This is a genomic window from Arenibacter nanhaiticus, assembly GCF_900141935.1.
Classification (GTDB): Bacteria; Bacteroidota; Bacteroidia; order Flavobacteriales; family Flavobacteriaceae; genus Arenibacter; species Arenibacter nanhaiticus.
The window spans coordinates 1-57671 of the sequence record NZ_FQYX01000017.1 but is presented as its reverse complement, the minus strand read 5'-3'; the positions used below and the strand labels follow the sequence as shown (position 1 = coordinate 57671).

Here is a 57671-nt window from a genome sequence, read left to right as displayed (position 1 = left end):
CACATCGAACATCACTAACAATCCTAGTACAACCACCACTCCAAAGAGCAATTCGTACCAAATCATTTTTCTTCCATACCAAAATGGCTCTAAGAGGGCGGTAAAAAATGCTCCTGTAGACAAGCAGGCCAAGGTTACCGAAACATTGGACACCTTAATAGCCTTAAAAAACGTCACCCAGTGCATAGCTATCACAATACCGCCAATAACCAACATTATCAAGGTCTTGGGCGGCACCTTTAAAGGAAACCTTTTAAAAAGGATATATCCGAATATTAAGGTAACAGCTATCGTCATCCGATACCAAACCAACGGCAAGGCATCTAAGGTGATTAATTTTCCCAATACAGCCGTAAACCCCCATACAAATACTATTAAATGTAAAAGGAGGTAGTTCTTAAATTTAGCGTTTTGCATTATTCAACAAATAAAGTCCAATGATTCCGAAGGCTACATTTGGTATAATCACAGCCAACAAGGGCGAAAAACCGGCTTGTTCTGCAAGGGTACCAAAAACCTTATCGAAAAATATATAAATAAAAGCCACCCCTATTCCAAAGGCCAAATTAACTCCCATTCCACCTCTTCTCTTTACAGAAGATACCGCTACTGCGATTATAGTTAGGATAAAAGCAGCCACAGGCAGGGCCCATCGTTTGTATTTTACCAGTACATAGGTATTGATATTGGAGGCTCCTTTTCTTCTTTGAGTATCGATAAATTCATTGAGCTCGAATAAATTCTTCGTTTCTGCGGCATAGGATACCGGAGTAAGGTCGTCTATTCTAAAATCAAAAATTGTATCTAACCTACGCTTGGTTTCCAGAATTTCGATATCGTCCACCAAGCTTCTTTTCTCATAAGACGTTAAGCGGTAAATACTGTCTTTTTCCACCCATCTGATGTTGGCAGCTGAAATCTTATAGTCCAGGGTATTCTCCTCATTGAAGTGTTCCAAGGTAAAATTATACCCGATCTGCCTAGCCGGATCAAAACTACTGACATAGATATAATCGTTTTCATTCAATTGATTGAAAAGATTTGTAGTAACCCTATCTTGTTTTCCTTTTTTTAGGTACTTATAAATAAATCCGTTGTACCCGATACTTGCCTGAGGCACTATGAACATACTCATAAAAAACATGATTACGGCGATCAAGGTTGCCCCAATAAGATAGGGACGCATAAATCTGCTATAAGAAACCCCCGAGCTAAGAATGGCGACAATTTCGGTGTTATTGGCCAATTTAGAAGTAAAGAAGATCACCGACAGAAACAGAAAAATAGGAAATAATAAGTTTCCTATAACCAGCGTAAAATTTAAATAATACATGGCTATTTCTGCAAATGGCGCCTCATTATCGATCATTTTACCTATCTGTTCTGCCAAATTCGCCATGATCCCAATAGGAACAAATAGCAAAAGCATCACAAAAAAGGTTGCTAAATACCGTTTGAGTATATATTTATCTAATATGGTTATCACTTACAATCTTTTGTCCATTTGTTTTACCATGATCGATTTCCATTCCGAGAAATCTCCGGCTAAAATATGTTTTCTAGCTTCACGAACCAACCAAAGATAAAAACCTAGGTTATGAATGGTAGCTATTTGTTTCCCCAAATATTCGTTGGCAGCAAACAAATGACGTAAGTATGCTTTTGAATATTCAAGATCTACAAAGGTGGTTCCCATTTCGTCAATTGGCGAAAAATCGTTTTCCCACTTTTTATTTTTGATATTAATGGTACCATGAGCGGTAAAGAGCATTCCGTTTCTAGCATTCCTGGTCGGCATCACACAATCGAACATATCTATACCTAGGGCTATATTTTCCAGGATATTAATAGGGGTTCCTACACCCATTAAATATCTAGGCTTGTCTTCTGGCAATACTTCACAAACCACTTCGGTCATGGCGTACATTTCCTCTGCTGGTTCTCCTACCGAAAGACCACCAATAGCGTTTCCTTCCGCTCCAACGCTAGCGATATATTCTGCCGACTGTCTTCTTAGATCCTTATAGGTAGACCCTTGTACAATAGGAAAGAACGTCTGTTCATACCCATAGGTAAAAGGTGTTTTATCTAAATGTCTTATACAGCGATCTAACCACCTATGCGTCATATGCATAGATCTTTTTGCATAGTTGTAATCACATGGATAAGGAGTACACTCATCAAAGGCCATAATAATATCGGCTCCGATATCTCGTTGGATCTCCATAACGCTTTCTGGCGAAAAGAAATGATAAGAACCATCTATATGGGACTTAAACTTTACCCCTTCTTCCTTTATCTTTCTATTTCCGGATAATGAATATACCTGATATCCGCCGCTATCGGTCAGAATATTACGGTCCCAACCCATAAATTTATGGAGTCCACCTGCCTGCTTCAATATTTCTATTTTGGGACGCAGGTACAAGTGATAGGTATTCCCTAGAATTATATCAGGATTTATTTCTTCTTTCAGCTCCCGTTGATGCACCCCTTTTACCGAGGCTACGGTACCTACCGGCATAAATATAGGAGTTTCAATTTTACCATGGTCAGTAATAAGCTCTGCGGCTCTGGCCTTGGATTTTGGGTCGGTGTGTTGTAAGGTAAATTTCAAGAAATATGATTTTTATGAGCGCAAAGATAGTCAACCAAGCTTACTAATTTCCCTAACAAAAAAATAAAGTTATGTTATCGGCAATGAAATTTGACAAAATAACACTATTCGAACTTGTATAGCCAAAAGATAGCCATTACTTTTGATAACTTTTTAAAAACATACATAAAATGCCTAAACTACAAGAATTACAAGATTTGACCATTCAGGTACGCAGAGATATACTAAGAATGGTTCATAAGGTCAGCTCCGGGCATCCAGGAGGTTCATTAGGGTGTACCGAATTTTTGGTAGCACTGTACAATGAAACAATGCAGTTACAACCCGAGTTTGACATGGATGGTAAAAATGAAGATCTTTTCTTTTTATCAAACGGTCATATATCTCCGGTTTTCTATAGTGTATTGGCAAGAAGAGGATATTTTCCCGTTGACGAATTAAATACTTTTAGGTTAATCGATTCTCGTTTGCAAGGGCACCCAACTACTCACGAAGGTCTACCAGGGGTTCGTATTGCCTCAGGATCTTTAGGACAGGGAATGTCTGTAGCCTTAGGAGCAGCACAAGCGAAAAAATTAAACCAAGATCCTACCTTAGTATATTCCCTACATGGTGATGGAGAATTACAAGAAGGGCAAAACTGGGAGGCCATCATGTATGCCGCTGGAAAGAAAGTAGACAACCTTATTGCGACCATTGATTACAATGGACAGCAAATTGATGGTTCTACCGATGATGTATTGCCAATGGGCGATTTAAAATTAAAGTTTGAAGCTTTTGGTTGGGACGTTCTTGAAATTAAAGAAGGAAATAACCTAGAAGCTATTATAAAAGGACTCGCAGAGGCCAAAAGTAGAACTGGAAAAGGCAAACCTGTTTGTATCTTATTACATACTATTATGGGGCATGGCGTAGATTTTATGATGCATACCCATGCTTGGCACGGTAAAGCTCCCAGCGACGAGCAATTAGAGAATGCTTTGGCTCAAAACCCAGCAACTTTAGGCGATTATTAATCCCCTGCATTTCCAAATAACAATAAAGAAAATACACTATGAAAAAATATATAGATCAAGGTAAGAACGATACAAGGAGCGGTTTTGGAGCTGGACTTACTGAACTAGGAAGAACCAACCCAAATGTAGTTGCCCTTTGTGCCGATTTGATAGGTTCCCTTAAAATGGAAAAATTTATTGAGGAAAACCCAGAGCGTTTTTTCCAAATAGGTATTGCCGAAGCAAACATGATGGGGATTGCAGCTGGACTTACCATTGGAGGAAAAATTCCCTTTACCGGAACCTTTGCAAACTTTTCTACAGGAAGGGTATACGATCAAATCAGACAATCTATAGCTTATTCTGACAAGAACGTAAAAATATGTGCCTCACACGCAGGACTTACCTTAGGTGAAGATGGTGCAACACACCAAATATTAGAAGACATAGGGATGATGAAAATGCTCCCTGGAATGGTCGTAATCAACCCATGTGATTACAACCAGACCAAAGCGGCAACCATCGCTATTGCAGAATATGAAGGTCCTGTTTACTTGCGTTTCGGAAGACCAAAAGTAGCTAACTTTACTCCAGAAGACCAGAAATTTGAAATCGGGAAAGCTGTAATGCTTAACGAAGGTACCGATGTTACTATTGTAGCTACGGGTCATTTAGTATGGGAAGCATTGATCGCTGCCGAGAACTTAGAAAAAGCAGGTATCTCTGCCGAGGTTATCAATATCCATACTATTAAACCACTAGACACGGAGGCTATTTTAAAATCTGTAGAAAAAACAGGCTGTGTTGTTTCTGCCGAGGAACACAACTATTTAGGAGGATTAGGAGAAAGCATTGCCGGATTCTTAGCGACTGCACGCCCGACACCTCAGGAGTTTGTAGCTACCCAAGATACTTTTGGAGAAAGCGGAACCCCAGCGCAATTAATGGAAAAATACGGCTTAAACGCAGCCGCGATTGAAAAAGCCGTTCAAAAAGTGCTTAAAAGAAAGTAATCTTGGTATCATTTTTGGTTAATATTAACTTTAAAAATTAATTCATTATGATAAAGAAAACATTTTTACTGGCAGTATTTGCTTTAGGAAGCTTCACTGCTATCGCGCAAAAAGATCCTGGTTTTGGGATCAAAGCAGGTCTAAATTATGGTGCTAACGGTGATTATTTTGAATCTACTGAAGATGCTTATAAAAATCCGGATAGCAATGTTGGTTATCACGTTGGATTTTTTGGCAAGGTAGGTACGGATATTTACTTTAGACCAGAATTGGTGTATACCAAAACGAAATCAGACTACGAAAACAATAGTCTTGACATGAGCAAACTAGACCTTCCGCTTCTTGTAGGTGTTAATCTAGTTGGCCCACTACAGGTTTTTGCCGGTCCATCTTTCCAATATATTTTGGATACGGATTTTGACGGGATAACCATTGGCGATGTTGAAAATGATTTTACAGTTGGATTGAATATTGGTGCCGGTATTTCTTTTGGGAAGTTCGGAATAGACCTTAGATACGAAAGAGGCTTTACCGAAAACGAAGTAACCGTATTTAATTCTAACGGGATAACTACTGGTGACAGAATAGACACTAGACCAGATCAATTAATTTTAAGTTTAGCCATTAGCCTTTAAGAAGCTTTAACTTTTATAACATTAAAGTACAAAACCGCCTATTGGATATATTCAATAGGCGGTTTTCTTTTATATTGAAGCCCATGACTTGAAGGCTATGGCTATTGATATTACAGCCCCCTCTTCTTTAAATCCATAGTTTGAAGGCCATGGTAATTGATACTGCAGACTCCTCTCCTTTAAATCATGACTTGAAAGCCATGATAATTGATCTTATTATATTTATTGCGTTAGGGACCGCGGCGGCATCCCCGCAGCGAAGCAAGGGATATAGACAAGGGCCCGCCCGACGAAGGAGGGAACGCCCAAAGCATTATTAGAAGACCTCCAAGAATCCGGCATCAACCCATAATAACTACACCCCCATTATTTTTCTTCATCCTGCCACAACACTCATCTATGTTCAATTTGGACACGAAATGTCGCTACAAAAAAAAACCAGCTTCTGAACTATTTTCAAAAGCTGGTCTTATTTAAATTATAAACAGAGACAGACTATTTCGTATCTGCATCTAAATAATCAGGAATGCCATCCCCATCCGTATCTGGGAAAGTTACATTCCCTTCTGCATCAATTTCTATTTCGTCCCTTGTTGAGACACCATCTCCATCATCGTCTTTATCCATATAATTCGGAAATTTATCCCCGTCGGTATCATCGTTAAAAAGATCACCATCGCCATCTAAATCTTCAAGAGCAGTAATTACTCCATCGCCATCGTGGTCAGACGATTTCATGGCCAACAAATTTATTTCAAAAACCAAAGGGTCATAAGATTTTCCAGTAGCACTTCCGTTAAAATACCCTAGTCCAGATGGTATAAAAAGCATTCCGATCCCTGAACCTGGCACCGTATAAGTACCATCGCCATTCTCTTGAACCTCACCACCGGTCTTAAATTTAGTAATCCCTTTTCTAAATCCGTTTACCAGCCCTGGCAAGTCAAACCAAACAGGAGCTCCTATTTGACTGTCAAAAATATCTCCGCTCAGTGCTGTACCCTGATAATTCACGTATACAGAATCTACCGAAGTAGGACTAACACCTTCTCCTTCCCTGGCTATTAAATAATAAAGATTGTGAGGAATATCTGTTTCTACGATTGCTTCCGCTCCCAAACGCAAATCTGAGGTAGACACTTTTACTACTTCTATCTTCACCTGATCTATTAACGGAGTTTTCTCGGAATTAACTCCAGCTATCGTATCAATCACGATCCTGTAATCAAAATCCTCTGTTGGGTTTTCAAAGGCTTCGTAATTGTAAAAATGAGTTTCCAGAAAGGTTTTTATCTCGGCATCATTTTCCACCGCCACTTCACTTAATAATCTTGGCGGTGTTGGGGGTATAGAAGATCCACCGTCATCTTTCTTACATGAGTATACAAAAGTGACAATTAATGCGAGGAAAAGAATTCTTTTAATATTCATTGATTTCTTATTTAAAGGCCGCAAGATACAATTTTCCCCTATTTTTGTAGAAGACGTTAACAAAGAATTTCAATAGTTTATGCGGATTGACAAATACTTATGGAGCACCCGTTATTTTAAGACCAGAAATATCGCTTCGGAAGCATGTAAAAAGGGACATATAAGGATTAACGGGCAGGTGGTTAAACCTTCCCGAGAAGTGTACCCTACGGACAAAGTTATTGTCCGTAAAGATCAAATTAATTACGAATTTACTGTTTTAGACATCCCAGAAAGCAGGGTGGGCGCCAAATTAGTAGACATCTATCGAAAGGATACTACTCCAAAAGAGGCTTTTGAACACAATGAACTTTTAAAGTTTTCCAAGGATTACTACAGAAAGAAGGGAACAGGACGCCCCACAAAGAAGGACAGAAGAGAAATAGACGACTATTTGCATGAAGAACCTGAATAAAGAATTTTGGGAAGACAGGTATATTAATCAGGATACCGGATGGGACATAGGCCATATTTCTACCCCTTTAAAGTCCTATATAGATCAACTCCGTGATAAAACGATCAAGATTTTAATTCCCGGGGCCGGAAACGGCTATGAGGCGGTGTACCTAGCAGAACAGGGGTTCTGCAATATTACAGTCATCGACATAGCCAAACCCCCGTTAGAGCAGTTAAGAGGCAGGCTTACAAAAACCGATAGGGCAACACTTATTGAGGGAGACTTCTTTGATCTTGAACTTTCCGATTTTGACCTTATATTGGAACAGACCTTTTTTTGCGCCTTGGACCCGAGTCTACGACCGGCCTATGCACGTAAAATGAAACAACTCTTAAAACCCAAGGGAAAATTGGCAGGGCTACTGTTTAATTTCCCCTTAACGGAATCAGGTCCGCCCTTTGGTGGAGACCAGAAGGAGTACAAAATGCTTTTTTCAAAAGACTTTACCATTAAGATATTAGAAAACGCCTACAATTCTATAAAACCAAGAGCAGGTAAAGAACTGTTTTTTATCTTTGAATCCAAATAATTGCACATTATGGTCAACAACATATTATCACACCAAGAAATACAACACAAAATTAAGCGCATCGCCTATCAAATATACGAAGCCAATGTTTTTGAAACCGAAATAATCATCGCTGGGATTGTTGGGGGCGGTTTAAACTTCGCCAAAAAAATCCAAGCTGTTCTCAATACCATTACGGAAGCCCAGATTACCTTATGCGAAGTGAGCATGAACAAATCGAATCCGCTTACTACCGGCGTACAGACTTCCATTCCAGAAGAAGAATACACCAACAAATCGGTAGTTTTGATAGACGACGTCCTTAATTCGGGTACTACCTTAATATATGGAGTGCATCATTTCCTTAGAGTTCCCTTAAAGCAATTAAAAACAGCTGTGCTAGTAAACCGAAATCACAAGAAATATCCTGTAAAAGCAGATTTCAAGGGCATTTCTCTATCTACTTCTTTACAAGAACATGTAGAGGTAGAGTTTAGCCCAGAAAACGACCGTGTCTATTTAACGGAGTAAGCCTTTTATCTCTTCAACAATTTCCTGAGGCTCTTTATGATCACAAGTTATGATGTAGGGAGCCTTTAGGTAATAGTTATTTCTTTCGAACAAGTGCTTCCCTATAAACTCTGGCAACTCATCATTGGGTATATTTTTTATCAAAGGCCTGTGGTCTTTTTCTTTTATAAGACGTTCTGCCAGTCCGGGAATGGACACTTTTAGGTAAAAAACATAGTCGGCCATGGCCAACATAGTCTCCATATTTCCAGAATAACAGGGTGTGCCCCCACCTGTAGAGAGAATAAAATTATTTTTTTCCGTTAAAACTTCATTTAAATATTGGTGTTCTTTTTTACGAAAAAAGATCTCCCCATGTGTCTTAAACACATTGGAAATAGAATCTCCAAGTCCGTCTTCAATAACTTCATCCAAATCTAAAAAACTGCTTGCCAAATCTTTAGACAACAATTTACCGATAGTAGACTTCCCACTACCCATATATCCAACCAATGCTATTTTCACAATTCTAATTTCCTGTAAAATTGCCTCATTAAAATGGGATATCAAAAAAAAACCAAAAAAATTGAAAAAGCATTTGGTGGCTTCACAAATGGTCGTATATTTGCACCCGCAAACACGCCGTGTTCGCCACAAATAATGACTTGGTAGCTCAGTTGGTAGAGCATCTCCCTTTTAAGGAGAGGGTCCTGGGTTCGAGCCCCAGCCAAGTCACTAAAGTTAGGTTTCCACTTAACTTTTTTAATTTTTAATAACGCCTAAAATAACGGTTTAGGGTTATCTCTGAAATATTGAATAAAAGATTTAAATGCACAGCAGTCAGATGCAAGCATAGATCTGATCATTAGAAACGTATATTAAAACAGATTTATTTTTATACGATATACATTCTGACTTGGTAGCTCAGTTGGTAGAGCATCTCCCTTTTAAGGAGAGGGTCCTGGGTTCGAGCCCCAGCCAAGTCACTAAAGTTAGGTTTCCGCTTAACTTTTTTTATTTGAAATAGTTTCTATATCATTTCTTTTAGAAAGGCGTCCGATTTTTGGATATCTAACTCAAGAGCCCACGTGGTGAAATTGGTAGACACGCCACCTTGAGGGGGTGGTGTTCGCAAGGACGTGCTAGTTCGAATCTAGTCGTGGGCACTAAGCAGTATAAATAACAGTTTTTTCATTGTTTTTTATTTTTTGTCCTGCGCAGCATATTAATGACTTGGTAGCTCAGTTGGTAGAGCATCTCCCTTTTAAGGAGAGGGTCCTGGGTTCGAGCCCCAGCCAAGTCACAAAAAGCTAAGTGTATCATTCACTTATTATTTATCTGACATCGTTTTTAAATCCTTTGTTTAAATTTGACAAACAGGCCTTCTTAGGAGGGCAAAATTGACAAAAAAGGTTTTTATTTAAAACTAGTCTACAACACAAAATATCATAGATAGCAATTATTCATTGTCTTGGTTTTTTGTTCTACATACATTATGACTTGGTAGCTCAGTTGGTAGAGCATCTCCCTTTTAAGGAGAGGGTCCTGGGTTCGAGCCCCAGCCAAGTCACAAAAAAGCTAAGTATTTCACTTAGCTTTTTTTGTTTAAAACAGTTTTTAAAGGCCATTCTTTTTGCCAAATTACAGGATCACTTTACTACTTTTAGAAATAAGCGCCTTTAATTTTCATTTGGCATCCTCGCTTAAAAAAAAAAAAATCCTCTTTTAATCCTGTTTTTCCTTCCAACCAACTATATTTCATAGGCGACTATTCTATCGCCAATCCTCTAAATTCAACATATCAGCTGAATTTCCGTACTTTTTAGCAACTAATAGTACTATCTATTGAATATTAATCGTAATTTTGTTTAGCTTTATTTAATAAAACATGAACAGAGTTAAGAAAGAATTCAGTATTCGGGATTTAGAAAATTTATCTGGCATAAAAGCGCATACCATTCGGATTTGGGAAAAGCGATACAATCTTCTTTCTCCAGAACGCACCAGCACCAATATAAGAACCTACAGCATTACAAGTCTCCAAAAGCTATTAAACATCACCTTACTATACAACAATGGTTATAAGATTTCTAAAATAGCTGAATTATCCCAAAAGGAATTCAAAGATTTAATTTCTACTATAACGACTTCAAAAAGCAAACAAGATCATGCGGTCGCTTCCTTTAAACTAGCGATGATGAATTTTGACCAAGCTTTATTCTTTGAAACCTTGGACCAGGTCTCCGAAAACAGAAGCTTTAAAGCTGTTTTTAAAGATGTTTTTCTCCCTTTTTTAAATGAAATTGGTCTCCTATGGCAAACTGACACTATAAGCCCCTCCCACGAACACTTTATTACGCATTTAATAAAGCACGTGATTTTTGTTCACACCGAAAAACTACATTCGAATACCGACTATACTACAGACAAGACCTTTGTCTTGTTTTTACCAGAAAATGAAATTCACGAACTAGGGCTGTTATATTTAAATTACGAAATTAATCTAAGCGGCTACAAGACCATATACTTAGGACAGTCTATGCCGTTGGAAAATCTGGTAGATTTAAACAAGTATTTTGACAATCTATATTATATCTCTTATTTCACTGTGGCTCCTTCCAAGGATAAAATAGATGCCTACCTAACCGATTTTCAGAATTTCATAGGAAAAAGCAACAAAAGCGAACTTTGGCTGTTAGGACAACAAACAACGCATTTAGAGCAAGCGAAACTACCGCGAGGTATCCGAACCTTTAGCACCATCAATAGAGCCATTAAGGAATTGAACAAACTAGAAACCGTTAATTTATAGCTATTAAAATGAGTAAAAAGGCAGTCGTCATAGGATCGGGGTTTTCATCGCTATCCGCAGCTTGCTATTTGGCAAAGCAAGGTTATAAGGTATCTATTTACGAAAAAAACAACACACTTGGTGGTCGGGCAAGACAGTTTACCAAGGACGGCTTTACCTTTGACATGGGTCCCAGCTGGTATTGGATGCCCGATATCTTCGATAATTTTTTCAATGATTTTGGAAAAAAAACTTCGGACTATTATCAGTTAGACAAATTAGATCCGGCTTATAAAATATTTTTCTCGGACGATGTAATCACCATTGGGGACTGCATGGATAAAATTTGTCTGGAATTTGACCGTATCGAAAAAAACAGCTCCGAACAATTGCGCAAGTTTATTGCCAAAGCCCAGGACAACTACGAAATTGCCATTCATAAAATTGTTTTACGTCCGGGGAATTCCCCATTAGAACTGGTCAGCAAAGACACCATTATCAGAATAGACCAATTCTTTAAAACCATCAGTCAAGAAGTACGCCGCAGGTTTAAAAACCCTAAACTTATTGCAACCTTAGAATTCCCGGTATTGTTCCTTGGAGCCAAACCTACAAATACGCCCTCCTTTTATAGTTTCATGAATTATGCCGATTTTGGCTTGGGCACATGGCACCCCAAAGGAGGCATGTACCAGATCATAAACGCCATGAGCAGCTTGGCAGTAGAGCTCGGTGTTGACATACACACCAACAGTCCCGCAGAAAAGATCCTTGTCACCGACGGTAAAGCTACCGGAATAACGGTGGCCACCCAAAACATTGCAGCCGACATTGTAGTTAGCGGCGCCGACTACCATCATTCCGAAAGCCTCTTAGCCCCACAATACAGACAATACTCCGAAGCCTATTGGGAGAAAAAGGTCTTTGCCCCCTCCTCCCTCCTCTTTTATGTGGCTTTCGATAAAAAACTAAAAAACGTTTCTCATCACAATTTGTTTTTCGATACCAGTTTTGAAGAACATGCCAAGGAGATCTATGACAGTCCACAATGGCCAAAAGCGCCATTGTTTTATGCCAATTTCCCCTCGATAACCGATGACTCCATGGCACCTGTCGGGTATGAAACAGGCTTTTTTCTTATCCCCATTGCCCCAGGGTTAAAGGATACACCGGCGTTGCGCAATCAGTATTTTAATATTATATTGAAGAGATTTGAAAAGCTAACGGATCAAAAAGTTAGTGCCAATATTCTTTTTAAGGAAGATTTTTGTATTGACGACTTTATAGAACAATATAATTCTTATAAAGGAAATGCCTATGGAATGGCCAATACATTAATGCAAACAGCCTTTCTAAGACCTAAATTAAAAAGTAAGAAAGTAGCCAACTTATTTTTCACAGGACAGCTTACGGTTCCAGGACCAGGAGTACCTCCAGCATTAATTTCAGGAAAATTGGTTTCTGAGCTTATTCATGATAATTAAAAAAAAAACCTATGAAGAACATTTTTGATAGCGTATCATATAAATGTAGCAAGTTGGTTACGGAGCAATACAGCACCTCTTTTTCACTTGCCACCAAAATGTTACACACTTCTATTAGATACGACATTTATAATATTTATGGATTTGTTCGTTTTGCAGATGAAATTGTTGATAGTTTTCACAACTACAACAAGCCGTATTTATTCGACAAGTTTGAACAAGATCTTATGGAGGCCTTGGAACAAAAAATTAGCTTAAACCCAATTTTAAATTCGTTTCAACACACTTTTCATAAATATGATATTCCCCTTCATCTGGTACAATATTTTATGAAGAGTATGCGAATGGATTTAAAAAAGACCATTTACAGCACCCCTAAGGAATACCAGGATTACATTTATGGCTCGGCGGATGTTGTTGGCCTCATGTGCCTAAAAGTATTCGTAAGTGGCAATAGTTTACAATATGAGCATTTAAAGGTATCGGCTATGGCACTGGGATCTGCTTTTCAAAAAGTAAACTTTTTAAGGGACTTAAAAACGGACTTTGAGGAGTTGAATAGATCTTATTTTCCCAATACAAACTTAAAACAGTTGAACGAAGAGGATAAAATTCGTATTATTAATGAAATTAAGGCCGATTTTAAGCTAGGGTATTCTGGCATTACCCAATTACCCCCTCAAGCAAAGTTTGGAGTATACACGGCCTATAAGTACTATTATAAGTTGTTACAAAAACTACAAAGCACGCCACCGCAATTCATTAAAAACAGTCGCATACGAGTATCCAACCCACAAAAATTTCGCCTTTTGGCACAATCGTACCTCAATTACAAATTAAAACTAGTCTAGAATGAAAACTATTATTTGGATCCTTATATTTCTTGCTACTTTTTCCTTCATGGAATTTATGGCCTGGTTTACCCATAAATACATTATGCATGGATTTTTATGGAAATTACACAAAGACCACCATAAAAAAGACCACGATTCTTGGTTTGAGAGAAATGATGTCTTTTTTATCTTTTACGCCTTAGTGAGTATGGGATGTTTCTATGCCGGGGCCGAAACAATCTTTTGGTATGGTTGGCCGTTAGGCTTTGGTATAATGGCCTATGGTGCAGCGTATTTTATGGTACACGATATTTTTATCCACCAACGCTTTAAACTTTTTAGAAACGCCAATAACTGGTATGCAAAAGGCATTAGAAGGGCTCATAAAATGCATCATAAACATTTAGGCAAACAAGACGGAGAGTGTTTTGGAATGCTTTTCGTCCCCTTTAAATACTTCAAGAAATAGCATTGAACATTCATTAAGGAATTGCCCTTATTGGATCACTAATTGATCTAATAGCTTCCTAGTTTCATCACTGTTCCAATCGGCAGCACCCGTTTTGGCTACAATAATCTTTCCTGATTTATCCACGATATACGTAGCAGGTATACTTTTTGAAAACAGTGTGGTTGGGGTTGTAGAAGCCTCGAAATACACGGGTAGCTCATACCCGTTTTGGGTTAAAAACTGCTTTACCCTTTTCTCTTGGTCCTGCGCTACGAACACAAAGACCACCTTATCGCCATAGTCGTTGTACAATTGTTGCAAACTAGGCATTTCGGCGACACAAGGAGGACACCATGTTGCCCAAAAGTTTACCAGAATTACCTGTCCCTTTTGCGCTTCAAAATAAAAGGTACTATCCTGAAGATCGCGTAATTTCCAATCGTAATCCCCTATAGTTTGCTGTTCGCGTTCTGCAACGGGTGTAGGATTAAATGCTAAAAGCCTATTGATCTGTACTTTTATATGAAACCCGACAGGCGTAAATAGGAAAATCACCAAGGCCACTACCATCAGTAGGGTAACCAGCCGTTTTTTTTCTATTTTCTTCATATCCAGATCCTTATTGTTTTTCGACCGTCATACTTCGACTGCGCTAGTACAAGCATGTAATTCGCATAGCTGAATTGATAGTTGCGACCGGTTTTGGGTCTTGCTCATTTCATACATATGAAGGTATGGAATTTAGTCGTACCAAAAAACACAATACAAGCTTTCGTACGTCCTTCTGACAACAATATTCACCAGTCCATACTTATACATGAATAATCCTTTTTGAAAACCTATGCCCTAGCTAAATTTAAATATAGCCTACTTCTCTAGAAGAGAGTTTAGCAATTGGTACATCCTAGCGTTATCCCAATCGGCAACCCCTTCTTTTTGGATGACTATTTTGCCTTTCTTATCTATAAGGTAAGATCGCGGAGTATTACTTCCTGACAGCGGAGAACTGTCCCCAACAACGGAGTAAGTGACTGGAAAAGTAAAATTTCGTTCCTGCATAAATTTTTCCACGGGTTCTTTTTCTTCATTTGTAATAATATAGAAGTCGACTTTTCCCTTATAGGCATCGTACAGCTTTTGAACACTTTCGAGCTCGGCATGACTAGGCAGCTTCCATGTTCTCCAAAAATTCACAAATACCACTCGCCCTTCCGATTCTTTAAAGTTGAAAAAATCCCAATTCTCATCCTTCAACCTCCAGTTGTAATCGGCAATAGTTTCTCTATTGGCTTCTTTGGCAACTGTAGGGGAAAAGGAAAAAATCCTATTCAACATCACCTTACTATAATCGCCCAATGGCGTTACAAAAAAGGATAAAATCACCGCCATTATGGCTATATTTAAAACCGTCCTTCCCTTAACTCTCATGCTGTTTAACCTTTTGCCAAAACTAAAAAACTCCTGATAATAATCAGGAGTTTTTACTAAGTATTTAAAATCTAAATTAAGCGACGTTTTCTCTCTTGATAACGTTAAGGGCAGACCCTTCTTTAAACCACTCAATTTGCGATTGATTGTAAGTATGATTCAATTTAATCACGTCTTTACTACCATCTGCATGAACCAATTCTAGGGTCAATTGCTTATCCGGTGCAAATTCATTGATATCGATAAAGTTAAAGATATCGTCTTCCTGAATTAGATCGTAATCGTTTTCATTGGCAAAGGTAAGCCCCAACAACCCTTGTTTCTTAAGGTTTGTTTCATGGATACGTGCAAAAGATTTCACGATTACCACGGCAACTCCTAAATGTCTAGGTTGCATAGCCGCATGCTCACGAGAAGATCCTTCTCCATAGTTATGATCACCAACAACAACCGTTTTAATACCAGCCGCTTTATAAGCACGCTGTGCATCTGGTACACCTACGTACTCACCTGTCAATTGATTTTTTACAAAGTTGGTTTTCTTATTGAAGGCATTCACAGCTCCAATAAGGGTATTGTTCGCTATATTGTCCAAGTGTCCCCTAAAACGCAACCATGGTCCGGCCATTGAAATATGGTCGGTGGTACATTTTCCAAAAGCTTTAATCAACAATTTAGCGCCTTGTAAATTTTCTGGTTTAATTGGCACAAAAGGCTCCAATAACTGTAGACGTTCAGAGCTTGGATCTACCTTAACCACCACTGAAGAACCATCTTCATCTGGCGCTAAGTACCCAGCATCTTCTACTTCGAACCCTTTTGGAGGCAATTCTATCCCTCTTGGTTCATCCAATTTCACTTCTTCCCCATCTTCATTGATAAGGGTATCGTTCATCGGGTCAAAATCTAACCTTCCAGAGATCGCTATTGCGGCCACCATTTCCGGAGAACCTACAAAAGCATGGGTATTAGGATTTCCGTCCGCTCTTTTAGAGAAGTTACGGTTAAAGGAATGAACGATGGTATTTTTCTCGTCTCCTTTAAGATCGCTACGATCCCATTGTCCAATACATGGTCCACATGCATTTGTAAATATAGTAGCACCAAGGTTTTCGAAGATTTCCAAAAGACCATCGCGTTCTGCGGTAAATCTAATTTGCTCTGATCCTGGGTTAATCCCAAAATCGGACTTCGATTTTATCTTTTTATCAACGGCTTGTTGTGCGATAGAAGCTGCCCTGGTCAAATCTTCGTAAGAAGAGTTTGTACAAGACCCTATCAAGCCCCAATCTACTTTTAAAGGCCATCCGTTTGCCTTGGCTTTTTCACCCAATTCACCTACTGGAGTAGCTAAATCTGGCGTAAACGGACCGTTTAAATGCGGTCTAAGGGTATCTAGATCGATTTCAATAATTTCATCGAAATAGTTTTCTGGATTAGCATATACTTCAGGATCTGCCGTTAGGTAATCCTTTACTTCATTGGCAGCATCGGCAACATCGTTACGGTCTGTAGCACGTAAGTAACGCTCCATAGACTCGTCGTATCCAAAGGTAGAAGTAGTAGCTCCTACTTCGGCACCCATGTTACAAATGGTCCCTTTACCGGTACATGAAAGATTTTTGGCCCCTTCACCAAAATATTCAATAATAGCACCGGTTCCTCCTTTTACGGTAAGGATACCAGCTACTTTTAAAATTACGTCTTTGGCCGATGTCCACCCAGAAATACTCCCGGTTAATTTAACACCGATCAATTTTGGAAATTTCAACTCCCAAGCCATACCGGCCATCACGTCTACAGCATCTGCTCCACCTACTCCAATAGCAACCATCCCTAGGCCACCAGCGTTTACGGTATGAGAATCGGTACCGATCATCATCCCCCCTGGGAAGGCATAATTCTCTAGTACTACTTGGTGAATAATTCCAGCCCCTGGCTTCCAAAATCCGATTCCATATTTATTGGAAACCGATTCTAAAAAATTAAAAACTTCCGAACTTGTAGTATTGGCTACTTTTAAATCGGCTACAGCACCGGTTTTCGCTTGTATTAAGTGGTCACAATGCACAGTAGTAGGAACGGCCACTTTAGGCTTTCCTGCTTGCATAAATTGTAACAAAGCCATTTGAGCCGTAGCATCTTGACATGCAATTCGATCTGGTGCAAAATCTACATAGTCTTTTCCTCTTTTGTAGGCTGTGTTAGGATTTCCATCCCATAAATGAGAATATAAAATTTTCTCAGAGAGCGTAAGAGGCCTGCCAACAACTTCACGAGCTTTATCTACACGTGATGTCATATTAGCATACACCTTTCTAATCATATCAATATCGAATGCCATTATCTATTAAGTTTTTAAGTTAAAGTAATTTGTCAAAATTAAGAAAATACATTGCGGATTTAAAATTTTTAAAGTAAGATTCCGACAATTTTCCATAATTATAAAAAACACTGCTATCAAAAGCAGGTAAATGCAATAAAACAGCTGTTTTTATGTGCACTTCCCCTTGCTCCGTTCCAAGCAATGTTCTAATTTCCTACAAAAGTTTGTTTATTATATCTTCTTCAGAAATACCTTCGGCCTCCGCTTTATAATTTTTAATAATACGGTGCCTTAAAATACCATGCGCCACTGCTTTAACATCCTCTATATCGGGAGAGAATTTGCCATTTACGGCAGCAAAGGCTTTGGCTCCCAAAACCAAACTCTGGGATGCCCGTGGTCCTGCGCCCCAATCTATGTATTGCTTTACGTAATTTGATGCACCATTAACATTGGGTCTTGTACTATGTACTAATTTGACTGCATATTCGACCACCTTATCCGGTACGGGTATTCTGCGTACCAACTGTTGGATCCCTAAAATCTCCGCTGCACTAAAAAGCGGGTTAATTTGTGGTTTTTTATCTGAAGTGGTTGCCTTTACCACCATGATCTCTTCTTCAACCGAGGGATATTTTAATTCTATGGCGAACATAAAACGATCTAACTGCGCCTCGGGCAAGGGATAGGTACCTTCTTGCTCTATAGGATTTTGTGTTGCCAATACAAAATAAGGCATATCTAGTTTATAATGCTGTCCGGCGATCGTTACCGCCCTTTCCTGCATGGCTTCCAAGAGCGCTGCCTGTGTCTTAGGAGGGGTCCTGTTAATTTCGTCGGCCAAGATAATATTAGAAAATATAGGGCCCTTAATAAACTTAAACTCCCTATTCTGATCTAGTATTTCACTCCCTAGGATATCGCTCGGCATTAAATCTGGGGTAAACTGAATACGCTTAAACCCTAGTCCCAATGCCGAAGCTATAGTGTTTACCATTAACGTCTTGGCCAAACCTGGCACCCCGATCAGTAAGGAATGCCCTCCGGTAAAAATTGAAATCAACAGCTGGTCTACTACCTGCTCCTGACCAATTATAACCTTGGCAATCTCCTTTTTTAGGGCGTTGTTTTTTTCTACTAATTCCTTAATGGCCGCAACGTCTGACATGCAATTAATCCTTTAACCAATTATTTGCAAAATTGCAATCCTTATTGGCAGCATTAACGCTTACATAGGTATCTTGGATATGTTTGTCCATCCACTTTTTGATCGCTTTAAATTGTTTATCCCTTAAGGCCAATTCTTGGATTTTTATATAATCCTTGGCAAAATCGGCCACATGCTCATCGTACCTATTGGTAATCTTCATGATTTTGTATTTCGCCGCTCCTCCTCTAGGGTCGTTCTCCAAAATAGGACGAGAAATCTCATTGTCTTTTATATTCCTGACCTGGTTGTACAGGGCAGGCTCCATTTTAGTAAGCTCAAATCGAGAACTGTAATCGGAGGGGTTCCTCAACAATCCACCATCGTATTTCGTTTCTTTTTCATCAGAGAAATTTAATGCGGCCTCTGCAAAGGTAAATTCACCATCCAAAACCTTTTGGCGAATACTGTCTAATTCTTTCCTAACATCATCCATGGCTTTTTGAGAAACTTCAGGAGAAATAAGAATATGTCTTAAATCCAATTCTTGTCCTCTAACTTTCTCCACATAGATAATATGATACCCAAAAGGGGTTTCAAATGGATCTGAAATCTCACCCTCCCTAAGGCTAAAGGCTACATCTTTAAACTCCTTCACAAAAGGCGTTTGTCTTGTCATACTATAAAACCCGCCGTTAGATTTAGAACCTGGATCTTGAGAATACAGAATAGCCTTTACACTAAAACTCGCCCCATTATCTTCCACATCGGCTTTAATTTCATTTAGCTTATCGATCACTTTTTGTTTTTCCTCTTCTGAAGCTTTTGGCTCCTTTACAATTTGTGCAATCTCTAATTCTGCTCCAAAAACAGGTCTTTCATCTACTGGAATATTGTTAAAAAACTGACGTACTTCTTCAGGGGTAATTTCAATTTCGGAAACAATCTTGTTCTGCATCTTTTCAGAAAGCATTCGCAATTTGTTAATCTTGAACAGATCTTCCCTAAAACTAGCCTCGTCTTCTTTTTTGTAGTACTTCAGTACTTTTTCAATAGAGCCGATCTGAGAAACCAATTGTTGTATTTGCCTATCTCCTGTAGCGTTCACTTCGTCATCTGACACTAAAATACTGTCCTGCACGGCCTGATGGGCGTACAAACGGTCTTCCATTAGTTTTCCTAACAGCCCACAGCGCGTAATATCGGCCATAGAAGCACCTTGACTTTTTAGGTCGATCAAGGTTTTTTCAATATCGGATTCTAGAATTACATAATCGCCAACTACAGCAGCAATTCCGTCCAACTTAATTTTTTTAAACGCACTGACCGAATCGTTTTTTGTTACAACTGCCTCCGCTACATTCGCCTCTTGCACATCTACGGTGGTATCCGGATCGTTTTTAACTTCTTGGGCATTTAAGGTACCCATTAAAAATAAAAAGGAAAATCCCGTTTTAATTAACTTATTCATACACTTCAAATTCTTTTTCTTTAATAGCTTCATCTATAATTTCTGCTTCCAGCTTTTTCATAAATTCTAACTTCCGTCTACTCAAAAGCAATTGTTTAATGGTTGGTTCTACATACGATAATGGAGCGATTTGGTTAATTTCCAACACATCATTAATCTTTGCCAAATATACCCCTAAAGAGTCCTGTAATTCAAAAAATTGTGAGTTTTTTAAGTACAATCCCTGATTATCAGGCACTATCAATGGAATTTCTTCCATAACCCGTATAGCACTCACCCAAATTGAATCGTTTAAATTATACTTTTTAAATTGTATACTTATAGAATCTAGATATTTTTTATCTTCTTCCCTAAAACGCTTTAACTTACTTATTACCAGATCTTTATCCGAGTAATTCACTGGCAAAGCTACGAATCTTAACTTTACCAATTTTTCTTTGAGTTGAAAATTTTCCTTTTGTCGCTCATAAAAATCATTCAACTGTTCCTTACTTACCGATGTATCCTGAGACTGAAGTACCAATGCTTCCTTATAAGCCCCGGTATATAGGTCCGTACGATAGTTTGAAACCAATTGTTCAAAGATCTTCAATTTTTCTTCCGGCAAATTTATTTTCGCTTTGCTCAAGAGCAGCTGTTTACTGGCCCAGGTATTAATATAATTGGCCACATAGGTAGCACTATCGGCTTTTGACCTATTGTTTTCAAACAGGGATTCTATATCCTCTTTGTACAAATAAGCCTCTCCTACCCTAGCGATGGGTGTTTTGTCCTCATTATTCTTGAAAAAAGAACCACAAGACCCTAGAACCAACCCCAACAAGGCTACTAATAGCCATTTAGACGTTATTTTTAATTTTTTTCGGAAAAAATACATATAGCAAAATTAACAATTCAGCAATCCTGTGCAAGTTCACTTTTTTTAATAAAAAAAAATTATATTTAACAGAATATTTACGGCAAATAACGGTCATAAGCATTGCAAATTCGCCTATGATTGGTACTTTTATCGCATGAATGAAAGAAAAATAAAATTAATCTGGGATTTTAGGGGGCCTTCTGCCTTAAAAACGGCGGAACACCACCGCATTCATCTCGAGCAATACATCACCGCTGAAAAACTAGCCCTAAACATTACTGGATTTAAGGACCTAAGCGATATGCACTCCATCGCTTATCTCGTCGTTATGGAATCAGAAATGATTGCCGTCCGAGACGCCTTAAAACCACACCGAGGAGAAGTGTATTCTACTGAATAAATGTTTTTGACAAGGCATATGACCGCAAGGACTCTTTTCGCAGGCTTTTTATTAGCGTCATTCCTATTTTCATGTGCCGAGGATATCCCACAAAAAAACATTTTAGAAAGCGCTCTATCGACCACAGACCCAACTATTAAAAGGGTTATGGATAGCGTTTCGCATTACGACCTACAGATACGGTATACACGGATAACCAGATATAAGGACAGCGTTTCATTTAAGGATTACGATTTCCGAACAAATCAACAAGCCTACTTTTATCCAGGAAATACGGTTGGGCTGCTTACTGCAGTGCTGAGTTTGGAAAAACTTAACGAATTAGACAAGCTGGACTTGCATTCTCGTTTTTATATCGAAGGCGACACTCTAGAAACTACTTTTACCAATGAGATCACAAAAATTCTCACCCTTCATGACAACGAAGCCAATGACAGACTTTTTGAATTTTTAGGACAGGATAGGATTAACAACGCCCTAAGGAATAAAGAAATTTTTCCTGTATGTATTTCCCATAGATTGTCTCCGACAAATGCCTTTGAGCTTACAACAAAACCTATAATAGCCTACCTTAACGACAGCACTACCACGCCATTAGCCCCAAGCATAAACACCCCTCCCTTAGCTTTAAACCTCCCAAGGGCAAAGAGAGTGAAATCCCATAAGGAGGACGATTCATCAACAGAAGCACCTATTGATCTTAGTCTTCACAATTATTTCCCCCTCGAAGCCCAAAATCAGGTATTAAAAAGAATCTTTTTTCCCGATAATTTTCCAGCACACCAACAATTCAACCTTAGCACAGAACAATACCATTTTCTCCGGAAGGCCATGCAGGTCTTGGCAACCACAGAAAAAAGCCCTTCAGAGGTTGAACCCTTGAACTTTTTGTCCATGCAAACCAAAGAGGCCGACCTTAACAATATAGCGGTTTACCATAAAAGCAGCCATGACTACCATACTTTTACCGATTACACCTATATTAAAGACAGTACCAACAAAGTAGAATTTATGTTGAACGCTACTATTTTGGAGACTAAAAACCATATCCTTAATGATTCCTTTACACCCCATGATACTTTAAAAACACCTTTCCTCACCCAATTAGCAAGGGAGATTTACACTTTAGAAGTTAACCGAAACCAATAACTCTAAAACTCATGGCTTTTAAAGTCTTTTTTATTTTTTTTATAGGACCGCCATTATTTTTAACAACTACGGTAAGTTATTTTAATGATTAATTCTATGAAACCAGGGAAGCAATAGTCCATTTAATGGTACCATTATGCCATCATAGGATTAATAATTTACAATGGAGAACACCCTACCCAGAAATAAAGTACAAAGAAATCATAAAGTACATTTATATTTTTGCAAGGTAAATCCAATAATATGATATAAATTTATAGCTTAAAATAACATCAAAAAAACCTAAAAATGAAATTAAAAGCCTGCTGTCTAATACTAGTTTTAACGGTATTAAGTTGTACCGAAAAAAACAAAACATTCTCTGCATCAGAAATATCAATCTTACCAAAACCTGTTTCCCTTGTTTTAGCAGAGGGATCTTTTGCATTTAAAGACGGCTTAACTATAAGTACTACTTCTAAAGAGCAGCAAAATGCCAGCAATGACCTTAAGTCTTTTATAAATAAGGAGACTGGGTTTAATTTAGAATTAACCGAAAATTCGGGTTCTGTTAATTTTGAGAAAGCAGACAACTTAGCCCCGGAAGCTTACGAGTTAATTGCAACCCCAGAGAACATCACTATTAAGGCCAATGATGACGCAGGATATTTTTATGGCGTACAAACTTTAAAACAATTGTTTTCTAAAGAAGTTTCGGAAGAAACGAAGGAGCCTCAATATTTAGTGCCGTCGGTCACTATTAAGGATAATCCGCGATTTAAGTGGCGTGCTTATATGCTTGATGAGTCACGTTATTTCCAAGGAGAGGCGTTTGTAAAACAGATGCTAGATCAAATGGCTTTATTAAAAATGAATGTTTTTCATTGGCATTTGGTAGATGATGCAGGTTGGCGAATCGAAATTAAAAAATATCCGTTATTGACAGAAGTTGGCGCCTTTCGCACCGATTCTGAAATTGAAACTTGGAAAAGCGGGAAAACTTCAGGAGAACCTCACGGAGGGTTTTACACTCAAGAACAAATTAAAGATATCGTTGCCTACGCAGCTGAAAGAAATATTACCGTAGTTCCCGAAATTGAAATGCCTGGACATTCAAGTGCTGCCATAGCGGCTTATACCTGGTTAGGAACGGCGGGTGTAGATATAGATGTACCAGTGCAATTTGGACGATTATATGACAATTATGACGTTACCAAGCCCGAGGTGATTCAATTTATTAAAGATGTTTTGTTAGAGGTATTTGAATTGTTTCCTTCTGAAGTCATTCATATAGGAGGTGATGAAGTAGGGTATAAAGTATGGGAAGAAAGCAAACATGTCCAAAAGTATATGAAGGAGAATAATATTAACACTCCTGCCGATCTACAAATTCAATTTACCAATAACATTTCAAAATTTATTGAAGAGCACGGCCGTAGAATGATGGGGTGGAACGAAATTATGGGCAAAAACATTCATAAAGGCTTTGAAGAAAAGAAAGACGATAAGGAAGCCGAAACGGAATTGGCTAAAAACGTAGTAGTCCATTTCTGGAAAGGAGACCTGGCATTGGCGCAAGATGCTGCTAAAAAAGGCTATGGAATTGTCAATTCGCTACATAGCAACACCTATTTAGATTACAGCCATGAAAGTATCTCTTTAGAGAAAGCGTATAGTTTTGACCCTATTCCTGAAGGCTTGGAAGAACAATATCACGAAAACATTTATGGCTTAGGTTGCCAAATGTGGACTGAATGGACACCGACCAATTTAGACGTTGAAAGACAAACTTTCCCTAGAATTGCGGCCTACGCAGAGGTAGGTTGGACGCCTCTTGAAAACAAAGACTTTGAAAGTTTTAAAGTGGCTCTAAAAAAAATGCAGGAACATTGGAAGGCTTTAGGAATCAATTACTACGAAGACAAGGCAAAATTTGAAGCGGAATCACAGGTTCAATAGCAAACAACACTAGTGTTTGAAAAATATTTTTTAAAGCGGGATCTCCTAGAAGGATTTCCCGCTTTTTAGTATTTCATATTTTTCTACCTCAAAAAACTTTAGATATAAACAAAGGTGGACAATTCAGTGAACTCCTTTTTTAAAAACAATTTTTAAACCTCCTAAACCCTAAATATAGTATACGACCTACCATAAAAGAGGACACTGCTACCAAAGGTTCACCGATTTGACCTAGATAGTGGAACCTTATTAATATGGTAGAAATAGAATGTTAATCCCTATTGCTTTCGCCAACGAAAGAAGTATCTTTAGGATAGATGATGCTTTAGAAGTTACCCGAAACAAATAACACTGAAACTCATGGCTTTTGAATCGTTTACCAAAAAGATTTACATAAAAACAGCCCTTGAAAAACTGTATTGGTGCTGGGGCACGCCACAAGGCATTACTTCTTGGTTTTTGCGAGATGCCCGTTATACTGCTCAAGAAGGACAGACTGTTAGAGGAGCAAGCGATAAAATTGAAGCAGGCGATCATTACCGTTGGGAATGGCACAATTGGGACGGAGAAGAAACTGGTGAAGTGTTGCACGCCAATGGCAAAGATGCCATCGCATTTACTTTTGTCAATGTTTGCAGGCTTACCATTAGCATAGAAAAACAAGACGACTATGTTTTGCTGACATTGCATCAAGACCAAATCCCCACGGATGACAAAAGTAAACTTCACATCCATTATGGATGTAGCAACGGGTGGACCTTTTGGCTGACCAATTTAAAGGCTTACCTAGAACACGGAATACTCCTTAATGAAACAACTATAAACCTTAGAAACGTCCCCATGGCCGAACTTGAATTTGTCAACATCTAAGCCGTTTTTTCTTTTTTCCCTTAGGCGCTATCAATAGAATTTGACCCTTCCTAGTATTACAATCTCCTCCTTTGCAAACATCCCACTATTGGTTGCCACCAAAAATCGATCTAAAAAAAATAGGAAGAAACTAGCCCAAGCCTCAATTTTATTGAGATTTCTCCAACCACCCCTATAAACCTCTGACTTCCAAAGTATTAAATAAAACGTTATTTTATTTACGACCGTGTCAAACTCTGAGTTTTTTTGCTAGTTTTGCCGAATTTATAGAGATGTTTACAAAACCTCAGATTGCCTTGTTAATTGGGATTTTATGCATTGCCATTTTCCCTATTTTAGTAAAGCTAAACTACACCCCTGGTGTTATATCGGCATTTTATAGAATGGCCATAGCCTTGGCTGTGCTACTACCCTATGCCATCATCAAGAAAAAAATTAAAATACCGTCTACAAAGATTTTATTGTTAACTCTTTTGTGCGGAGCTCTCTTTGGTTCTGACGTTGCTGTATGGAATATTGCCATTCAGGAATCTACAGCCACCCAAGCCTCATTACTGACCAATTTATCGCCTATTTGGGTAGGGATCGCAACTTTCCTTTTTTTAAGCCCAAAGCCTTCCAGAAATTTCTGGATAGGAACGATGATAGCTCTATTCGGTATGATTACCCTTGTTGGGTTTCGCTTTTTTCTGGACCTATCTTTCGATATCGGTTTTTATTTTGGAATCTTATCGGGGGTATTTTACTCGGCATACCTACTCTTAAGCAAGCACTTACTAGGCAGTACCGATGTGGTGTCCTTTCTAACGCTAAGCCTTTTGGGATCGTCCATATTTTTAGCGGGACTTTCTTGGTACATAGGCGAGCCCTTCAGCGGTTTTTCAAATATAGGCTGGGGCGTATTAATCGTACAAGGCTTAGTTTGTCAATTATTAGCCTGGGTACTTCTCAGTTATGCCACGAAACATATGCGTGCCACCAGAGTATCGCTAAGCCTATTAGGCCAAGCATTCCTAGCCGCACTATTCGCTTGGATATTCTTAAATGAGGAAATCACCTTACAAATGGTCATTGGCGGAATCATTCTACTGTCTGGCATCAGGGTTACCTTTATAGATAGACCCATTCGTTTATTCCCAAAAAAACAGATTAAAACAAGCCTCTAATTACTCATCATTATCCCAAGGAGTTGCATCTGTATAAAAGGTATTACTCGTACTATTCTTTCCCAGTGACCGACTTGCTATATGTTTGTACAATGTCGTGATGACAGCTATTAGGCGCTAATTTTTCACATTATTTGCATTTTAGTCTGGGCGTTCCCTCCTTCGTCGGTCGGGCTCTTCGCTGTATCCCTTGCCTTGCTGCGGGGATGCCGCTACGATCCCTAACGCAAAAAAAACAGCAATCTTAGGGTACAAATAATACGGTTAGATGATTTAAAGTTCTGAAAACAGCTTGCTGTAGCAATGGTTCCATCTAGGAATATAGCCGCTCAGGGACATGCCCATTGGCGGTGCTGATGATATTTTTTGGAGCAAATATCCACTTCATCGGAGGCATTTTTTTATGGCAATGAAAAGCCGCATTCTTAAGGAGCACTCATAAAACAGGCCATTCTCGCTTTCCCTTCTGTCCCAGCAATCACTTCTGGGGTTTTAGGCCTTAACACAAGCTAGAAGAATCTCAAAGACCTTAGCATACACAACAAAAAGGAAGTAAACAAAAAATGCCGAATAGTGGCGGTAGGCATACCGCCGCTATTCGGCATTATAATTTGATGATTGTTATTTAAACCGGTTCTCCGTACAAATCAAAATCGGCTGCCTCGGTAATCTTTATATCTACAAACTCCCCTTGTTTTACGTAGTGCTGTGCTGCATCTATCAACACCTCATTATCTACATCTGGAGAGTCAAATTCCGTACGTCCTACAAAATAGTTTCCTTCCTTACGATCGATAATACACCTAAAGACCTGCCCAACTTTTTGCTGGTTCAATTCCCAAGAAATTTGCGATTGAATTTCCATGATCTCATTGGCCCGTTCTTGCTTCACCTCTTCCGGAACATTATCTTCTAAGTTATACGCATGGGTATTTTCTTCGTGGCTATAGGTAAAACATCCTAAACGTTCAAAACGCATATCTTCTACCCATTGTTTCAGCACCTGAAAATCTTCTTCGGTTTCACCAGGATACCCCACGATTAAAGTGGTCCTAATAGTCATGCCAGGTACGGCCTCTCTAAATTCCTTCAACAATTTAGTGGTTTTTTCCTGAGTTGTTCCACGGCGCATACTTTTAAGAATGGCGTCCGAAATATGCTGTAATGGAATATCGATATAGTTACATATTTTAGGCTCTTGGTTCATTACCTCGAGCACATCCATAGGAAACCCAGCAGGGAATGCGTAGTGCAATCTAATCCACTCAATCCCTTCAACCTTTACCAACTCTTTTAAAAGTTCGGCCAAATTTCTTTTCTTATACAGATCCAATCCGTAATAAGTAAGATCTTGAGCAATCAATATAAGCTCTTTTACCCCCTTAGCGGCTAATTTATTAGCCTCTATTACCAACTCTTCTATAGGAGTACTTTTATGCTTCCCTCTCATTAATGGGATAGCACAAAAGGAACAAGGTCTGTCGCAACCTTCCGCTATTTTTAAATAGGCATAGTTCTTTGGAGTTGTAGTTAAACGCTCCCCAATAAGCTCATGCTTATAATCTGCCCCTAGTGCTTTTAATAAGTTTGGTAGTTCGCTAGTCCCAAAATACTCATCTACATTCGGAATTTCCTTCTGTAAATCGGGTTTATAACGTTCACTTAAACAACCGGTAACAAAAACCTTATCTATTTCCCCAGCTTCCTTCTTCTGAACATAATCTAAAATAGTATTTACACTCTCTTCCTTGGCATTGGCTATAAACCCACAGGTATTGATGACAACGACATTCCCCTCCTCTTCATGAGCAACATCTTTACCATTGGCCTTTAACTGCCCCATGATAACCTCTGAATCGTATAAATTCTTGGAACACCCCAAGGTTACCATATTAATCTTATTCTTTTTAAGTGTCTTTGTACGCATATTTATTTAAATAATATGCAAAAATACAACTTGCAAAATGATTGTTGTTCGTTTATAGCTTTTTTTATGAATTCTTAGCCAAACTATTACACCTTAAAGACCTCAAACCGATCATATCCAGAAAGTATTGGAGATACAACACCGCACATTATACGAACCCCTGATAAAAATTTAACCAATTCCCTAACAAACGCTACCCTCGGTTAAAAAATTCATCCTTAAACCTTTAGGTCAATTATTCCCTTCCTAAGATTCCCAGCGCGTGTTATACCGTCAGAAATAGAAACTAAGCAGCAGGAATAATAACCTTTATAAAACCTAGAGACACCTTTAACACTAATAGACCGTAAAAAATAATTCGACAATTAAAAAAAAACAGCAGTAACCTATCCCGGCACCAATGGTTATCACCAGAAGAAAAAGGTTCCTTGGACCTGTTTTTGACAAGCATCGTTATTACAATAAGAGTATAAGAAAAGAAGCAGTGCGTTGTTAACCGTGGAGTTGCGTTAGGGATCGCAGCGGCATCCCCGCAGCAAGGCAAGGGATATAGCGAAGAGCCCGACCGACGAAGGAGGGAACGCCCTAAGCATCCTATAAAATCATTAAAAACAAGAAATTCCCTCTATGGGGAAAATAATGTTCTTGCGCTATTGAATTTGATAGCCATCTATTTTGGACAGCTATCAAAATGACAATAGATATTTTTTAAGCTTTGTTACTAAAAAAGGAATCTACAAACTCCATTTTATTGAACACTTGTAAGTCTTCGATACCTTCTCCGACCCCAATATATTTTACCGGGATTTGAAACTCATCAGAGATACCGATAACCACCCCTCCTTTAGCCGTACCGTCCAATTTAGTAACCGCCAGGGAAGTAACTTCCGTTGCCTTGGTAAACTGCTTGGCCTGCTCAAAGGCATTTTGACCGGTAGAACCATCCAAGACCAATAAAACATCGTGCGGGGTATCGGCTACCACCTTTTGCATCACGCGTTTCACCTTGGTGAGCTCATTCATCAAATTCACCTTATTGTGCAATCTTCCGGCGGTGTCAATAATAACCACATCGGCGTTTTGCGAAACGGCAGAACTTAAGGTATCGAATGCCACCGAAGCGGGATCACTCCCCATTTCCTGGCGTACAATGGGTACATCGACCCGATCTGCCCATACTTGCAACTGATCTATGGCTGCTGCCCTAAAGGTATCTGCGGCACCGAGAACCACTTTAAGGCCTTTCTTTTTGAATTGATAGGCCAGCTTCCCGATGGTAGTAGTTTTCCCCACACCGTTTACCCCAACAACCATAATGACGTATGGTTTCTTGTCTTTTGGAATACTGTAATCGGTTTCGTCTCCAGAATTGGTTTCGGACAACAATCCTGCTATTTCTTCTCTTAGAATCAAATTCAGCTCCTGCACCCCGAGGTATTTGTCCCGGTTCACCCTTGCCTCTATTCTCTCTATGATCTTCAAGGTAGTATTTACGCCTACGTCTGACGACACAAGGACCTCTTCTAAACTATCTAAAACTTCGTCGTCTACTTTAGACTTTCCAACAACGGCTTTACCAAGTTTTGAAAAAAAACTGGTTTTAGTCTTTTCTAGACCCTTGTCTAAAGACTCTTTTTTCTGGGTAGAAAATATTTTCTTAAATAAACTCATTTCTGTAGAACATTCTTTTCCTCAAAGATATGAAAATAAAAAAGCCACCTTCCAAAGAAAGCAGCTTTATAACCTATAATAAACAGATTATTATTTCTTACCTAACCAATCGTTCACCAATTCCGGCGCCATTACTGACTCCGCAAATGAATAAGCACCAGTTTTAGGTGACTTTACCATCTTAATGGCTTTAGTCAATCTTTTTGAACTTGTTTGTAAACTCGCTACCGTTTTCTTTGCCATGACGTTTTATTTTATTTCTTTATGAACTGTCATTCTCTTCAAGATAGGGTTGAATTTTTTAATTTCCATCCTATCTGGAGTGTTCTTTTTGTTCTTAGTGGTTATGTACCTAGAAGTACCTGGCTTGCCAGACTCTTTATGCTCTGTACACTCCAAAATAACCTGAATTCTGTTACCTTTCTTTGCCATCTTAATTTTCGTATTTCAGGATTACTTAATCAACCCTTTTCCCTTTGCTTCCTTCAAAACAGCGGAAATTCCTTTTTTATTTATACTCTTTAAAGCCTTTGCAGACACCTTTAAGGTGATCCAACGATCTTCTTCTGGAATATAGAAACGTTTTTTGGAAAGATTTACATCAAATCTTCTTCTGGTCTTATTAATCGAGAAGGACACATTGTTCCCAAACATGGCTCTCTTTCCAGTAACATCACAAACTTTTGACATTTCGCTACTTTTATTTTGTTTTAAACAGGTTGCAAATTTAAGCTAATTTTATCGTTCAGGCAAAATTCTTGACTAGAATTTTAAAATTTCTTTTTGAAGCATTTCAAACGCCTTATTTACAGACTTTTGCACAATGCGTTCTCGATGGCTTCCCATCATATATTTTTCGACGACCACACCTTTTGGTGAAGCCACGGCTATAAACACGGTTCCAATGTCCGCATCGGAATCTCCTTTTGAAGGTCCTGCGTTTCCAGTTGTAGCGATGGCAAAATCTGTTTTCAACAGAGTTTTTAAATTCTCTGCCATGGCAGCAGCCACCTCCGCACTGACCACGGAACACTTATCTATAATCGTCTCAGGCACTTTAAGCACTTCTATCTTGGTTTGGGTCGCATAACTCACCACACTTCCCTTAAAGTAAGCCGAAGCACCGGGAAGGGCTGTAATTTGTTCTGCAATTTTCCCTCCGGTAAAACTCTCTGCCGTCCCCAAGGTCATTTTCCTTTTCTTCAGTAATTGCGCTACGACCTCCTCTATAGACTCATCTCCTTCTTCGCCATACACTAGGTCGCCCAAGAGCGATTTAAGTCGCTCTACCTCATCATTCATTTGAAGGAACAGCGTTTCCCGATCGAGCCCTTTGGCAGAAAGACGCAATCTTACCGACCCCAAGCTAGGCAAATAGGCCAATTTTATAAAAGAAGGGAGATTGGTCTCCAGCGGTTCTATCTTTTCGGCGATGGCACTCTCTCCCATTCCATAGGTTACTATGGTTTTATGAAAAATAAAGGGACGCCTAAATTCCTCAATAATTCTTGGAATAACTTGTGTCTTTATTAAATTTTTCATCTCGAAAGGAACCCCGGGCAGAGATATCACCACCTTCCCCTTATCACCGATCCACATTCCGGGAGCAGTACCGTATTCGTTGTGCAGCACTTTCGCCTTAGAAGGCACCCAAGCCTGCATTCTATTAACATCGGATATCGGTGTAGTGATGTGTTTTTTAAAAATACCTTCTACATGAGCCAGCACCTCCTTGTTTTCGACCAAGGTATCCTTAAAGTACTCGCATAAGGTATGTTTGGTAATATCGTCCTTTGTAGGCCCCAGCCCTCCGGTAATTATAATAATATCTGCTCTGGACTCGGCCTCTTTCAAGGCTTGCAGGATATGCATCTTATCGTCTTGCACCGAACTTATCTGATAGACAGATACCCCGATTTTGTTGAGTTCGGATGCTATAAAAGCAGAATTTGTATCTACGATTTGACCGATGAGAATTTCATCGCCAATAGTTATTATTTCTGAAAACATTAAAAGCTAAAATCGTTTTTTAATTCAGAGACCACCTGATTGATATCCTCTTTCAGCAAGGGCACCAAACGTGTTATCTCTGCTTCTTCGGATTTGCCTTTTTTTCCAAGAGTTTCAATGTTTAAGGCGATTTTCCGGGTATCCTCCATCCCTAACAAATCCACATTCGGTTTTATTTTATGAGCCAGTTTATATACACTCTCAAAATTTTTCTGCCTCAAGGCAACTTCCAACTCCGCCAAATCTTGAGGCACCTCTTCCAAGAAAACTCCCACTACGGCCATGATAAAATCATTGTCACCCTCGGCTAGTTCGTTAATTTTGTCTAGATTATAAATCATTTATTTTATGTTTAGTGAGAATACCTCTTCATTTTCGAGGGTTCCCGAAAGATAATCATTTGCACTTATTCTACCAACCCCTGCTGGCGTCCCTGTAAAGATCACATCTCCTTTTTTCAGCATAAAAAACTGGGACACATACGCAATCAGTTCATCAATAGACCATAACATAAGGCCGGTATTCCCCTGCTGAACGACCTCTTCATTTTTTAGCAGCTGAAAATTTATATCGTTTAGGTCTTTAAAATTAGATTTCGGCAACCATTTTCCAATAACGGCAGCCCCATCAAATCCCTTCGCTTTTTCCCAGGGCAACCCCTTTTCTTTTAGCTGTGCCTGTAGATCTCTGGCCGTAAAATCTATCCCCAACCCTATCTCATCGTAATAAGTATGGGCAAATTTAACATCAATATGCTTGCCGACTTTTTTAATTTTCACCAATACTTCTACTTCGTAATGCACCTCATTAGAAAATTCCGGAATGTAAAAATCCTGTTCTTTAGGCAACACGGCAGAATCGGGCTTTATAAATACCACCGGATCATTTGGCCTTTCATTGTTTAACTCCTTAATATGATCCACATAATTGCGGCCGATACAGATTATTTTCATTTCAATATATTATATCTCAAGGATTATTATGTCGGCAAAAAACATAGAAAAACAGCATTTCTATACCAAGCCCCTTATTTTTTTTGAATGATTAAAAGTTTAGGACAACTTATTATTTAGCTTACTTAGTTTTATCTGAGTAAGCACCTTTTTAGTATAAAGCGGAAAATCTGCGTTCAAGATCCAGCCAAAATACCCTGGTTCTTTCTCTAGAATATCGTGTACTTTTTTCCCTTTGTGTTTTCCGAAGGCAAATATTTCCTCGCCCTCCTTGTCCAATCCAATAAATCCGGCAAAATCTACCGATTGTTTTCTAGTGGTGAATTCAGATAATTTCTTAATATTATTTTCCAATTCCGGATAGCGCTCCAATTGAGACAACAATACCTCATAAGTAGCCAAAGTATCGGCTTCTGCACTATGGGCATCGATCAGGTTTTTATCGCAATAAAACTTATAGGCCGCTTCTAGGGTACGCTTTTCCATTTTGTGAAAGATTGTTTGCACATCTACAGACACCATATTTTTCATATCAAAATCTACCCCAGCGCGCAACATTTCTTCTGCCAAAAGAGGAATATCAAAACGATCAGAATTAAAGCCTCCCAGATCGCTATCCTTGACCATTTTATAGATCTCTTTGGAAAGTTCTTTAAAGGTCGGCTCATTAGCTACCTTTTCATTGCTTATTCCATGTATAGCGATTACCTCATCTGGTATTTGCATTTCCGGATTTACCAGCCAGGTTTTACTTTCTTTATTTCCGTTTGGAAAAATTTTCAGGATCGCTATTTCTACAATTCTATCTTTTACTACATTGGTACCAGTAGTTTCCAGATCGAAAAAACAAATAGGCTTTGTAAGGTTTAATTGCATAATTCAGGGCTTTTTTGCAAAGATAGGCTTTACCTAGATTTAGACTAAAGATTGACTCACTTTCTTGCCTTAAACAAAAATATAGGATATAAAAAAAGCCCCTTAAAACAGGGGCTTATATATTAGATATTAAAAACTTTAGGCTACACCTCACGGTTTACATCCCAAGCTTCCAAATAATCGGCTACTGCTTTTACAAACATACCCCCCAAGGCACCGTTCACCACTCTGTGGTCATAACTATGCGACAGGTACATTTTGCTTCTAATAGCGATAAAATCGCCTTCTTTTGTTTCTACCACGGAAGGCATTTTTCTGATTGCTCCCAAGGCAAGAATCCCCACCTGAGGCTGGTTAATAATTGGGGTACCAAAAACGCTGCCAAAGGTCCCTACATTGGTCACCGTATACGTACCGTCTTTTATTTCATCGGGTTTTAAGGCATTGTTTCTGGCTCTGTTGGCCAAATCGTTTACAGCCTTGGCCATCCCTACCAAATTTAACTGGTCTGCATTTTTAATCACCGGCACTATTAAATTGCCGTCCGGCAATGCCGCAGCCATCCCTATATTGATATTTTTTTTCTTTATGACGGTATCCCCATCCATAATAATATTCATCATGGGATACTTTTTGAGTGCCATGGCAACCGCTTCCAAAAAGATAGGGGTAAAAGTAAGTTTTTCACCTTCGCGCTTTTCAAAGGCAACCTTGGTCTTATTTCTCCAATTCACGAGATTGGTAACATCTACCTCTATAAAACTTTGCACATGGGCAGAGGTAGCAAGACTAGCGGTCATGTGATGAGCAATAAGTTTCCCCATCCTACTTAACGGAATAACCTCATCCCCAACAACTGTAGACTGCTTGGCAGCAATAGTATTCTCTTTCGCTGCAGCTGGTTTCTGCACAGGCCTATCTTCTCCTTTTTGAGCTACAACACCCCCTTCGACAGCTTTGTTAGGTTTCCCTTGCGCTATATAATCCAAAAGATCGTTTTTGGTCACTCGACCCTCACTACCGCTACCTGCAATAGCATCTAATTCGGCAACCGAAATCCCCTCTTTTTTGGCTATGTTCTTAACTAAGGGAGAATAAAACTTTTCTGTACGGCTAAAATCCATTGTATTTGCCGTTGCTGTTTCTTGGGCAGCGACTACCGTACTTTCTAATTCTGCTACTGTTTCTTCAGACACTTCTTCAGAAGAAGCATCCATTGCAGGTGTTGAGACATCGGCACCATCAATTTCAATTATAGCCACCGTTTGCCCTACCTTAATAACATCATCAACGGAAAATAATTTTTCTATCAAAACCCCATCTACCTCACTAGGAACTTCAGAATCGACCTTATCCGTGGCAATTTCAAAAATAGCTTCGTCCATTTCAATGGTATCGCCCACTTCTTTTAGCCAAGTGGTTAAAGTTGCCTCTGCAACACTTTCACCCATTTGCGGTAATTTTAATTCAAATTTTGACATATCCTTAATTAATGCTGTTTTATTGATTAATGTTTTGCGAAAATAACAAATAAAAAGCCTTACGGTTACTTTTTACTCATTTAATATCGCTATGTTTTAAAAGAATTTTCGAAGGGCACTCTATTTAGAATACTTCTTCCCAAAGTCACTTCATCCGCATATTCCAATTCATCGCCCACGGCAATTCCCCTAGCGATAGTAGAGGTCTTTACTGGCAATCCTTCCAATTGTTTATAGATATAAAAATTGGTAGTATCTCCTTCCATAGTAGAACTCAGCGCAAATATCAATTCCTTTATTTGGCCTTCTTTCACTTTATTGATCAGGGACCCAACGGTTAAATCGTGTGGACCAATACCTTCCATGGGTGAAATTTTCCCACCCAATACATGGTAATGTCCTTTAAACTGGTTGGTGTTTTCTATAGCCATCACATCGCGAATATCTTCTACCACACAAACTATCGTTTCATCGCGTTTTGGATTCGCACAAATTTCGCACAGTGCAACATCCGAAATGTTATGACAGTTCTTGCAAAATTTTATTTGATCTTTTAACGACACCAAAGCTCCTGCCAATCTTGTGGTTTGTTCTTTGGGCTGTTTTAATAAATGTAGTACCAACCGCAAGGCCGTACGTTTCCCTATACCAGGTAATTGGGATACCTCATAGACTGCGTTTTCTAATAATTTAGAAGAAAATTCCATACTTACAAAATTACAATTTTATACCATTTAATTCATAATTTCCCGTTGTAGTCTATTTTAATTTTGCAAATAGTTTGCTTAGAACAGCTTGCGTGGCCAACACCTGTACCAATTCCCCCAAAAGAAGGTCTATCCAGAATTGAAGAATCGTTCCGGAATATTTTAATATCCTAGTTTTTTGTACTTTTCCGCCCTGATACAACCAAATTATGACCGCTACCCATATCCTACTCCTTATCGGATGTTATTTCCTCATGCTTTTAGCGATTTCCTATTTTACGGGAAAAAACGATTCAAACGCTGATTTTTTCAAGGCGGGAAAACAATCCCCATGGTATTTGGTAGCCTTCGGTATGGTAGGCGCCTCCTTATCTGGCGTCACCTTCATTTCTGTTCCAGGATGGGTTGAAACCTCTCAATTTAGCTATATGCAGGTAGTTTTTGGGTACTTGGCAGGTTATGTCGTCATTGCCTATCTTTTACTGCCCCTTTACTACAAACTTAATGTCACTTCTATATATGAATATCTAGAAGGCCGTTTTGGCATTGTCAGCTATAAGACCGGGGCCTTTTTCTTTTTTATTTCGAGGGTTTTAGGCGCTTCTTTTAGATTATTTCTAGTTGCCATCGTACTACAACAGTTTGTTTTTGATGCTTGGAACGTTCCTTTTGAGTTAACCGTCACCCTATCTATTCTCCTTATATGGATCTATACTTTTAGGGGTGGTATAAAAACCATTGTTTGGACAGATACCTTGCAAACCTTGTTTATGTTAATTTCTGTAGGCCTCTCCATATATTTTATCAACCAAAAAATAGGATGGGATTTTAGTGAGTTCTTAGCTTCGGCAGAATTAAAACAGTACAGCAAAATACTATTTACGGACGATTTTTTTAATAAGACACACTTTATAAAATCATTTATAGGAGGTATGTTCATCACCATTTGCATGACTGGGTTGGACCAGGACATGATGCAAAAGAACCTTACCTGTAAAAGTTTAAAGGACGCCCAAAAAAACGTCTTGAGCTTTAGTGTGGTCCTTATAGTGGTTAACTTTGTTTTTTTATTATTGGGAGCCCTATTATTTATATATGCGGCAAAGAATTCTATTGCCATTCCCTTAATGGATGGCACTCCAAAACCCGATTTACTTTTCCCAGAGATTGCCTTAAACAGTGATTTAGGGATTATTGTGGCCATTACTTTTATGTTGGGTCTTATTGCGGCCGCCTATAGCAGTGCCGATAGCGCCCTTACGGCGTTGACTACTTCTTTTTGTGTCGACTTTTTAAATATTAACAAAAAGCCCGAAAACACACAAAAGTCCATCCGTAAAAAAACCCATATCGGCATGAGTGTCTTGCTGATTATTGTCATTGTCATATTTAAGCATGTGCTCGACAAGAATGTTATTGACGGTCTATTGACCGTTGCCACCTACACCTACGGCCCCTTGTTAGGACTCTTTAGCTTTGGGATTTTCACCAGGTATAATATTAAAGACCAATTTGCATGGGTCGTGGCATTGACTTCTGTAGTACTTATTGTTCTGATAGCGAACATTCCTAAAGAAGCTTTGGGTGGTTATGAAGTCGGATACGAACTACTGCCTTTAAACGGATTGATTACTTTTATAGGCCTTTGGTTTATCAGGAAAAAAGAATAAATACGAAATTTAATGAAGTCCTTTGATAGAGAAAATTGATGGCCCCCTTAAAAAACCTATTGGATAAGATTAACTGTCCCTTTCACAAGGTTGTTTTTAAAGGAAGCGTATGTCTCCTTGGACAAGACGGTTAACATATCAATTTTTAAATAGCAAAACATTGCCCGCGAACAAGATATGGTGACTTTTATGCTTCAACGACCTTTTGGTTTTACCGAATGTTAATTATGATGTTAAAGTCTGATTTCCTTGTAATTATACAATAAAACATCCGACCTTTATAGTGATTTAAAGACAGTTTCATTGATAAAGCTGTATGTTTTATGGTTAATGGTTAGTGTTTAGTATAGTTTATCAATGAAAGAAACCCGGAGTTAAAATTCCGGGTTTCACTTTTTTACCATCTGATGATAGCACTACCCCAAGTAAAGCCACTACCAAAGGCGGCCAATACCACCAAATCTCCCGATTTTAATTTACCCTGTTCCCAAGCCTCTGTAAGTGCTATTGGTATAGAGGCGGCAGTAGTATTACCGTATTTCATTATATTATTAAAAACCTGGTCGTCTTGCAGTCCAAATTTCTTTTGAATAAATTGAGAAATTCTAAGATTCGCCTGATGCGGCACCAACATATTAATATCCTGGGCCTGCAAGTTGTTTGCTTTTAGGCCTTCTATAATTACTTCACTAAAGCGTACGACGGCATTCTTAAAGACAAATTGACCGTTCATATATGGAAAGTAAGACTCATCATTAGGATCATTATCGGCGATAATATCATTGACCCAACGACTCCCCATGCCAGGCGCTATCAGCGCCAATTCCTCGGCATGTTGCCCTTCGGAATGCAGGTGTGTTGAAAGGATACCTGTGTTATTATCTTCGGTACGACTAAGGACTGCTGCTCCGGCCCCATCACCAAAAATCACAGATACTCCCCTTCCTCTTGTGGTCATGTCCAATCCGTGCGAGTGAAGTTCCGAACCAATCACAAGCACGTTTTTATACATACCTGTTTTTATAAATTGATCGGCTACCGATAGGCCATAAACGAATCCGGAACATTGGTTTCTAACATCCAAGGCCCCTACAGTTTTAATCCCCAAATCTCTTTGTACCAAAACGCCAGGTCCTGGAAAATAATAATCGGGACTTAAGGTAGCAAATACTATAAAATCGATATCGTCCTTATCAATCCCCGCGCGTTCTATGGCAATCTTGGCGGCTTTTACTCCCATGGAGGTAGTGGTATCCCCATCGCCTTTCACCACGTGCCTTCTTTCTTTTATCCCGGTTCGTTCCTGGATCCAAGCGTCATTTGTATCCATTATTTTGGATAAATCGTCGTTGGTGACGATATTCTCGGGAACATAGTACCCTAAGCCGGTTATTTTTGAATTGAACATTTCGTCTTCCTTTAGGTTTAGGGGCACAAGGCGCCCTTTGGTTATTGTAAAATCTAAAATATATATAAATTATACATCTAGAACTAAGATAATCGAAAATATACCAATCCCCAATTAAAAAAAGAATCTCCTTGACCAACATCAAGAACACCGATGATATCATCGGACATTAAACTTCTCCTACCATAATATCTAAGACACATCCACAAGCATTCGCTACTTCTCTAATGACAAAATTGACATTCGAAAAATAAACAATGCCAGTTTGTCACCTTGGGACACTATGGTATTTTTTTTGTCCATCAATACCCATAACTCTAAAAAACTATTGAAGTATGGCCACAGGCAAGATTAATGTTTCCGTTGAGAACATATTTCCGCTTATAAAAAAATTCCTTTACAGCGACCATGAGATTTTCCTCAGAGAGCTAGTGTCTAATGCTACCGATGCTACCTTAAAATTAAAACACCTTACTGCAATAGGTGAGGCCAAGGTAGAGTACGGCAACCCTATTATTGAGATAAAAGTAGACAAAGAAGGCAAAAAAATCCATGTAATTGACCAAGGTCTGGGAATGACCGAGGAAGAAGTTCAGAAGTACATTAACGAAGTAGCTTTTTCTGGCGCTGAAGAATTCTTGGACAAATACAAAGACTCTGCTAAGGACTCTGGTATTATCGGACATTTTGGTTTAGGTTTCTACTCTGCCTTTATGGTAGCTGAAAAGGTAGAAATCATTACTAAAAGTTTCAAGGACGAACCTGCAGCACACTGGACTTGCGATGGTTCTCCAAACTTCACTCTAGAAGCATCGGACAAAAAAGAGCGCGGTACAGAAATCATCCTTCATGTTGCCGAAGATTCTCTTGAGTTTTTAGAAGAGGCCAAAATTGGTGGACTTCTTGAGAAGTACAACAAGTTTATGCCTATTCCAATTAAATTTGGAACTAAGACGGAGACTTTACCGAAACCAGAAGATGCTAAGGAAGAAGATCCGGCACCTACTCAGGAAGTAGATAATATTATTAACAACCCTACTCCTGCCTGGACAAAACAACCAGCAGACTTAAAAGAGGAAGATTATAAAGGCTTCTACAGGGAATTGTACCCAATGCAGTTCGAGGATCCTTTATTCAATATCCACTTAAATGTAGATTATCCTTTTAACCTAACAGGTATTCTTTATTTCCCAAAATTAAGTCAAGATCTTAATGTTCAGAAAGACAGGATACAGTTATACCAAAATCAGGTTTTCGTAACAGATAATGTAGAGGGAATTGTTCCAGAATTCTTGACGATGTTAAGAGGAGTTATTGACTCTCCGGACATTCCATTAAACGTATCTCGTTCTTACTTACAGGCCGATGGTGCTGTAAAAAAGATATCATCCTATATTACCCGTAAGGTTGCCGATAAATTAAACTCTATCTTTAAAAACAACAGAGAAGATTTAGAAGCCAAATGGAACGACATTAAAATCGTTATTGAGTATGGAATGCTTTCTGAAGAAAAATTCTTTGAAAAAGCCGATAAATTTGCCCTTTACCCGACCGTAGATGGCGCTTTTTACACTTTTGAAGAATTACAGGAAAAATTAAAGCCTGCACATACGGACAAGGACAACAAGCTTGTAATCTTGTACGCCTCCAACAAAGAGGAACAACACAGTTATATCGAAGCTGCCAAAGCTAAAGGCCTAGAGGTATTGTTATTAGATTCTCCTATTATTTCGCATTTAATGCAAAAACTGGAGACTTCTAAAGAGAATATCTCTTTTGCTCGTGTAGATGCAGACCACTTAGATAACCTTATCAAGAAAGAAGATGCTCAAATCTCTAAGCTTTCTGACGAGGAGAAGGAAACCTTAAAAACCGATATTGAAACTGCTATCAACAACAAAAGCTATACTATTCAATTGGAAGCTATGGATAGCGACGCCTCTCCTTTCATGATTACAGAGCCAGAATTTTTGCGACGTATGAAAGAAATGCAACAAACCGGTGGTGGCGGAATGTTTGGAATGGGTAATATGCCAGAAATGTACAATCTGGTGATCAATACCAATCACGAACTAGTTTCAGAAATCCTGAATACCAAAACAGCTAAAAAGAAAGAACGATTAATCAATCAGTCTTTAGATTTGGCCCGTTTATCAAAAGGATTGCTAAAAGGTGAAGAACTTACCAATTTCATTAAACGCAGTTATGAAATGGTAAAATAAGATAGTACCGTATATAGTACTTGAAAAGAAATGAGGCTGTCTGAAAAGACAGCCTTATTTTGTCTTCATAATTTTGACCAATCATGAAAACTTCCAATTTATAAATTTATACGAGAAAAAGCTTTTGATATAAATAAATGTCCCATGCTATTTTGTATCGTATATACATACACCCCAATAATAGCTTCCGGCATGATGGAAGGCAGAAAAAAATGTTGGCCAATAACAGCTAAAGCTTACCTTTAAGGAAAAAGAATATGAGCTACCCATGGCATCTTTATCTTATGGCTTCTTTGTATATCCTTGCGGGAATGATGCATTTTATAAAGCCAAAAATGTATCTAAGGATAATGCCAAGGTATTTACCTCACCCCAAGATACTGGTTTCCTTAAGCGGTATTGCAGAAATACTAATAGGAATTGGCATGTGCTTTCCAGTAACACAACCACTTGCCATCTATGGAGTCATTGCTATGTTGAGCGTTTTTCTTTTAGTACATTTCTATATGCTAACTGGCAAAAAGGCCTCGGCCGGATTCCCTAAATGGATATTAGTGCTCAGGATCCCTCTTCAATTTGCTCTTATGTATTGGGCGTATTCGTACCTGTCCCCATAGAGTGTTTTAGAGTGAGAAATCGTCTGTCATTATTAAACAAAGCTTTATTACCTTTATACAATGAAAATTATCTCTACCAATATTGGCCCTATTACCACCATTGTCAGAAATGGACAGAAGGTACAAACGGGGATTTATAAACACCCTAGCACAACTCCCATTTACTTGGGAAATACTGATGTTTTAGATGATACGGTAGTTGACCGCGCTCATCACGGCGGAGTAAACAAAGCTTGTTATCTATTCTCCACGGACCAATACCCTTATTGGCAGAAGTTATATCCCCGCCTAGAATGGAATTGGGGAATGTTTGGTGAAAACCTCAGCATTGAAGGTTTTGATGATACTCAAATAAGAATAGGAGATATTTATCGGATTGGGACGGCTTTAGTACAAGTAACGCAGCCTAGAGAGCCTTGCTACAAACTTGGGGTTAGGTTTGAAGATGAGGCCATGGTACTACAATTTTTAGAACACGGCTATCCCGGCACCTACGTAAGAATTTTGGAAGAGGGTTATGTACAAAAGGGCGATGCTGTTGTCCTGATAGAAAGATCAGAAAATACCTTGACCGTTTCAGAGTGTTTAAGGATTATTCTTTCCAAGGACAAGGACCGCTTGCTACTTCAAAAAGCTATTGACAACCCTTCCTTTCCGGAATACAAGAAAGAGCGACTAAAAAAATATTTATAGAACGCCCTAAATTAGGATTACGGTGTGGGCTATGTATAAGTTTAACCAAGTAAAAATATAGCAAAAGAGAAGGTAGCAACACTCCCCACAATCGTCAGGGAAAACTGCCTTATTTATTTCACTATCATGAACGGACTTTTTTCACATCCCGAAAAACTGGATCTTCCAGACAGTGATATTACTTACTTTCCTAATTTTTTAACGAAAATGGAAGCGGACCAGTACTTTAACACATTGCTTGCCACCGTGCCATGGCAACAAGACCTGATTACCGTTTTTGGAAAAACCCATCCCCAGCCAAGGTTAACAGCCTTATATGGCAACAATGACAAGCTTTATTCCTATTCTAACATTACCATGTATCCCAACAGCTTTACGCCTCTTTTATCAGCCCTAAAAGACAAAGCCGACACAGTTGCCGGACTAAGTTTTACCAGTTGTTTATTAAACTTATACAGAACCGGCAAGGATAGTAATGGCTGGCATGCCGACAATGAAAAAGAATTGGGCCTACATCCTGTTATTGCTTCGATAAGTTTGGGAGAGGAACGATATTTTCATCTTAAACATAAAACTAAGGCGGCACAAAAACATAAAATACGCTTGCAGCATGGTAGCCTATTACTGATGAAGGGTGAAACCCAACAGCATTGGCTACATCAGATACCCAAAACCACCAAAGCCATTAAAGAGCGTATAAATTTGACCTTTAGGGTAATAAATTAAAAAAACCGACTCTAAAGAATCGATTTTTTTATCATTCACATCCAAAAAAAAGTTTTGCAATAGGCAAATCCTAGTGCTAGCTTAGACTTTAAAACATATCATTCAACACCTTTGCCAAACGGAGTCCACCCTTCTGTAACTGCTGCTCTACAACGGACCAATATTTATAACTGTATTGGTATCCTAATTTCTCACCCACCTTTACGGAACCGTACAATTCCTCTGCTAAGACATGAGATTCTTCCACCCAGTCCAATACATTGCCTTGTTGAATGGTTTTTATCTGTGCTTTAGAAAGCTTCGGCATATTATTGGCCAATTCCATATAGCTCATTCCATAACCATCGATCATATTGCTATCCCAGAGGCGATGAAGGTTTGTGCCTTTCCCAAACCATCTTACTTGAATATCGTTACCTCCTTTATCTTCCAATCGTCCAGCGTGCATCGGTTGATGTAAATCGCCCACCAGATGCACCAGCATTTTTAGGTAAAAGACCTTGTCTTCTTGGGTACTGTTTTTAGCCGTAACAATATCTATGCACTGCTGAATTCCGGTCACTATATCACCGGACTTACTAGGGGCAACCTCTGTATATTTTTTCCCTAAAGGATAGTTTACATAGTGCCAAGGACCGAATTTAGAAAAACTGCGATCTGACTTTATATCATCGCCAAAAGTAGCCACTAAGGCCAATCCTTGACCGTTTAATAATTTATCGATAGCTCTTTTGGCTTTACGCGATAAATGGTTCTGGGCAATTTCACCAATAGTCCTATGGCCCGTTTTGGACCATTCCATGTCATTGCCAAAAGAAAGCTGCACGACAAGAAAAAATAAAAAAAACACCTTCTTCATATGTAGATATTTATTGTTTTTTAACGGTTATATTTAATTCGCATAACCGAATTCGTATTTGCGACCAATTTTCGGTCGTGCTCAAGACATCACTATATGGTTTTTAATTCTTTCAGACTTAGATGATCATAAAGACCATGTAAAAACCTTGATAATTTTAATTGTATTACTGCTACCGACAGTAAGTTCTTATTAACTCACCCTGAGCGGACCAAAATTACCAAATAGTTTTTTAAGGTATTGTTAAGTCTTGCTCCTTTTTAATTTTTTAAATTACTATTGTAGTACCTAAATCATTCCAAGGATGCAAATACCTATTAAAAATCGCTTTTTAAAGTTCGGAACCCTATTTTTTTTAAGTTTTCTATTCGCTGGTTTCCTATTTTTCTTAAGCATTTACCTAGGAGCTTGGGGCAAAATCCCGAACAAAAAAGAACTATCTGATTTTAAATACCAGCGCGCATCCGAAGTTTATTCTGCCGATAGCGTCCTTATCGGGAAATTTTATTTATTTGATAGGCAGCCAATAGCCTACGAAGCTATTCCCCAACATTTATTACAGGCATTAATAGCGATAGAAGACGAACGTTTTTATGAGCATAAGGGGATAGACTATACCAGTTTAATGCGAGTAATGGTAAAATCGATTGCCCTACAGGACAAATCTTCTGGTGGTGGTAGTACCATTAGTCAACAGTTGGCCAAGAACATCTATCCTAGGGAAAAATCCGGGAAATTAAATTTAGCTGTTTCCAAATTAAAAGAAATGATAATCGCTAGGCGAATGGAAACTATTTATTCCAAAGAGGAAATTTTAACCCTTTACCTCAATACCGTTTCCTTTGGCGACAACACCTTTGGCATAGAAAGCGCTGCCTTAAAATTCTTTAACAAAACCGCCAATGCCCTAACGATAGAGGAAAGTGCCGTGCTCGTAGGCATGCTAAAAGCCACTTATGGTTATAATCCCAGGGTATTTCCAGAAAACAGCTTAAGCAGACGAAACCTAGTACTGCAATCTATGCAGCAAAACGATTTTATAACAGCTAAACAAAAAGACAGCCTTACCAGCCTACCTATACAGCTCAACTATAAGGGCTACGACCATAACGAAGGGATCGCCCCTTATTTTAGGGAAGAGGTGCGCCAACAGCTTTTGAGCTGGGCAAAGGCCCAAAAAGACAAGGGCGATTCTTATAACATCTATACGGACGGTCTTAGAGTTTACACCACCTTGGATTACAAGATGCAAGCTTTGGCCGAAGCCTCTATGGCCGACCACATGAAAACACTACAAGATAATTTTGAAAAAAGTTATGGTAAAAATGCCCCGTGGCTAAAAGACAAGCGACTGATAAAAAAGATCATCCACAATTCCCAAGCCTATAAACGTCTTAAAAAAAATGGCCTTTCGGAACAAGAAGCCTTGGAGCAGTTAAACCTTAAAAAAGAAATGGTCTTAGCAGACTGGGGCGTAGAAAAAAGTCAGCTTGCCAGTACTGTGGATAGTTTGCTACATTATACTAAATTTCTAAATACCGGATCTCTTTCTTTGGACCCATCATCCGGAGCCGTTAAAACCTGGATCGGGGGCGTTAACTTTAAATATTATAAATACGACCATATTTCACAAAGTAAGCGGCAGGTAGGTTCGGCTTTTAAACCTATTGTATATACGGCAGCCTTAGAAAAGGGCATTTCTCCTTGTACTTATTTCTCTGCCCAAGAAGTTGCCTATGAAAATATGGAAGGATGGTCGCCCAGTAACGCTGGCTCTAAAGACGAAACCTTTCTTAATTACTCTATGGAAGAAGCCCTGAGTAATTCGGTCAATACGGTTGCTGTAAAAGTATTAGAGAAAACCGGCATCGATTATGTCATTCAACAGGCAAAAAAGATGGGTATTAGCAGCGAATTACCTGCCCTTCCTTCTTTGGCCCTAGGTACCGCAGAATTAACTATCAACGAACTTGCCGGCTCCTATGCTAGTTATTTAAATCACGGGAAATCGGTAAAACCATTTATAATACAACAAATTGCGAATAACAAAGATTCTATCCTTGAAGTTTTTAATCCTATCGTTGCCAAAAAGAGGGCTTTTTCTGAAGAAAACGGTCAAATCATGATAGAAATGATGAAGGCTACCATTAATAGTGGTACTGCTTCTAGAATCCGATCTACCTATGGACTTAAAAATGATATGGCCGGAAAAACGGGAACCACCCAAAATAATAAGGATGCATGGTTTGTGGCCCTTACCCCACGATTAGTTCATATTACATGGGTAGGGTTAGACAATCATGAAATAGGTTTTAGAAGTACCCGTTTAGGCCAAGGGGCAAATGCTGCCTTGCCAATGTTCGCTACTTGGATGCAAAAACTCAATGCAGACAAATCCTTTGATTACATTACCAAGGCAAAATTTGATGCCCCGACCTCAGCTGTTCAACACATATTAAATTGCGAGCCCGTAAAACGAGATGGTTTCTTTAAAAGGCTTTTCAAAAATCCAAACAAGAAAAAAACAAAGAACTTTAAATCATAACATTACAGCTAATTAAAACTATTTTAATTTTGAAAGGGCGGTTAAATTTTATACTTTCATTGTAACATGACCAATTATGGCAAGCGTCTCAAAACGGTTGAATTACCTTTGAATCAGCTTTCCAAAATTGCTTTTTGGTTTAGGACGAAAAAGAGGCATAAGAAAGGGTTCGGTCCTGACACCTCTCTAGTTTTAGGCAAAAAGATATCGTTATAGTAACTATGAAACCTTCCTTTTAACCATGAGATTATTTACGGAAACACAGCGCTTTAACCAATGGTGGGTTCTCTTATTACTATGGGCAACCGTTGGTTTTTTGCTGTATGCCTTTTTTCAATGGTTTGTAATGGGTACTGCCGTTGGCAATGTAGCCAGCAATGATACCACAGGGCAGCTAATTCTTGTAATAACCCTTGTATTTACCCTAGTGCTTTTAATAGTGGTACAGCTAAAAACAGAAATAGATGAATTAGGCATTCATTTTCAATTCAGGCCTTTTCATTTTCGAAAAAAAACGATCCTCTGGGAGGAAATGGAAAGTTGTTCTGTTCGAAAATACAACCCGATTATGGAATACGGCGGATGGGGTTACCGCATTTCCCTAAAACACGGGAAGGCTTACAATGTACGTGGAAATATTGGCATACAAATCATTCATAAATCGGGCAAAAAAATTCTTTTGGGAACGCAAAAGGAGGCAGAGATACAAGAAATTATATCGCAGTGTATTAAAAAATATAAAAACACCTAAACTATTCCTCTACCCCTTTGGCCCCTATAAACTTCATCTTCTTATATAGGGCTATAATTTAGAATCCCTTGTTGTGTTTCATGAGCACTTTGAATTATTCTTACATTGAACAATAGCTCCATTTTGATATTTTTTCGCGTTAGGGACCGCGGCGGCATCCCCGCAGCGGAGCAAGGGATATAGCCAAGGGCCCGCCCGACGAAGGAGGGAACGCCCAAGCAATCATAAAATTGACCCTACCAATTGGAATACCCTTATCCCATATTACATTTTTGGACTACATATTAACTTGAGGCATCATATCTTTCTGCCACTACAATAAAGACTTTAGGAAGTCAAAAGCTTCAAAAACATAAGAAAAATAGTCAACGGCCTGATTTTAGTATTAAAGCCTGTTTAAATATTAGTGCTACCACCTTATTTTGCTATTTTTGAAAGCTATGAAATACTAATTTCTAAAAAAACAATCTTACAAATAGCAATTGAGAATACTTCTACAATGAAATACAAAATATTATGCTCAGATATTGATGGTACGCTTTTAACGACTAAAAGTGAAGTTTCTGACTTTACCATCTCGGAAATTACCCGTATTAAGAAGGAGACAAAAATAACCTTGGTTTCGGCAAGGATGCCTTCTTCTATGCACTATATTCAAAAGCAACTGGCCATTAACGAGCAACCTATAATTTGTTATAATGGCGCTTTGGTATTGGACAAGGACAACCAGGTAATCTCTTCGACCCTCATTGAAATGACATTTTTACATGAGCTGCATCAGTTATCGGAGCCCTTTGAAATTGATTTAGGGCTGTATTACCAAGACGAGTGGTACGTGCCTAGGAACTCTGTTAGGGTAGAACGAGAAATTCACCATACCCATGTAACGCCGAAAATAAGGGCTACTACTGATACGCTACAGGACTGGAGCAACAGGAGCATTGGAGCCCATAAAATTATGATGATGTGCACTAAGGAATCTGCCGATGCCATTCTCCCCATACTGGAGGAAAAAATGGGCGAGACACTCCATTTTTACAGATCTAACGACACGCTTATTGAGGTTTCCCCAAAGTCGGTATCGAAACTTTCGGCCATTGCTTCTTTGTTATCCCCAGAGGAGACCCTAAAAGATGTGGTAGCCTTTGGCGACAACTACAATGATATGGAAATGCTTATGCATGTGGGCTGTGGGGTTGCCGTTGGCAATGCCAGGGAAGAAGTGAAGGCCATTGCAGATTATGTGACCTTACCACATACTGAAAATGGGGTTGCCTTTTTTATCCAACAGAACCTTTCATAAAATCTACTTTAAAGACCATACAAATCTATCATTCATGACTGAACCTATAATTACCAACGATGCTGTCGTTTTTGGACTCCTAACCTTATGTTTAGGGTTTATTTTTTACACCTCCTCCATTAAAACGGGATTTTGGAGCAAATTCTACAATTTTGTCCCAGCAGTTTTAATGTGTTATTTATTACCCGCTATTTTGGCCAGTAGTGGACTTGTTTCGGATGATACTTCTAATTTATATTATATGGCCAGTAGGTATTTACTTCCTGCGGCTTTGGTATTAATGACCTTAAGCATAGATTTAAAAGCCATAAAAGACCTTGGTTCCAAGGCTTTGATAATGTTCTTCACCGGCTCGGTCGGTATTATCATAGGCGGACCTATTGCTATTTTAATAGTCTCTATTTTTTCTCCTGAGACTGTTGGCGGAAATGATTTTGATGCTATTTGGAGAGGTTTGTCTACCATTGCCGGGAGTTGGATTGGTGGCGGTGCCAACCAGGCTGCTATGTTAGAGATATACAACTACAATCCGGAGAAGTATGGCGGAATGGTACTGGTAGATATTGTCGTTGCCAACGTTTGGATGGCCATTATCTTACTAGGGGTCGGGAAGACAAAAAAAATAGATCGTTGGTTAAAGGCCGACACTTCGGCCATTGAAAAACTACGGATTAAGGTATCGGCTTTTTCAGAAAAAATCACTAGGGTCCCTACCCTAACGGATTATATGATGATGCTCTTTTTTGCTTTTTCTGCCGTTGGGGCGGCACATTTTTTCGGTGACTTTATAAGTTCTTTTTTAATTGGTACTTTTGACGCTGTCAGTAATAAAAAAAGCTTCTTATCCTTTTTAGGGTCTAATTTCTTTTGGCTAGTTGTCCTTGCCACTGTTGCCGGCATTGCCCTTTCCTTTACCAAGGCCAAGAACTATGAAGGTGCCGGAGCCAGTAAAATAGGAAGTGTCTTTATTTACCTATTGGTAGCAACCATTGGAATGAAAATGGATTTGAGCAAGGTATTTGAAAACCCTGGATTGATCCTTATTGGATTCATTTGGATTACCATACATGCAGTTTTGTTAATATTGGTCGCCAAATTAATCAAGGCCCCTTATTTTTTCCTGGCTGTTGGGAGCCAGGCTAATGTGGGCGGAGCAGCTTCTGCACCGGTCGTAGCCGCTGAGTTTCATCCTTCCCTGACCTCTGTAGGAGTTTTGTTGGCCGTATTTGGTTATGTGGTTGGAACAGGTGGTGCTATCCTTTGTACAATTCTTATGGAAATTGCATCAAAAGGTTAAAAATTCCATTAACTTTAATGATATTTGTATTGCTAAATTTAAACTATGAAGAAAATATTAATGGCTGCTGCCATAACCCTTTTTATAAGCTCGTGTGGAGGCAATGCCGAAAATACGATGACGGTATCGGGTAACGTAAAAGGACTAAAAAAAGGAACCTTGTATTTGCAACATGTACCAGACTCGACTTTGGTCAATATTGATTCTCTTTCGATTTCTGGGGATGGAAAATTCTCTTTTACCACTACTTTGGAAAGTCCGGAATTGTTTTACCTATACTTGGACAAGAAAGACAACAACGATATCAACGACCGAATCACTTTTTTTGGAGAACCAGGAAGTATCACCATAAACACTGCATGGAATACCTTTGATACCAATGCCAAAATTGAGGGATCTAAAACCCATGAAAAGTTAAAGGAATATCAAGCGGTAATGTCTAAATTCAACACCAAAAACTTAGATTATCTAAGAGCTAGTCTTGACCCTGCAAATCAGGCTAATACTGCTGTAATGGATTCTCTTCAAGATTTAAGCGATAAGAATGTTCGCAGGGGGTACTTATTTGCGCTTAATTTTGCGATGAACAATGTAGACTCTTATATAGCACCTTACATTGCAATAAAAGAAGTATCGGACGCCAATATTAAATACTTGGACTCCATCAACAAATCTTTAACTCCCGAAGTTGCCGAATCCAAATACGGGAAGGAATTAAAAAAATATGTAGAAGCCTCTAAGGCCCAAGCGAAACAATAAACAAAAAAAAGCATCCTGGAAAGGATGCTTTTTTTTAGACTTTATTTTAGGATTACCCTATTTTATTAAGTTGTTCGATTAAAGCACCAGCTTTGGTCTCTAATTCTTGTTTTACAACTTTAAGATGTGCTTTTCTGTTCTCAACATCTTTCTTGTTCACTTTTTCAATTAAGTCATCAAAGGTTGCTATCGCCTCATCTACAATTGCATTTGCTTCTGTAGAGTTTTCTTTATTTGCCGAAGCCTCAACTAGGTAAACAGCTTCGATGATATCTCCTAAAACGTAATTGATGTCCTTTTTTAAATTCTTTATACTTGCCATTGCTAATATTTTTATGCAAAAGTAATCATTTTCAGATTGTAACCTCTAAAAGTTTTGCTCCGCTTGATATTAATTTAATGAAATTGGAATTTGCAGGGATCAAAACTGTCTCTCCTTTATTAATTTTAGCACTGCCAAAATCGTTCTCTACAGTTGCGCTTCCCCCTACACACATATATATGGTAAAAGAATCTCGCGTTGTGATGTCCAATTCCAAATCTTCTGTTAGCTCCAAAAAGTTAGTGTTAAAATAAGGGCAGGCCACCATCTGATTAACAGTATCTTTTTCCACAGAGTACTTCACCTTAAAATCGTCCTTCTTTTCGTAGTCTACTGCATCCAGGGCCAATTCTGTATGAAGTTCCCTTAGGTTGCCGTCCTTATCTTTTCTGTTAAAATCGAACACTCTATAGGTAATATCGGAAGTCTGCTGAATTTCGGCCAATAGCACTCCGGCTCCGATGGCATGTATTTTACCAGTATTGATAAAAAAGGTATCTCCTTCTTTTACCGTTTCATAATTTAACAACTCTAAGAGCGTATCGTCTTCAATACTTTTGGCATATTCTTCCTTAGAAACGTCCTTATTGAAGCCTACGATAAGTTCTGCACCCTTATCGGCATCCATGATATACCACATTTCTGTTTTCCCAAAAGAATTATGGCGTTTTTTGGCTAGTTCATCATTTGGATGTAACTGAATAGAAAGATCTTGTTTGGCATCGATAAACTTTATAAGAATTGGAAATTCATTCCCAAAACGCTCAAACACACTTTTCCCCAATAATTCTTCCGGATACTCATTGATCAGTTTCTGCAAAGAAGTTCCTTGTAGGTCGCCATTGGCCACAACGGACACATCACCCTCCACTGCCGATAATTCCCAGCTTTCACCAGTAATATCATTCTCGATGGGCTTTCCTAGTACATCTTTTAATTTAGTACCGCCCCATAGGCGTTCTTTCAGTATAGGATTAAATTTTAATGGGTGTATTTTCATATTGAAATTAAATAGTAATGTATAAATTTATATTGATAGTAGTCCTTAGGGGTATAATTGTTAGGAATAGCCCTAGACCTCATCTTCTTAAAAAAATTAAGCTTCGGGACCCGTATAGGTAACAAAATTTCTAGGGGTCTCGTATAAAACTACTTCTAAGTCGTTTGATGCGTCTATAAAGGGTCTAAGCTTGTTCCATATAAAAACGGCTATATTTTCTGCGGTAGGGTTTACCGTTTTAAACTCTTCAATTTCTATATTCAGATTTTTATGGTCCAAGGAATCTTCGATTTCTGTTTTGATAAGATCCTTAAGAACTTTCATATCTATTACAAAGCCTGTTTCCGGATCTATTTTTCCGGTAACACTCACTATGAGTTCGTAGTTATGTCCGTGAAAATTGGGATTATTGCACAGGCCAAAAACCTCCTCATTCTTTTCAAAACTCCAATCGGGCCTAAACAGTCTATGCGCAGCATTAAAATGCGCTTTCCTACTCACCTTTACTCTCATATTGCAGTGCTATCCTGAGTTATATGGTCATAAAATTTCTCGAAGATAATTTTAAACCAAGCTGTATAAATTTCTGGAGATTTCTCCATGTCTTTCTTTATATCTACGGGTTTCATCCATTTCCAGGAGGCTACTTCTTCTGGATTAATATTGGGCTCCCCATTGTAATGGCCAATCATCACATGATCGTACTCATGTTCTGTAAGCCCGTTATCGAAAGGTGCTTTATAAATAAAAGACACAACCTCCTTTAAAGGCACTTCAAATCCCATTTCCTCAACCAACCTTCTTCTGCCTGCTTCAGTATTGCTTTCTCCCACTCTTTGGTGGCTGCAACAAGTATTTGTCCATAATAAGGGGGAATGGTATTTATGGGCGGCTCTTTGTTGTATCATTGTTTCTCCTTTGTCGTTCATAACAAAGACCGAAAAGGCCCTATGAAGTAAGGCTTTTTCATGGGCTTCCATTTTAGGCATCACCCCAATTTGTTCATCAAATTGATTTACCAAAATTACTTTTTCCTCTTCCATTTTGTAAAAATAAAATCTTTCCCCAATTATATGGGTTAAGGCTATCATAAATATTAATTCAGCTTAAAATGTTAGAATTTTATACTCTAAAAAAGTGCCCATGGGCATTTTTTCAGAGGAAAATTCCTTTTTTTTGGAAAGTAATACTATTTTTTGAGAATTGACATTTAATGATGCTCAGACTACCTAAACTAGGTAACATTAGTCTATATTTTCATTAAAAACAACTGCTGTTCCCCTTCTCGGGAGGTGTCGCGGTATTTTGAAGGTCCTAAAAAGAATTGTATTAGAAAAACCGAGGTGATTTTAAATTCCCGAGTTTTTTAATAAGGTCGTATCTCAAGATTATTTCGAAAGAGCCGTCATTAAAAGTAGCCCTACCCAAGGCTGTAGTTTCTTTATCGTATCCCATCCCGATCAGGAATTCGCTGGATAGCTGAAAGCCAATCATGGCACTAACAGCAGCATTCCAACGGTATCCTGCGCCTACTATAAACTTCTCGTTATACATGAAATTAGCCGATACATCTATTTGCAAGGGCGCCCCTTGTACAACCTTTGACAAGACGGTAGGTTTAAATTTTAGAGTCTCGTTAATATCAAAAACGTAGCCTGTTATCAGGTAAAAATTCATTTGCTCCTTTGCCGTTGATAGGTTTTCCCCGTCAAAATGTGTCGTTTGCAAAAATCTGGGCACCGACACCCCCAAATAATATTTTTCGGTATGATAATATACCCCAGCCCCTATATTGGGAGCAAATTTATTTTTTATATCCTGTTGCAGGCTAGGATCTTGCCCGCCTGGATTATTTTGGTCCTGATTAAGCTCGGAAAAGCGGATGTCCAACAAATGAGCACTGGCTTTTAGCCCGAAACTAACGCGCCCCGTTGTTGATGTAAAAATAGTATAGGAGAAATCCGTATCAAAATAGGTTTCCGAGGTTGGCCCAATCTGATCATTTACTATAGAAACTCCCAATCCTACTCCTCTATACCCTATTGGGGAATGGACATTTAATGTTTGAGTTTTGGGTGCTCCTTCTAAGCCCACCCATTGGGAGCGGTGCAGCGCGGCAATACTCATATGACCGCGAGAACCTGCATATCCGGGATTTACGCTAACGGTATTATACATATATTGAGTATACTGCGAATCTTGCTGAGCCTGAACTTTTAATCCAAGAAACAAAACCATGACCGTCATTCCAATAGTTAACAGCTTATAGGCTGATATGGTATTTAAAAAGTTTAGCATTTATTATCTATTTATGTAAATATATCCCGTAAGGGTGGTCATTTTCCCATCGGCAGTTTTGGCGTAATTCAATATATAGAAATAGGTGCCTACCGGTAATTTATTATCCCTTGCTACGGTCACCCTTCCTTCGGAGGTGCCATCAAAATAATTGGAGCTATTGTTATACCCTCTGGTTCCATACACCAAAACGCCCCATCTATTGTATACTTTTATGGTGTTATTTGGATAATTCTCAATCCCTTTAATGGTCAATACATCATGTATCCCGTCATTATTGGGTGTAATTATGTTGAAGACTTCGAGCTCGTCTTCTAAAACAATCAGATCAGAATCTAAATAATTTGGAATACCATCCCCGTCAAAATCATCATTGGCAAAATTCCTGTCTCCATTGGTATCTTCATCCTGTGTTAAAATTCCATCTCCATCGTCATCAGGATCTCTATAGTCTACCTCGTCATCGCCGTCTGTATCGGGAAGATCATTTATCGGATCGTCAATTTCGTCGTTCACATCTATATCTATTAAAACAGCACCCTCATAACCATCATCTAGACCGTCATTATCCTTATCGGAGCCAATAATTACCACATCCGGAATACCGTCATGGTTGTGATCGTGGCCTTCTATATAATCGGGCACCCCATCCTCATCACTATCGTCATCCAGGTAGTCGGGTATACCGTCTCCATCCGTATCTATAGGAAACAGTCCTAAATTCCCATCTTGTTCATAGGCATCGTCCAGACCATTATTGTTGGCATCTATACCACTAGGGGGAATATATCCTAATGTTGTCTGTGCTTCTACATTATCGGGTATACCATCGTTATCACTATCGATATCCAAATAATCGGGAATACCATCGCCATCGGTATCTGTCGGATTTGTAGAAGGGTCGTTATCTCCATCTAAATTTAAATCCTCAAAACTATCCAGAATACCGTCGTTATCACTATCGATATCAACCACGTCCTTGGCATTTACCATTACTTGTACTTTAGCGTTGCTACACTTTAAATTAGCATCACATATGGTATAGGTAAATTCGTCTGGCCCCACATAATCCAAATTCGGGGTATAGGTAAAATCGTCATCGGTAAGGTCGTTAGGGGTCCCGTTATCGTTTATAAGCACGGTACCGTTTACCGGGATTGTGGTTACTATTGTACCCGTCACTGGAATATCGTTATCGTTTGCCAGAATATTAATATTCATAGGCTCGTTTTCCCAAGTAACTATGGTATCATCGAAAGCATCTACAATTGGCAAAACAGTTACATCAACGGTAGCCGTACTACAATCTCCAAGGATATTACAAACGGTATAGGTAAAGGAAGTGTTTCCATTAAAATTAGGATTTGGCGTAAAGGTAACAAGGTCATCGGTCGGATTATTCGGTGTTCCATTATCATCAATGCTTATGTTGCCATTAAACGGATTAGAGACCGTAAGCATTCCATTATCGGGTAAATTTAGGTCATTATCAAAAATGGGGATCACCACCGACTCATCTTCATTGACTACTATAAGATCATTCAGAAGGTCACTGGATTGGTACATACATACCACGGTAAAATTGGGCAGATTTGTATCGCAGCCAGCTTTGGTAAGGGTGGCCGTATATTTTTCTACGTTCGTAGTTGCCGTAACTACGGGCCGTAATTGATCGCCACTGACAGCGGGAGTCCAACTCACCGTGGCGCCTCCGCCAACACTTGACGAAATATCGAGGGTTACTTCATTATTGGGAGAATTACAATCGGTTACTATAAAGTATCCACTGGCATTAGCGCCACAAAGTGTCCCGTCATAGGTTGCAAAATAAATACCTGGTTGGGTCACCTCATAAAAGAAGTCGGTTCCCAAAACAGTATTGGTGTCTGTGGCCTCGTACCATTTGTAGTTATGTTCATCGCTACTATGAGGTGCCTGAAGCAAAAACTGCGCGTATGCCCCATGACCCCCTAGTAATGTACTTACTAGAGCAACAAAAAGAATTTTATATTTAGTGCTTGTTTTCAAACCTTTATTCTGTGTTTGTTGTTTCCTCTAATTATTTTACTACAAAAACTACGTTGATAAGGGAATTATAATCTGTTGGTGATGCAATAACATCATAGGTCATTACTCCAAATTCATCTACACTTACATTTGCAAATACAGTATTATCATAATAAGTAACATAGTAATACAAGTCTGTATTAGCATAAGTTGGTATGGCTGCTGGCGCTAAATTACTTGATACCATAGGCGATCCAAACTGGGCAATATATTGAGAATGTAAATTAATGGTTCTTCCTGTTCCTGTTGAAGAGGCGTCCACCGCAATGGAAGGCGGATAAAATATATTTGGCCGTACATTATTAACAACATATGGATTTGCACTGCTTCCATCTCCGGTGACACTAATATCATTACCAGCTGTCATTATTGTTTCAGTTCCGTCCGCAGTGGGAACCGTAACCGTATTTCCACCGGTGATACTCAATTGATCTCCAGCAATGCTCAAAGTTTGCTCATCCGTATTGTCCATATACCCGCTTAGATCTACCTGGTTACCTCCTGTTGCAGGATTGGTAAGGTTTAAAATATTAGCTGCTAAATTTAAATCTGTAAGCTCATTGGTTGAACTGTTGTCATTGTTAGCGGGGAAGTTTACGGAAAGATCAAAATCGTTCACTGTTCTAGTCACAGTCACAGACGCATCAGCAGAAGCAACGTTTTGAATCTCGTTGGTAGGATCACTGTCCGCATCGTTTACATTTAGGACAAGGGTATTCCCATTCTCTATGGTAATGTTGCCAGCCGCACCTGTTGTGGATATCACCTGATCATCGGTTCCACTATCGTTCAATGAAGAAAGATCTACAGTCGTTGTTCCACCGGCATCAATGATATTAAGGTTCGTACCTGTTAAATTAGCACTGGTAATCAGTTCATTTGTTGGATCTGCATCGGCATCGCGAAAATCGATGGTGGTATTCCCTCCTCTTTCCAAGGCTATATTAACGGATTCATTTGCGGTGACAACAGCACTACTGATATTTTGGTT

The 57671-nt window shown here is 38.8% G+C and carries 55 protein-coding genes, 5 tRNA genes and 1 pseudogene (1 of these 61 running past the window's edge); 30 read left to right on the top strand and 31 right to left on the bottom strand.

Annotated elements, in window-relative coordinates; genetic code table 11:
* The 3 genes in view from BUA16_RS11300 to tgt are tightly spaced (at most 3 nt apart) and all read right to left on the bottom strand, a layout consistent with a single transcriptional unit that may run on beyond the window.
* A protein-coding gene (locus BUA16_RS11300) for a DMT family transporter (RefSeq protein WP_072764853.1) crosses the window boundary here: on the bottom strand, positions 1-417 show its beginning. 474 nt of this gene lie to the left of the window's left edge; 417 of the gene's 891 nt are visible here — the first part of the coding sequence; the start codon lies at positions 415-417; the stop codon falls past the left edge of the window.
* Positions 404-1483, bottom strand: a complete 1080-nt coding sequence (locus tag BUA16_RS11295; RefSeq protein ID WP_072764877.1) for an LptF/LptG family permease — start codon at positions 1481-1483, stop codon at positions 404-406. The genes BUA16_RS11300 and BUA16_RS11295 overlap by 14 nt, the downstream gene beginning before the upstream one ends.
* Positions 1484-1486: 3 nt before the next feature.
* Entirely contained in the window at positions 1487-2617 is a 1131-nt protein-coding gene (gene tgt, locus BUA16_RS11290) for a tRNA guanosine(34) transglycosylase Tgt (RefSeq protein WP_072764852.1), read from the bottom strand.
* A 170-nt stretch (positions 2618-2787) separates the two neighbouring features.
* On the opposite strand from tgt, the gene BUA16_RS11285 reads away from it, so the two are divergent.
* From BUA16_RS11285 to BUA16_RS11275, 3 genes are read left to right on the top strand one after another with little or no spacing between them, the layout of a single operon-like run.
* The gene (locus BUA16_RS11285; RefSeq protein WP_072764851.1) at positions 2788-3633 is read left to right on the top strand and encodes a transketolase; all 846 of its coding nucleotides are present in this window, start codon (positions 2788-2790) and stop codon (positions 3631-3633) included.
* A gap of 38 nt (positions 3634-3671) precedes the next feature.
* The gene (locus BUA16_RS11280; protein ID WP_072764850.1) at positions 3672-4625 is read left to right on the top strand and encodes a transketolase family protein; all 954 of its coding nucleotides are present in this window, start codon (positions 3672-3674) and stop codon (positions 4623-4625) included.
* A 50-nt stretch (positions 4626-4675) separates the two neighbouring features.
* A complete protein-coding gene (locus tag BUA16_RS11275; RefSeq protein ID WP_072764876.1) occupies positions 4676-5260 on the top strand; it encodes a porin family protein in 585 nt (194 codons plus the stop codon).
* 495 nt (positions 5261-5755) lie between these two features.
* Here the strand turns inward: BUA16_RS11275 and BUA16_RS11270 are convergent, their stop codons facing one another.
* Positions 5756-6691, bottom strand: coding sequence for an FKBP-type peptidyl-prolyl cis-trans isomerase (locus tag BUA16_RS11270; protein WP_072764849.1), 936 nt, complete (start codon positions 6689-6691; stop codon positions 5756-5758).
* A 79-nt stretch (positions 6692-6770) separates the two neighbouring features.
* Between BUA16_RS11270 and BUA16_RS11265 the strand changes: the two genes are divergently transcribed.
* The 3 genes from BUA16_RS11265 to BUA16_RS11255 are packed head-to-tail and all read left to right on the top strand — an operon-like array spanning position 6771 to position 8226.
* Entirely contained in the window at positions 6771-7145 is a 375-nt protein-coding gene (locus tag BUA16_RS11265; protein WP_072764848.1) for an RNA-binding S4 domain-containing protein, read from the top strand.
* On the top strand, positions 7129-7716 hold the full coding sequence (locus tag BUA16_RS11260) for a methyltransferase domain-containing protein (protein ID WP_072764847.1): 588 nt from the start codon (positions 7129-7131) through the stop codon (positions 7714-7716). The genes BUA16_RS11265 and BUA16_RS11260 overlap by 17 nt, the downstream gene beginning before the upstream one ends.
* Positions 7717-7725: 9 nt before the next feature.
* Positions 7726-8226: a phosphoribosyltransferase family protein gene (locus BUA16_RS11255; RefSeq protein ID WP_072764846.1), complete on the top strand. Its 501-nt coding sequence runs from the start codon at positions 7726-7728 to the stop codon at positions 8224-8226.
* On the opposite strand, the gene BUA16_RS11250 is transcribed toward BUA16_RS11255, so the two are convergent.
* The gene (locus tag BUA16_RS11250; protein ID WP_072764875.1) at positions 8215-8730 is read right to left on the bottom strand and encodes a shikimate kinase; all 516 of its coding nucleotides are present in this window, start codon (positions 8728-8730) and stop codon (positions 8215-8217) included. The two genes, BUA16_RS11255 and BUA16_RS11250, sit on opposite strands and share 12 nt — an antisense overlap.
* 137 nt (positions 8731-8867) lie before the next feature.
* Here BUA16_RS11250 and BUA16_RS11245 point away from each other — a divergent pair.
* The 9 genes from BUA16_RS11245 (at position 8868) to BUA16_RS11205 (ending at position 13782) form a co-directional block, all read left to right on the top strand.
* Positions 8868-8940: transfer RNA gene (locus BUA16_RS11245), tRNA-Lys, on the top strand.
* A gap of 178 nt (positions 8941-9118) precedes the next feature.
* Positions 9119-9191 (top strand) — tRNA-Lys (locus tag BUA16_RS11240).
* Between the two features lie 96 nt (positions 9192-9287).
* Positions 9288-9371, top strand: a tRNA-Leu gene (locus tag BUA16_RS11235).
* A gap of 64 nt (positions 9372-9435) precedes the next feature.
* Positions 9436-9508: transfer RNA gene (locus tag BUA16_RS11230), tRNA-Lys, on the top strand.
* Between the two features lie 194 nt (positions 9509-9702).
* A tRNA-Lys gene (locus tag BUA16_RS11225) sits at positions 9703-9775 on the top strand.
* Positions 9776-10093: 318 nt separating this feature from the next.
* A complete protein-coding gene (locus BUA16_RS11220) occupies positions 10094-11017 on the top strand; it encodes a MerR family transcriptional regulator (RefSeq protein ID WP_072764845.1) in 924 nt (307 codons plus the stop codon).
* Positions 11018-11025: 8 nt separating this feature from the next.
* Positions 11026-12480, top strand: a complete 1455-nt coding sequence (locus BUA16_RS11215; RefSeq protein ID WP_072764844.1) for a phytoene desaturase family protein — start codon at positions 11026-11028, stop codon at positions 12478-12480.
* Between the two features lie 11 nt (positions 12481-12491).
* A complete protein-coding gene (locus BUA16_RS11210) occupies positions 12492-13331 on the top strand; it encodes a phytoene/squalene synthase family protein (RefSeq protein ID WP_072764843.1) in 840 nt (279 codons plus the stop codon).
* Position 13332: 1 nt separating this feature from the next.
* Positions 13333-13782, top strand: a complete 450-nt coding sequence (locus BUA16_RS11205) for a sterol desaturase family protein (RefSeq protein WP_072764842.1) — start codon at positions 13333-13335, stop codon at positions 13780-13782.
* 27 nt (positions 13783-13809) lie between these two features.
* Here BUA16_RS11205 and BUA16_RS11200 read toward each other — a convergent pair whose 3' ends face one another.
* From BUA16_RS11200 to BUA16_RS11175, 6 genes are all read right to left on the bottom strand, one after another.
* Positions 13810-14373, bottom strand: coding sequence for a TlpA family protein disulfide reductase (locus BUA16_RS11200; protein WP_072764841.1), 564 nt, complete (start codon positions 14371-14373; stop codon positions 13810-13812).
* 258 nt (positions 14374-14631) lie between these two features.
* On the bottom strand, positions 14632-15192 hold the full coding sequence (locus BUA16_RS11195; protein ID WP_072764840.1) for a TlpA family protein disulfide reductase: 561 nt from the start codon (positions 15190-15192) through the stop codon (positions 14632-14634).
* 76 nt (positions 15193-15268) lie between these two features.
* The gene (locus BUA16_RS11190; RefSeq protein ID WP_072764839.1) at positions 15269-17536 is read right to left on the bottom strand and encodes an aconitate hydratase; all 2268 of its coding nucleotides are present in this window, start codon (positions 17534-17536) and stop codon (positions 15269-15271) included.
* A gap of 196 nt (positions 17537-17732) precedes the next feature.
* On the bottom strand, positions 17733-18686 hold the full coding sequence (locus BUA16_RS11185; protein ID WP_072764838.1) for an AAA family ATPase: 954 nt from the start codon (positions 18684-18686) through the stop codon (positions 17733-17735).
* A 4-nt stretch (positions 18687-18690) separates the two neighbouring features.
* Positions 18691-20136, bottom strand: a complete 1446-nt coding sequence (locus tag BUA16_RS11180) for a peptidylprolyl isomerase (protein ID WP_072764874.1) — start codon at positions 20134-20136, stop codon at positions 18691-18693.
* Positions 20129-21013: a peptidylprolyl isomerase gene (locus BUA16_RS11175; RefSeq protein ID WP_072764837.1), complete on the bottom strand. Its 885-nt coding sequence runs from the start codon at positions 21011-21013 to the stop codon at positions 20129-20131. Before BUA16_RS11175 ends, BUA16_RS11180 begins: the two co-directional genes overlap by 8 nt.
* A 136-nt stretch (positions 21014-21149) precedes the next feature.
* Between BUA16_RS11175 and BUA16_RS11170 the strand changes: the two genes are divergently transcribed.
* The 5 genes from BUA16_RS11170 to BUA16_RS11150 all read left to right on the top strand — a co-directional run bounded on the left by BUA16_RS11170 (position 21150) and on the right by BUA16_RS11150 (position 26518).
* Positions 21150-21395 carry a hypothetical protein gene (locus BUA16_RS11170; protein WP_072764836.1) on the top strand — a complete coding sequence of 82 codons (246 nt, stop codon included), beginning with the start codon at positions 21150-21152 and terminating at the stop codon, positions 21393-21395.
* An 18-nt stretch (positions 21396-21413) separates the two neighbouring features.
* Positions 21414-22544, top strand: coding sequence for a hypothetical protein (locus BUA16_RS11165; RefSeq protein WP_072764835.1), 1131 nt, complete (start codon positions 21414-21416; stop codon positions 22542-22544).
* Between the two features lie 288 nt (positions 22545-22832).
* Positions 22833-24482, top strand: coding sequence for a beta-N-acetylhexosaminidase (locus tag BUA16_RS11160; RefSeq protein WP_072764834.1), 1650 nt, complete (start codon positions 22833-22835; stop codon positions 24480-24482).
* A gap of 360 nt (positions 24483-24842) precedes the next feature.
* The gene (locus tag BUA16_RS11155; protein WP_072764833.1) at positions 24843-25352 is read left to right on the top strand and encodes an SRPBCC family protein; all 510 of its coding nucleotides are present in this window, start codon (positions 24843-24845) and stop codon (positions 25350-25352) included.
* 272 nt (positions 25353-25624) lie between these two features.
* Positions 25625-26518: a DMT family transporter gene (locus BUA16_RS11150; protein WP_072764832.1), complete on the top strand. Its 894-nt coding sequence runs from the start codon at positions 25625-25627 to the stop codon at positions 26516-26518.
* A 625-nt stretch (positions 26519-27143) separates the two neighbouring features.
* Here the strand turns inward: BUA16_RS11150 and rimO are convergent.
* The 11 genes from rimO to recR form a co-directional block, all read right to left on the bottom strand.
* The gene (gene rimO, locus BUA16_RS11145; protein ID WP_072764831.1) at positions 27144-28445 is read right to left on the bottom strand and encodes a 30S ribosomal protein S12 methylthiotransferase RimO; all 1302 of its coding nucleotides are present in this window, start codon (positions 28443-28445) and stop codon (positions 27144-27146) included.
* A gap of 708 nt (positions 28446-29153) precedes the next feature.
* Positions 29154-30116 carry a signal recognition particle-docking protein FtsY gene (ftsY, locus tag BUA16_RS11140; RefSeq protein ID WP_072764830.1) on the bottom strand — a complete coding sequence of 321 codons (963 nt, stop codon included), beginning with the start codon at positions 30114-30116 and terminating at the stop codon, positions 29154-29156.
* 90 nt (positions 30117-30206) lie between these two features.
* Positions 30207-30359: a DUF4295 domain-containing protein gene (locus BUA16_RS11135; RefSeq protein WP_072764829.1), complete on the bottom strand. Its 153-nt coding sequence runs from the start codon at positions 30357-30359 to the stop codon at positions 30207-30209.
* Between the two features lie 6 nt (positions 30360-30365).
* Positions 30366-30548: a 50S ribosomal protein L33 gene (rpmG, locus tag BUA16_RS11130; RefSeq protein WP_072764828.1), complete on the bottom strand. Its 183-nt coding sequence runs from the start codon at positions 30546-30548 to the stop codon at positions 30366-30368.
* 21 nt (positions 30549-30569) lie between these two features.
* Positions 30570-30806, bottom strand: a complete 237-nt coding sequence (gene rpmB, locus BUA16_RS11125) for a 50S ribosomal protein L28 (RefSeq protein ID WP_072764827.1) — start codon at positions 30804-30806, stop codon at positions 30570-30572.
* Between the two features lie 72 nt (positions 30807-30878).
* The gene (locus tag BUA16_RS11120) at positions 30879-32126 is read right to left on the bottom strand and encodes a competence/damage-inducible protein A (protein WP_072764826.1); all 1248 of its coding nucleotides are present in this window, start codon (positions 32124-32126) and stop codon (positions 30879-30881) included.
* Complete coding sequence (locus BUA16_RS11115; RefSeq protein WP_072764825.1) at positions 32126-32467, bottom strand: Hpt domain-containing protein; 342 nt, start codon at positions 32465-32467, stop codon at positions 32126-32128. Before BUA16_RS11115 ends, BUA16_RS11120 begins: the two co-directional genes overlap by 1 nt.
* Positions 32468-33079, bottom strand: a complete 612-nt coding sequence (locus tag BUA16_RS11110; RefSeq protein WP_072764824.1) for a fumarylacetoacetate hydrolase family protein — start codon at positions 33077-33079, stop codon at positions 32468-32470.
* Positions 33080-33178: 99 nt separating this feature from the next.
* Positions 33179-33955 carry a 3'-5' exonuclease gene (locus tag BUA16_RS11105; protein WP_072764823.1) on the bottom strand — a complete coding sequence of 259 codons (777 nt, stop codon included), beginning with the start codon at positions 33953-33955 and terminating at the stop codon, positions 33179-33181.
* Positions 33956-34098: 143 nt separating this feature from the next.
* Positions 34099-35436, bottom strand: a complete 1338-nt coding sequence (locus BUA16_RS11100) for a dihydrolipoamide acetyltransferase family protein (RefSeq protein WP_072764822.1) — start codon at positions 35434-35436, stop codon at positions 34099-34101.
* A gap of 89 nt (positions 35437-35525) precedes the next feature.
* On the bottom strand, positions 35526-36143 hold the full coding sequence (recR, locus tag BUA16_RS11095; protein WP_072764821.1) for a recombination mediator RecR: 618 nt from the start codon (positions 36141-36143) through the stop codon (positions 35526-35528).
* A gap of 209 nt (positions 36144-36352) precedes the next feature.
* Here recR and BUA16_RS11090 point away from each other — a divergent pair, with 209 nt between their 5' ends.
* Complete coding sequence (locus tag BUA16_RS11090; RefSeq protein WP_072764820.1) at positions 36353-37813, top strand: sodium:solute symporter; 1461 nt, start codon at positions 36353-36355, stop codon at positions 37811-37813.
* Between the two features lie 397 nt (positions 37814-38210).
* Here the strand turns inward: BUA16_RS11090 and BUA16_RS11085 are convergent, their stop codons facing one another.
* Positions 38211-39221, bottom strand: a complete 1011-nt coding sequence (locus BUA16_RS11085) for a 3-oxoacyl-ACP synthase III family protein (protein WP_072764873.1) — start codon at positions 39219-39221, stop codon at positions 38211-38213.
* A gap of 335 nt (positions 39222-39556) precedes the next feature.
* Between BUA16_RS11085 and htpG the strand changes: the two genes are divergently transcribed.
* The 4 genes from htpG (at position 39557) to BUA16_RS11065 (ending at position 43479) form a co-directional block, all read left to right on the top strand.
* Positions 39557-41443, top strand: coding sequence for a molecular chaperone HtpG (gene htpG, locus BUA16_RS11080; RefSeq protein ID WP_072764819.1), 1887 nt, complete (start codon positions 39557-39559; stop codon positions 41441-41443).
* A 257-nt stretch (positions 41444-41700) separates the two neighbouring features.
* Complete coding sequence (locus BUA16_RS11075; RefSeq protein ID WP_072764818.1) at positions 41701-42060, top strand: DoxX family protein; 360 nt, start codon at positions 41701-41703, stop codon at positions 42058-42060.
* Positions 42061-42120: 60 nt separating this feature from the next.
* Positions 42121-42753: an MOSC domain-containing protein gene (locus tag BUA16_RS11070; protein WP_072764817.1), complete on the top strand. Its 633-nt coding sequence runs from the start codon at positions 42121-42123 to the stop codon at positions 42751-42753.
* Between the two features lie 126 nt (positions 42754-42879).
* Complete coding sequence (locus BUA16_RS11065) at positions 42880-43479, top strand: alpha-ketoglutarate-dependent dioxygenase AlkB family protein (protein ID WP_072764816.1); 600 nt, start codon at positions 42880-42882, stop codon at positions 43477-43479.
* Between the two features lie 88 nt (positions 43480-43567).
* On the opposite strand, the gene BUA16_RS11060 is transcribed toward BUA16_RS11065, so the two are convergent.
* Positions 43568-44338 carry a S1/P1 nuclease gene (locus BUA16_RS11060; protein WP_072764815.1) on the bottom strand — a complete coding sequence of 257 codons (771 nt, stop codon included), beginning with the start codon at positions 44336-44338 and terminating at the stop codon, positions 43568-43570.
* 304 nt (positions 44339-44642) lie between these two features.
* Between BUA16_RS11060 and BUA16_RS11055 the strand changes: the two genes are divergently transcribed.
* The 5 genes from BUA16_RS11055 to BUA16_RS11035 all read left to right on the top strand — a co-directional run bounded on the left by BUA16_RS11055 (position 44643) and on the right by BUA16_RS11035 (position 50993).
* Positions 44643-46883 carry a transglycosylase domain-containing protein gene (locus BUA16_RS11055; RefSeq protein ID WP_072764814.1) on the top strand — a complete coding sequence of 747 codons (2241 nt, stop codon included), beginning with the start codon at positions 44643-44645 and terminating at the stop codon, positions 46881-46883.
* 241 nt (positions 46884-47124) lie between these two features.
* Positions 47125-47634 (top strand): hypothetical protein, encoded by a 510-nt coding sequence (locus tag BUA16_RS18975; protein WP_072764813.1) that lies wholly within the window; start codon positions 47125-47127, stop codon positions 47632-47634.
* A gap of 499 nt (positions 47635-48133) precedes the next feature.
* Positions 48134-48937, top strand: coding sequence for a Cof-type HAD-IIB family hydrolase (locus BUA16_RS11045; protein WP_072764872.1), 804 nt, complete (start codon positions 48134-48136; stop codon positions 48935-48937).
* A gap of 34 nt (positions 48938-48971) precedes the next feature.
* The gene (locus BUA16_RS11040; protein ID WP_072764812.1) at positions 48972-50234 is read left to right on the top strand and encodes a DUF819 family protein; all 1263 of its coding nucleotides are present in this window, start codon (positions 48972-48974) and stop codon (positions 50232-50234) included.
* Positions 50235-50279: 45 nt separating this feature from the next.
* Positions 50280-50993 (top strand): DUF4369 domain-containing protein, encoded by a 714-nt coding sequence (locus tag BUA16_RS11035; RefSeq protein WP_072764811.1) that lies wholly within the window; start codon positions 50280-50282, stop codon positions 50991-50993.
* 52 nt (positions 50994-51045) lie between these two features.
* Here the strand turns inward: BUA16_RS11035 and BUA16_RS11030 are convergent, their stop codons facing one another.
* The 7 genes and pseudogenes from BUA16_RS11030 to BUA16_RS18670 all read right to left on the bottom strand — a co-directional run.
* Positions 51046-51315, bottom strand: a complete 270-nt coding sequence (locus tag BUA16_RS11030; RefSeq protein ID WP_072764810.1) for a hypothetical protein — start codon at positions 51313-51315, stop codon at positions 51046-51048.
* 31 nt (positions 51316-51346) lie between these two features.
* Positions 51347-52309: a type I phosphomannose isomerase catalytic subunit gene (locus tag BUA16_RS11025; protein WP_072764871.1), complete on the bottom strand. Its 963-nt coding sequence runs from the start codon at positions 52307-52309 to the stop codon at positions 51347-51349.
* Between the two features lie 102 nt (positions 52310-52411).
* The gene (locus BUA16_RS11020; RefSeq protein WP_072764809.1) at positions 52412-52828 is read right to left on the bottom strand and encodes a 6-pyruvoyl trahydropterin synthase family protein; all 417 of its coding nucleotides are present in this window, start codon (positions 52826-52828) and stop codon (positions 52412-52414) included.
* Positions 52825-53358, bottom strand: coding sequence for an isopentenyl-diphosphate Delta-isomerase (gene idi, locus BUA16_RS11015; protein ID WP_084668488.1), 534 nt, complete (start codon positions 53356-53358; stop codon positions 52825-52827). Before idi ends, BUA16_RS11020 begins: the two co-directional genes overlap by 4 nt.
* 286 nt (positions 53359-53644) lie before the next feature.
* Complete coding sequence (locus BUA16_RS11010; protein WP_072764870.1) at positions 53645-54562, bottom strand: PorP/SprF family type IX secretion system membrane protein; 918 nt, start codon at positions 54560-54562, stop codon at positions 53645-53647.
* Between the two features lie 54 nt (positions 54563-54616).
* Entirely contained in the window at positions 54617-56641 is a 2025-nt protein-coding gene (locus tag BUA16_RS11005; protein WP_072764807.1) for a T9SS type B sorting domain-containing protein, read from the bottom strand.
* Between the two features lie 31 nt (positions 56642-56672).
* Positions 56673-57671: pseudogene (locus BUA16_RS18670) on the bottom strand (hypothetical protein); the annotation flags it as partial.

Bases quoted from the DNA above. Each gene is read 5' to 3' on its own strand.
- BUA16_RS11285 (WP_072764851.1), top strand. From the start codon at position 2,788: ATGCCTAAACTACAAGAATTACAAGATTTGACCATTCAGGTACGCAGA.
- BUA16_RS11280 (WP_072764850.1), top strand. From the start codon at position 3,672: ATGAAAAAATATATAGATCAAGGTAAGAACGATACAAGGAGCGGTTTT.
- BUA16_RS11270 (WP_072764849.1), bottom strand. From the start codon at position 6,691: ATGAATATTAAAAGAATTCTTTTCCTCGCATTAATTGTCACTTTTGTA.
- BUA16_RS11265 (WP_072764848.1), top strand. From the start codon at position 6,771: ATGCGGATTGACAAATACTTATGGAGCACCCGTTATTTTAAGACCAGA.
- BUA16_RS11260 (WP_072764847.1), top strand. From the start codon at position 7,129: ATGAAGAACCTGAATAAAGAATTTTGGGAAGACAGGTATATTAATCAG.
- BUA16_RS11255 (WP_072764846.1), top strand. From the start codon at position 7,726: ATGGTCAACAACATATTATCACACCAAGAAATACAACACAAAATTAAG.
- BUA16_RS11220 (WP_072764845.1), top strand. From the start codon at position 10,094: ATGAACAGAGTTAAGAAAGAATTCAGTATTCGGGATTTAGAAAATTTA.
- BUA16_RS11215 (WP_072764844.1), top strand. From the start codon at position 11,026: ATGAGTAAAAAGGCAGTCGTCATAGGATCGGGGTTTTCATCGCTATCC.
- BUA16_RS11210 (WP_072764843.1), top strand. From the start codon at position 12,492: ATGAAGAACATTTTTGATAGCGTATCATATAAATGTAGCAAGTTGGTT.
- BUA16_RS11205 (WP_072764842.1), top strand. From the start codon at position 13,333: ATGAAAACTATTATTTGGATCCTTATATTTCTTGCTACTTTTTCCTTC.
- BUA16_RS11200 (WP_072764841.1), bottom strand. From the start codon at position 14,373: ATGAAGAAAATAGAAAAAAAACGGCTGGTTACCCTACTGATGGTAGTG.
- BUA16_RS11195 (WP_072764840.1), bottom strand. From the start codon at position 15,192: ATGAGAGTTAAGGGAAGGACGGTTTTAAATATAGCCATAATGGCGGTG.
- BUA16_RS11190 (WP_072764839.1), bottom strand. From the start codon at position 17,536: ATGGCATTCGATATTGATATGATTAGAAAGGTGTATGCTAATATGACA.
- BUA16_RS11185 (WP_072764838.1), bottom strand. From the start codon at position 18,686: ATGTCAGACGTTGCGGCCATTAAGGAATTAGTAGAAAAAAACAACGCC.
- BUA16_RS11180 (WP_072764874.1), bottom strand. From the start codon at position 20,136: ATGAATAAGTTAATTAAAACGGGATTTTCCTTTTTATTTTTAATGGGT.
- BUA16_RS11175 (WP_072764837.1), bottom strand. From the start codon at position 21,013: ATGTATTTTTTCCGAAAAAAATTAAAAATAACGTCTAAATGGCTATTA.
- BUA16_RS11170 (WP_072764836.1), top strand. From the start codon at position 21,150: ATGAATGAAAGAAAAATAAAATTAATCTGGGATTTTAGGGGGCCTTCT.
- BUA16_RS11165 (WP_072764835.1), top strand. From the start codon at position 21,414: ATGACCGCAAGGACTCTTTTCGCAGGCTTTTTATTAGCGTCATTCCTA.
- BUA16_RS11160 (WP_072764834.1), top strand. From the start codon at position 22,833: ATGAAATTAAAAGCCTGCTGTCTAATACTAGTTTTAACGGTATTAAGT.
- BUA16_RS11155 (WP_072764833.1), top strand. From the start codon at position 24,843: ATGGCTTTTGAATCGTTTACCAAAAAGATTTACATAAAAACAGCCCTT.
- BUA16_RS11150 (WP_072764832.1), top strand. From the start codon at position 25,625: ATGTTTACAAAACCTCAGATTGCCTTGTTAATTGGGATTTTATGCATT.
- rimO (WP_072764831.1), bottom strand. From the start codon at position 28,445: ATGCGTACAAAGACACTTAAAAAGAATAAGATTAATATGGTAACCTTG.
- ftsY (WP_072764830.1), bottom strand. From the start codon at position 30,116: ATGAGTTTATTTAAGAAAATATTTTCTACCCAGAAAAAAGAGTCTTTA.
- BUA16_RS11135 (WP_072764829.1), bottom strand. From the start codon at position 30,359: ATGGCAAAGAAAACGGTAGCGAGTTTACAAACAAGTTCAAAAAGATTG.
- rpmG (WP_072764828.1), bottom strand. From the start codon at position 30,548: ATGGCAAAGAAAGGTAACAGAATTCAGGTTATTTTGGAGTGTACAGAG.
- rpmB (WP_072764827.1), bottom strand. From the start codon at position 30,806: ATGTCAAAAGTTTGTGATGTTACTGGAAAGAGAGCCATGTTTGGGAAC.
- BUA16_RS11120 (WP_072764826.1), bottom strand. From the start codon at position 32,126: ATGTTTTCAGAAATAATAACTATTGGCGATGAAATTCTCATCGGTCAA.
- BUA16_RS11115 (WP_072764825.1), bottom strand. From the start codon at position 32,467: ATGATTTATAATCTAGACAAAATTAACGAACTAGCCGAGGGTGACAAT.
- BUA16_RS11110 (WP_072764824.1), bottom strand. From the start codon at position 33,079: ATGAAAATAATCTGTATCGGCCGCAATTATGTGGATCATATTAAGGAG.
- BUA16_RS11105 (WP_072764823.1), bottom strand. From the start codon at position 33,955: ATGCAATTAAACCTTACAAAGCCTATTTGTTTTTTCGATCTGGAAACT.
- BUA16_RS11100 (WP_072764822.1), bottom strand. From the start codon at position 35,436: ATGTCAAAATTTGAATTAAAATTACCGCAAATGGGTGAAAGTGTTGCA.
- recR (WP_072764821.1), bottom strand. From the start codon at position 36,143: ATGGAATTTTCTTCTAAATTATTAGAAAACGCAGTCTATGAGGTATCC.
- BUA16_RS11090 (WP_072764820.1), top strand. From the start codon at position 36,353: ATGACCGCTACCCATATCCTACTCCTTATCGGATGTTATTTCCTCATG.
- BUA16_RS11085 (WP_072764873.1), bottom strand. From the start codon at position 39,221: ATGTTCAATTCAAAAATAACCGGCTTAGGGTACTATGTTCCCGAGAAT.
- htpG (WP_072764819.1), top strand. From the start codon at position 39,557: ATGGCCACAGGCAAGATTAATGTTTCCGTTGAGAACATATTTCCGCTT.
- BUA16_RS11075 (WP_072764818.1), top strand. From the start codon at position 41,701: ATGAGCTACCCATGGCATCTTTATCTTATGGCTTCTTTGTATATCCTT.
- BUA16_RS11070 (WP_072764817.1), top strand. From the start codon at position 42,121: ATGAAAATTATCTCTACCAATATTGGCCCTATTACCACCATTGTCAGA.
- BUA16_RS11065 (WP_072764816.1), top strand. From the start codon at position 42,880: ATGAACGGACTTTTTTCACATCCCGAAAAACTGGATCTTCCAGACAGT.
- BUA16_RS11060 (WP_072764815.1), bottom strand. From the start codon at position 44,338: ATGAAGAAGGTGTTTTTTTTATTTTTTCTTGTCGTGCAGCTTTCTTTT.
- BUA16_RS11055 (WP_072764814.1), top strand. From the start codon at position 44,643: ATGCAAATACCTATTAAAAATCGCTTTTTAAAGTTCGGAACCCTATTT.
- BUA16_RS18975 (WP_072764813.1), top strand. From the start codon at position 47,125: ATGAGATTATTTACGGAAACACAGCGCTTTAACCAATGGTGGGTTCTC.
- BUA16_RS11045 (WP_072764872.1), top strand. From the start codon at position 48,134: ATGAAATACAAAATATTATGCTCAGATATTGATGGTACGCTTTTAACG.
- BUA16_RS11040 (WP_072764812.1), top strand. From the start codon at position 48,972: ATGACTGAACCTATAATTACCAACGATGCTGTCGTTTTTGGACTCCTA.
- BUA16_RS11035 (WP_072764811.1), top strand. From the start codon at position 50,280: ATGAAGAAAATATTAATGGCTGCTGCCATAACCCTTTTTATAAGCTCG.
- BUA16_RS11030 (WP_072764810.1), bottom strand. From the start codon at position 51,315: ATGGCAAGTATAAAGAATTTAAAAAAGGACATCAATTACGTTTTAGGA.
- BUA16_RS11020 (WP_072764809.1), bottom strand. From the start codon at position 52,828: ATGAGAGTAAAGGTGAGTAGGAAAGCGCATTTTAATGCTGCGCATAGA.
- idi (WP_084668488.1), bottom strand. From the start codon at position 53,358: ATGGAAGAGGAAAAAGTAATTTTGGTAAATCAATTTGATGAACAAATT.
- BUA16_RS11010 (WP_072764870.1), bottom strand. From the start codon at position 54,562: ATGACGGTCATGGTTTTGTTTCTTGGATTAAAAGTTCAGGCTCAGCAA.